Annotated in this window: 58 protein-coding genes, 1 pseudogene and 1 riboswitch (2 of these 60 running past the window's edge); of the genes and pseudogenes, 27 read left to right on the forward strand and 32 right to left on the reverse strand. The window is 67.3% G+C overall.

The window, feature by feature from the left end:
- The 3 genes from thiC to PPZ50_RS01955 form a co-directional block, all read right to left on the reverse strand.
- Window positions 1–276, reverse strand: partial view of a phosphomethylpyrimidine synthase ThiC gene (thiC, locus tag PPZ50_RS01945; protein WP_066692313.1) — the 5' portion only. It extends 1,611 nt beyond the left edge of the window; the window shows 276 of its 1,887 coding nt (coding positions 1–276); its start codon is at window positions 274–276; its stop codon lies off the left edge, out of view.
- Between the two features lie 27 nt (window positions 277–303).
- Window positions 304–413, reverse strand: a riboswitch (TPP riboswitch).
- Window positions 414–554: 141 nt separating this feature from the next.
- Window positions 555–1,625, reverse strand: coding sequence for a DNA polymerase IV (dinB, locus tag PPZ50_RS01950; protein WP_066692315.1), 1,071 nt, complete (start codon window positions 1,623–1,625; stop codon window positions 555–557).
- A 178-nt stretch (window positions 1,626–1,803) separates the two neighbouring features.
- Window positions 1,804–2,739: an ABC transporter ATP-binding protein gene (locus tag PPZ50_RS01955; RefSeq protein WP_066692317.1), complete on the reverse strand. Its 936-nt coding sequence runs from the start codon at window positions 2,737–2,739 to the stop codon at window positions 1,804–1,806.
- Between the two features lie 81 nt (window positions 2,740–2,820).
- Here PPZ50_RS01955 and PPZ50_RS01960 point away from each other — a divergent pair, with 81 nt between their 5' ends.
- Entirely contained in the window at window positions 2,821–3,048 is a 228-nt protein-coding gene (locus PPZ50_RS01960; protein WP_126012442.1) for a zinc-finger domain-containing protein, read from the forward strand.
- Window positions 3,049–3,264: 216 nt separating this feature from the next.
- Here PPZ50_RS01960 and PPZ50_RS01965 read toward each other — a convergent pair whose 3' ends face one another.
- Window positions 3,265–3,402, reverse strand: coding sequence for a hypothetical protein (locus PPZ50_RS01965; RefSeq protein ID WP_157092775.1), 138 nt, complete (start codon window positions 3,400–3,402; stop codon window positions 3,265–3,267).
- 316 nt (window positions 3,403–3,718) lie between these two features.
- Window positions 3,719–4,150: a hypothetical protein gene (locus PPZ50_RS01970; RefSeq protein WP_066692323.1), complete on the reverse strand. Its 432-nt coding sequence runs from the start codon at window positions 4,148–4,150 to the stop codon at window positions 3,719–3,721.
- A gap of 108 nt (window positions 4,151–4,258) precedes the next feature.
- Here PPZ50_RS01970 and tldD point away from each other — a divergent pair, with 108 nt between their 5' ends.
- From tldD to PPZ50_RS02025, 11 genes are all read left to right on the forward strand, one after another.
- Window positions 4,259–5,680 carry a metalloprotease TldD gene (gene tldD, locus PPZ50_RS01975; RefSeq protein ID WP_066692326.1) on the forward strand — a complete coding sequence of 474 codons (1,422 nt, stop codon included), beginning with the start codon at window positions 4,259–4,261 and terminating at the stop codon, window positions 5,678–5,680.
- A complete protein-coding gene (locus PPZ50_RS01980; RefSeq protein WP_066692328.1) occupies window positions 5,680–5,892 on the forward strand; it encodes a putative signal transducing protein in 213 nt (70 codons plus the stop codon). Before tldD ends, PPZ50_RS01980 begins: the two co-directional genes overlap by 1 nt.
- 146 nt (window positions 5,893–6,038) lie before the next feature.
- A complete protein-coding gene (locus tag PPZ50_RS01985; RefSeq protein ID WP_066692331.1) occupies window positions 6,039–6,377 on the forward strand; it encodes a P-II family nitrogen regulator in 339 nt (112 codons plus the stop codon).
- An 11-nt stretch (window positions 6,378–6,388) separates the two neighbouring features.
- Complete coding sequence (locus PPZ50_RS01990; RefSeq protein WP_066692804.1) at window positions 6,389–7,753, forward strand: ammonium transporter; 1,365 nt, start codon at window positions 6,389–6,391, stop codon at window positions 7,751–7,753.
- Window positions 7,754–8,089: 336 nt separating this feature from the next.
- On the forward strand, window positions 8,090–8,884 hold the full coding sequence (locus PPZ50_RS01995) for a thymidylate synthase (RefSeq protein WP_066692334.1): 795 nt from the start codon (window positions 8,090–8,092) through the stop codon (window positions 8,882–8,884).
- Window positions 8,881–9,360, forward strand: coding sequence for a dihydrofolate reductase (locus PPZ50_RS02000; RefSeq protein ID WP_272815696.1), 480 nt, complete (start codon window positions 8,881–8,883; stop codon window positions 9,358–9,360). Before PPZ50_RS01995 ends, PPZ50_RS02000 begins: the two co-directional genes overlap by 4 nt.
- A 43-nt stretch (window positions 9,361–9,403) precedes the next feature.
- Window positions 9,404–10,675 carry a dipeptidase gene (locus PPZ50_RS02005; protein ID WP_272815697.1) on the forward strand — a complete coding sequence of 424 codons (1,272 nt, stop codon included), beginning with the start codon at window positions 9,404–9,406 and terminating at the stop codon, window positions 10,673–10,675.
- 9 nt (window positions 10,676–10,684) lie between these two features.
- Window positions 10,685–11,611, forward strand: a complete 927-nt coding sequence (locus PPZ50_RS02010) for a bifunctional riboflavin kinase/FAD synthetase (RefSeq protein WP_126012451.1) — start codon at window positions 10,685–10,687, stop codon at window positions 11,609–11,611.
- A 436-nt stretch (window positions 11,612–12,047) separates the two neighbouring features.
- A complete protein-coding gene (gene ileS, locus PPZ50_RS02015; RefSeq protein ID WP_126012454.1) occupies window positions 12,048–15,002 on the forward strand; it encodes an isoleucine--tRNA ligase in 2,955 nt (984 codons plus the stop codon).
- Window positions 14,999–15,508: a signal peptidase II gene (gene lspA / locus PPZ50_RS02020; protein ID WP_066692346.1), complete on the forward strand. Its 510-nt coding sequence runs from the start codon at window positions 14,999–15,001 to the stop codon at window positions 15,506–15,508. The genes ileS and lspA overlap by 4 nt, the downstream gene beginning before the upstream one ends.
- Window positions 15,501–15,905 (forward strand): DUF3035 domain-containing protein, encoded by a 405-nt coding sequence (locus PPZ50_RS02025; RefSeq protein ID WP_066692349.1) that lies wholly within the window; start codon window positions 15,501–15,503, stop codon window positions 15,903–15,905. The genes lspA and PPZ50_RS02025 overlap by 8 nt, the downstream gene beginning before the upstream one ends.
- 367 nt (window positions 15,906–16,272) lie before the next feature.
- On the opposite strand, the gene PPZ50_RS02030 is transcribed toward PPZ50_RS02025, so the two are convergent.
- From PPZ50_RS02030 to PPZ50_RS02045, 4 genes are all read right to left on the reverse strand, one after another.
- Window positions 16,273–17,103: a TorF family putative porin gene (locus tag PPZ50_RS02030; protein ID WP_066692351.1), complete on the reverse strand. Its 831-nt coding sequence runs from the start codon at window positions 17,101–17,103 to the stop codon at window positions 16,273–16,275.
- Window positions 17,104–17,411: 308 nt separating this feature from the next.
- Window positions 17,412–17,876, reverse strand: coding sequence for a RidA family protein (locus PPZ50_RS02035; protein ID WP_055998998.1), 465 nt, complete (start codon window positions 17,874–17,876; stop codon window positions 17,412–17,414).
- Between the two features lie 31 nt (window positions 17,877–17,907).
- Window positions 17,908–18,531 (reverse strand): hypothetical protein, encoded by a 624-nt coding sequence (locus PPZ50_RS02040; RefSeq protein WP_066692354.1) that lies wholly within the window; start codon window positions 18,529–18,531, stop codon window positions 17,908–17,910.
- The gene (locus tag PPZ50_RS02045) at window positions 18,528–18,800 is read right to left on the reverse strand and encodes a DUF3572 domain-containing protein (RefSeq protein WP_066692357.1); all 273 of its coding nucleotides are present in this window, start codon (window positions 18,798–18,800) and stop codon (window positions 18,528–18,530) included. Before PPZ50_RS02045 ends, PPZ50_RS02040 begins: the two co-directional genes overlap by 4 nt.
- Before the next feature lie 42 nt (window positions 18,801–18,842).
- Between PPZ50_RS02045 and PPZ50_RS02050 the strand changes: the two are divergent.
- A pseudogene (locus PPZ50_RS02050) lies at window positions 18,843–19,202 on the forward strand (response regulator); the annotation flags it as partial.
- Window positions 19,203–19,372: 170 nt separating this feature from the next.
- Here PPZ50_RS02050 and PPZ50_RS02055 read toward each other — a convergent pair.
- Complete coding sequence (locus tag PPZ50_RS02055; RefSeq protein ID WP_066692360.1) at window positions 19,373–20,029, reverse strand: YoaK family protein; 657 nt, start codon at window positions 20,027–20,029, stop codon at window positions 19,373–19,375.
- Window positions 20,030–20,213: 184 nt separating this feature from the next.
- Between PPZ50_RS02055 and PPZ50_RS02060 the strand changes: the two genes are divergently transcribed.
- Complete coding sequence (locus PPZ50_RS02060; protein ID WP_066692362.1) at window positions 20,214–20,843, forward strand: trimeric intracellular cation channel family protein; 630 nt, start codon at window positions 20,214–20,216, stop codon at window positions 20,841–20,843.
- A 385-nt stretch (window positions 20,844–21,228) separates the two neighbouring features.
- Here the strand turns inward: PPZ50_RS02060 and PPZ50_RS02065 are convergent, their stop codons facing one another.
- From PPZ50_RS02065 to PPZ50_RS02080, 4 genes are all read right to left on the reverse strand, one after another.
- Window positions 21,229–21,792, reverse strand: a complete 564-nt coding sequence (locus tag PPZ50_RS02065) for a GNAT family N-acetyltransferase (RefSeq protein WP_066692364.1) — start codon at window positions 21,790–21,792, stop codon at window positions 21,229–21,231.
- Window positions 21,789–23,672 (reverse strand): signal peptide peptidase SppA, encoded by a 1,884-nt coding sequence (gene sppA / locus PPZ50_RS02070; protein WP_066692366.1) that lies wholly within the window; start codon window positions 23,670–23,672, stop codon window positions 21,789–21,791. The genes PPZ50_RS02065 and sppA overlap by 4 nt, the downstream gene beginning before the upstream one ends.
- 156 nt (window positions 23,673–23,828) lie before the next feature.
- The gene (dnaN, locus tag PPZ50_RS02075; protein ID WP_066692368.1) at window positions 23,829–24,941 is read right to left on the reverse strand and encodes a DNA polymerase III subunit beta; all 1,113 of its coding nucleotides are present in this window, start codon (window positions 24,939–24,941) and stop codon (window positions 23,829–23,831) included.
- 300 nt (window positions 24,942–25,241) lie between these two features.
- Complete coding sequence (locus tag PPZ50_RS02080; protein WP_066692371.1) at window positions 25,242–25,898, reverse strand: outer membrane protein; 657 nt, start codon at window positions 25,896–25,898, stop codon at window positions 25,242–25,244.
- 134 nt (window positions 25,899–26,032) lie between these two features.
- Here PPZ50_RS02080 and PPZ50_RS02085 point away from each other — a divergent pair, with 134 nt between their 5' ends.
- The 3 genes from PPZ50_RS02085 (at window position 26,033) to rlmN (ending at window position 28,512) form a co-directional block, all read left to right on the forward strand.
- Window positions 26,033–26,698 carry a histidine phosphatase family protein gene (locus PPZ50_RS02085; protein WP_066692376.1) on the forward strand — a complete coding sequence of 222 codons (666 nt, stop codon included), beginning with the start codon at window positions 26,033–26,035 and terminating at the stop codon, window positions 26,696–26,698.
- Window positions 26,695–27,138, forward strand: a complete 444-nt coding sequence (locus PPZ50_RS02090) for a hypothetical protein (RefSeq protein WP_066692378.1) — start codon at window positions 26,695–26,697, stop codon at window positions 27,136–27,138. The genes PPZ50_RS02085 and PPZ50_RS02090 overlap by 4 nt, the downstream gene beginning before the upstream one ends.
- A gap of 177 nt (window positions 27,139–27,315) precedes the next feature.
- Window positions 27,316–28,512, forward strand: a complete 1,197-nt coding sequence (rlmN, locus tag PPZ50_RS02095; protein ID WP_066692806.1) for a 23S rRNA (adenine(2503)-C(2))-methyltransferase RlmN — start codon at window positions 27,316–27,318, stop codon at window positions 28,510–28,512.
- Window positions 28,513–28,566: 54 nt separating this feature from the next.
- On the opposite strand, the gene PPZ50_RS02100 is transcribed toward rlmN, so the two are convergent.
- The gene (locus tag PPZ50_RS02100; protein WP_126012466.1) at window positions 28,567–29,130 is read right to left on the reverse strand and encodes a hypothetical protein; all 564 of its coding nucleotides are present in this window, start codon (window positions 29,128–29,130) and stop codon (window positions 28,567–28,569) included.
- A 137-nt stretch (window positions 29,131–29,267) separates the two neighbouring features.
- On the opposite strand from PPZ50_RS02100, the gene PPZ50_RS02105 reads away from it, so the two are divergent.
- Entirely contained in the window at window positions 29,268–30,026 is a 759-nt protein-coding gene (locus tag PPZ50_RS02105) for a TSUP family transporter (RefSeq protein ID WP_066692383.1), read from the forward strand.
- A 66-nt stretch (window positions 30,027–30,092) separates the two neighbouring features.
- On the opposite strand, the gene PPZ50_RS02110 is transcribed toward PPZ50_RS02105, so the two are convergent.
- Window positions 30,093–30,698 carry a flavin reductase family protein gene (locus tag PPZ50_RS02110; protein WP_066692386.1) on the reverse strand — a complete coding sequence of 202 codons (606 nt, stop codon included), beginning with the start codon at window positions 30,696–30,698 and terminating at the stop codon, window positions 30,093–30,095.
- 78 nt (window positions 30,699–30,776) lie between these two features.
- Here PPZ50_RS02110 and PPZ50_RS02115 point away from each other — a divergent pair, with 78 nt between their 5' ends.
- Window positions 30,777–31,469 carry a cytochrome b/b6 domain-containing protein gene (locus PPZ50_RS02115; RefSeq protein WP_066692389.1) on the forward strand — a complete coding sequence of 231 codons (693 nt, stop codon included), beginning with the start codon at window positions 30,777–30,779 and terminating at the stop codon, window positions 31,467–31,469.
- On the forward strand, window positions 31,466–32,218 hold the full coding sequence (locus tag PPZ50_RS02120; RefSeq protein WP_066692392.1) for a molybdopterin-dependent oxidoreductase: 753 nt from the start codon (window positions 31,466–31,468) through the stop codon (window positions 32,216–32,218). Before PPZ50_RS02115 ends, PPZ50_RS02120 begins: the two co-directional genes overlap by 4 nt.
- A gap of 391 nt (window positions 32,219–32,609) precedes the next feature.
- Here the strand turns inward: PPZ50_RS02120 and pnp are convergent, their stop codons facing one another.
- The 10 genes from pnp to rimP all read right to left on the reverse strand — a co-directional run bounded on the left by pnp (window position 32,610) and on the right by rimP (window position 43,850).
- Window positions 32,610–34,934: a polyribonucleotide nucleotidyltransferase gene (pnp, locus tag PPZ50_RS02125; RefSeq protein WP_126012472.1), complete on the reverse strand. Its 2,325-nt coding sequence runs from the start codon at window positions 34,932–34,934 to the stop codon at window positions 32,610–32,612.
- A 251-nt stretch (window positions 34,935–35,185) separates the two neighbouring features.
- Window positions 35,186–35,455 (reverse strand): 30S ribosomal protein S15, encoded by a 270-nt coding sequence (gene rpsO / locus PPZ50_RS02130; RefSeq protein ID WP_056455357.1) that lies wholly within the window; start codon window positions 35,453–35,455, stop codon window positions 35,186–35,188.
- A gap of 12 nt (window positions 35,456–35,467) precedes the next feature.
- The gene (gene truB, locus PPZ50_RS02135; protein WP_066692397.1) at window positions 35,468–36,475 is read right to left on the reverse strand and encodes a tRNA pseudouridine(55) synthase TruB; all 1,008 of its coding nucleotides are present in this window, start codon (window positions 36,473–36,475) and stop codon (window positions 35,468–35,470) included.
- Window positions 36,475–37,050 (reverse strand): thymidine kinase, encoded by a 576-nt coding sequence (locus PPZ50_RS02140; RefSeq protein ID WP_066692399.1) that lies wholly within the window; start codon window positions 37,048–37,050, stop codon window positions 36,475–36,477. Before PPZ50_RS02140 ends, truB begins: the two co-directional genes overlap by 1 nt.
- Complete coding sequence (rbfA, locus tag PPZ50_RS02145; protein ID WP_066692401.1) at window positions 37,051–37,458, reverse strand: 30S ribosome-binding factor RbfA; 408 nt, start codon at window positions 37,456–37,458, stop codon at window positions 37,051–37,053.
- A gap of 3 nt (window positions 37,459–37,461) precedes the next feature.
- Complete coding sequence (locus tag PPZ50_RS02150) at window positions 37,462–37,974, reverse strand: hypothetical protein (protein WP_126012478.1); 513 nt, start codon at window positions 37,972–37,974, stop codon at window positions 37,462–37,464.
- A gap of 89 nt (window positions 37,975–38,063) precedes the next feature.
- Window positions 38,064–40,925, reverse strand: coding sequence for a translation initiation factor IF-2 (gene infB / locus PPZ50_RS02155; protein WP_066692406.1), 2,862 nt, complete (start codon window positions 40,923–40,925; stop codon window positions 38,064–38,066).
- A gap of 4 nt (window positions 40,926–40,929) precedes the next feature.
- A complete protein-coding gene (locus tag PPZ50_RS02160; protein WP_066692408.1) occupies window positions 40,930–41,685 on the reverse strand; it encodes a DUF448 domain-containing protein in 756 nt (251 codons plus the stop codon).
- Window positions 41,666–43,288: a transcription termination factor NusA gene (nusA, locus tag PPZ50_RS02165; protein ID WP_066692412.1), complete on the reverse strand. Its 1,623-nt coding sequence runs from the start codon at window positions 43,286–43,288 to the stop codon at window positions 41,666–41,668. The genes PPZ50_RS02160 and nusA overlap by 20 nt, the downstream gene beginning before the upstream one ends.
- Before the next feature lies 1 nt (window position 43,289).
- Complete coding sequence (gene rimP, locus PPZ50_RS02170; protein ID WP_066692415.1) at window positions 43,290–43,850, reverse strand: ribosome maturation protein RimP; 561 nt, start codon at window positions 43,848–43,850, stop codon at window positions 43,290–43,292.
- A 187-nt stretch (window positions 43,851–44,037) separates the two neighbouring features.
- Between rimP and PPZ50_RS02175 the strand changes: the two genes are divergently transcribed.
- A complete protein-coding gene (locus PPZ50_RS02175) occupies window positions 44,038–45,204 on the forward strand; it encodes a PQQ-dependent sugar dehydrogenase (protein ID WP_198158590.1) in 1,167 nt (388 codons plus the stop codon).
- A 7-nt stretch (window positions 45,205–45,211) separates the two neighbouring features.
- Complete coding sequence (locus PPZ50_RS02180) at window positions 45,212–45,628, forward strand: DUF6508 domain-containing protein (protein WP_066692422.1); 417 nt, start codon at window positions 45,212–45,214, stop codon at window positions 45,626–45,628.
- Here PPZ50_RS02180 and PPZ50_RS02185 read toward each other — a convergent pair.
- Window positions 45,611–46,030, reverse strand: coding sequence for a DUF1810 domain-containing protein (locus PPZ50_RS02185; RefSeq protein WP_066692425.1), 420 nt, complete (start codon window positions 46,028–46,030; stop codon window positions 45,611–45,613). The two genes, PPZ50_RS02180 and PPZ50_RS02185, sit on opposite strands and share 18 nt — an antisense overlap.
- Window positions 46,031–46,144: 114 nt before the next feature.
- Between PPZ50_RS02185 and PPZ50_RS02190 the strand changes: the two genes are divergently transcribed.
- Window positions 46,145–46,687 (forward strand): hypothetical protein, encoded by a 543-nt coding sequence (locus PPZ50_RS02190; RefSeq protein ID WP_066692428.1) that lies wholly within the window; start codon window positions 46,145–46,147, stop codon window positions 46,685–46,687.
- A 132-nt stretch (window positions 46,688–46,819) separates the two neighbouring features.
- Here PPZ50_RS02190 and ubiG read toward each other — a convergent pair whose 3' ends face one another.
- Complete coding sequence (gene ubiG, locus PPZ50_RS02195; RefSeq protein ID WP_420794425.1) at window positions 46,820–47,494, reverse strand: bifunctional 2-polyprenyl-6-hydroxyphenol methylase/3-demethylubiquinol 3-O-methyltransferase UbiG; 675 nt, start codon at window positions 47,492–47,494, stop codon at window positions 46,820–46,822.
- A 146-nt stretch (window positions 47,495–47,640) separates the two neighbouring features.
- On the opposite strand from ubiG, the gene PPZ50_RS02200 reads away from it, so the two are divergent.
- Complete coding sequence (locus PPZ50_RS02200) at window positions 47,641–48,888, forward strand: aspartate kinase (protein WP_066692430.1); 1,248 nt, start codon at window positions 47,641–47,643, stop codon at window positions 48,886–48,888.
- A gap of 158 nt (window positions 48,889–49,046) precedes the next feature.
- Here the strand turns inward: PPZ50_RS02200 and PPZ50_RS02205 are convergent, their stop codons facing one another.
- Entirely contained in the window at window positions 49,047–49,463 is a 417-nt protein-coding gene (locus PPZ50_RS02205; RefSeq protein ID WP_126012554.1) for a secondary thiamine-phosphate synthase enzyme YjbQ, read from the reverse strand.
- A gap of 89 nt (window positions 49,464–49,552) precedes the next feature.
- Between PPZ50_RS02205 and PPZ50_RS02210 the strand changes: the two genes are divergently transcribed.
- Window positions 49,553–50,539 (forward strand): NAD(P)H-dependent flavin oxidoreductase, encoded by a 987-nt coding sequence (locus PPZ50_RS02210; protein ID WP_084401733.1) that lies wholly within the window; start codon window positions 49,553–49,555, stop codon window positions 50,537–50,539.
- 445 nt (window positions 50,540–50,984) lie between these two features.
- On the opposite strand, the gene PPZ50_RS02215 is transcribed toward PPZ50_RS02210, so the two are convergent.
- Window positions 50,985–51,377: a hypothetical protein gene (locus tag PPZ50_RS02215; RefSeq protein ID WP_066692436.1), complete on the reverse strand. Its 393-nt coding sequence runs from the start codon at window positions 51,375–51,377 to the stop codon at window positions 50,985–50,987.
- A gap of 95 nt (window positions 51,378–51,472) precedes the next feature.
- Complete coding sequence (locus tag PPZ50_RS02220) at window positions 51,473–52,486, reverse strand: polyprenyl synthetase family protein (RefSeq protein ID WP_066692439.1); 1,014 nt, start codon at window positions 52,484–52,486, stop codon at window positions 51,473–51,475.
- A 105-nt stretch (window positions 52,487–52,591) separates the two neighbouring features.
- Between PPZ50_RS02220 and PPZ50_RS02225 the strand changes: the two genes are divergently transcribed.
- Together PPZ50_RS02225 and PPZ50_RS02230 are read left to right on the forward strand one after the other, a co-directional pair.
- Window positions 52,592–52,882 (forward strand): chorismate mutase, encoded by a 291-nt coding sequence (locus tag PPZ50_RS02225; RefSeq protein ID WP_066692442.1) that lies wholly within the window; start codon window positions 52,592–52,594, stop codon window positions 52,880–52,882.
- Window positions 52,879–53,988: a glycosidase gene (locus tag PPZ50_RS02230; protein WP_066692444.1), complete on the forward strand. Its 1,110-nt coding sequence runs from the start codon at window positions 52,879–52,881 to the stop codon at window positions 53,986–53,988. The genes PPZ50_RS02225 and PPZ50_RS02230 overlap by 4 nt, the downstream gene beginning before the upstream one ends.
- A gap of 184 nt (window positions 53,989–54,172) precedes the next feature.
- Here PPZ50_RS02230 and PPZ50_RS02235 read toward each other — a convergent pair whose 3' ends face one another.
- A protein-coding gene (locus PPZ50_RS02235) for a TSUP family transporter (protein WP_066692445.1) crosses the window boundary here: on the reverse strand, window positions 54,173–54,592 show its 3' portion. The gene runs 354 nt beyond the window's last position; only the last 420 of its 774 coding nucleotides appear in the window; its start codon lies beyond the right edge, outside the window; it ends in the stop codon at window positions 54,173–54,175.

Here is a 54,592-nt window from a genome sequence, read left to right on the forward strand (position 1 = left end):
GGGGCGGATTTCGCGGGCGTCGTAAGATTCGACGTCGCCGCGCGCGAGAATCCAGTCGCGGCGGAGCTGCGGCAGGCCGGCCATGATGTCGATGCGCGCGTTCGGGTCGGTGTACGGCCCCGACGTGTCGTAGACGTTGAGCGGCGGTTCGCCTGAAGAGGGATCGAGGTCGATCGCGCGCATCGCGACGTTCAGGGGGCCGACGTGAATCTTGCGGCTGCCACGGATCGGGCCTGTCGTTACGCCGATTTCGGTCTTTGCGGGGATGTCTGCCATATTCCACTCCATGCGGAGGGGGCGGGACTCGTGATGCCGCTCCCTCCCTACGCCGGTGTCAGCCGGATCAGGTTCAGCGGGTCGAAGGCTGCGGCCTTCCTCTCAAGCGTGACGGAACGCTCCCCCGGGGACGCGGGTGTTGTAGGCGGGTTGGGCCGGTGCGTCAAAGTGTTGCGCGCCGTATCCCCGCGCAGGCGGGGATCCAGGGCCAAGCAAACTCCCGTAGGCGCCTGTGGCTCTGGGCCCCCGCCTGCGCGGGGGTACGGGCTGGGCGGTCACTACAACAGGTCCAGCTGGCCACTCGGGCCTTCGCCCGCGCCAAAGCCGGCCATCGTTACCCCGACCAGCCGCAATCCCATGCGTAAAGGGTAGAGCGTCGCGATCAGGCTGCGGGCCGTGGCGTGGAGTGTCGCGCGGTCGGCGACGGGGGCGGAGAGCGTGCGGCTGCGGGTGACGATGCGGAAATCGGCGTATTTCGCCTTCACGGTGACGGTGCGACCGTGCTGGCCGGTCTTTTCGACCCAGTCCCACACGTCGTCGGCCATCGCCAGCACCCGCTCCTCGATCGCTTCCGGGTCGGTCAGGTCGTGGTGGAAGGTGGTTTCGGAGCCGGACGACTTGCGCACGCGGTTGGGCCGGACCGGGCGGTGATCCTCGGCGCGGGCGATGCCGTGATACCAGCTGCCCGCCTTGCCGAAGGTGCGTTGCAGGTCGGGAAGGCTCCATGCCGCAAGGTCGGCGCCGGTGCGGATGCCGAGTGCCTCCATGCGCTCCACCGTCTTGGGGCCGATGCCGTGGAACTTGCCGACCGGGAGCGACGCGACGACGCGCGGGCCGGCCTTTACGGGGATCACGAACTGGCCGTTGGGCTTGTTCATGTCGGAGGCGAGCTTGGCGAGGAACTTGTTGTAGCTGATCCCCGCCGATGCGGTGAGGCCGGTGGTGTCGAGGATGCGGGCGCGAATTTCCTCGGCGGTCGCGGTGGCGCTGGGCAGGCCGAGCCGGTTGGCGGTGACGTCGAGATAGGCTTCGTCGAGCGACAGCGGCTCGACCAGATCGGTATAGTCGAGGAAGATCGCGCGGATCTGCTGGCTGACGGCCTTGTAGACCTCGAAGCGGGGGCGGACGAAGATCAGGTCGGGACAGCGGCGCAGCGCGGTGACCGAGGGCATGGCGGAGCGCACCCCGAACACGCGCGCTTCGTAGGAGGCGGCGGCGACCACCCCGCGCCCGCTCGACCCGCCGACCGCGACCGGCTTGCCCTTCAGCTCGGGGGCATCACGCTGCTCGACCGACGCGAAGAAGGCGTCCATGTCGACATGGATGATCTTGCGGGTGGGGTCCGACATTGCGCGGGTTTACAATGCGCTACGGTACGAGACAGCGCAAGAACAAAGAGGGAATGGATGCTGCACGCTTGCCGTACCCCCGCGCAGGCGGGGATCCAGAGCCAAGCAGGCGAGCGGTAGCGTCTGACGCCCTGGACCCCCGCCTGCGCGGGGGTACGGAGCGCGCGGTACGGGCCGCTCAGCTGTTCGTCAGGTTGAGGAACACGTCCTCGAGGTCCGCTTCGCGCGTTACGACGTCGACGATGCCGTAGCCCTGTGCGGTCACCGCCGCGAGAACCTCGCCGGCATTGGCGACGTCCTTGCGATAGGTGATCGCCAGCAGCCGGTCGCCCTTGCGCTCGACCTTTTCGAAGCAGCTGGCATCGGGCAGGTCGGCGACGTCGCGGTCGAGGGTCAGTTCGACCGCCTTTTCCTGTGCCATGCCGAGGAGTTCGCGAGTCGGCTGGTTGGCGACGACGCGGCCATGGTTGATGATGGCGATACGGTCGCAGAGCTGCTCGGCCTCTTCCAGATAGTGCGTCGTCAGCACCACCGTCACGCCCGCCGCATTGAGTTCGCGGACATAGTCCCACAGCTGGTTGCGCAGCTGGATATCGACGCCGGCAGTCGGTTCGTCGAGGACGAGGACCGGGGGCGAATGGACCATCGCCTTCGCCACCATCAGCCGCCGCTTCATGCCGCCCGAGAGCGTCCGGGCATAGGCGTTGGCCTTGTCCTCCAGATGCACCGCGCGCAGCAGGTCCATGGTGCGGCGCTGGCCCTTGGGCACGCCGTAGAGGCCGGCCTGGATCTCCAGCGTTTCGGCAGGGGTGAAGAACGGATCGAACAGGATTTCCTGGTTGACGATGCCGATCGACGCCTTCGCATTGCGCGGGTGCTGGTCGATGTCGAAGCCCCAGATCGACGCGCTGCCGCTGGTCTTGTTGACGAGGCCGGCCAGCGTGTTGATCAGCGTCGACTTGCCCGCGCCGTTGGGGCCGAGCAGCCCGAAGATCTGGCCGCGGGGCACGTCGAACGACACGCCGTCGAGTGCCACCTTGGGCGCAGCGCCGCCCTTCCCCGCTGCATAGGTCTTGCACAGGTCGCGGATCGAAATGGCGGCTTGGGTTTCCATGGGGGTTGCCGATACGCCCGTGGGGGCCCCAAGGGAAGCATCGACTTGTCGAGGCTTCGCACCGTTGCTATTCGCGCAGACATGCTGCCTCCGCCCGAACTCCTCCGCGTCACCACCCCCCGCGTCGCCTGCGACGGCGCCGGCGACATCGCCCCCGCGCTCGGCCACCCGCGCGTGTGGTTGCAGATCGACGAGACGGGCTATGTCGATTGCGGTTATTGCGACCGGCGCTTCGTGCTGGTCGGCGGGCCGGCGGATGGGGCGGATCACAGCCAGTTGAAGGATCATGGGGACGGCGCGGGCCGGTAAGGCCGAACGTAGTTCGGACGACCAGCAAGGCCCGCGCCCGGCCGGCGGCGGGCAAGCTCGCCGTTGCCCGCCGACCGACGACGCGGCTTTGCCGCGGCGGTGAGACTGTTTCCTTACCCCGCCCCAACGTCATCCGCGCGCAGGCCGGGTATTTCGGCGATCGCGCGGGACGAGCGCCGCGAGAGACCCCAGCCTTCGCTGGGGTGACGGTTTAGGTCAGAAGTGCCGTTGCACCGCCCATACCAGCTGCATCACGATGGAGATGGCAACCACCGCCATGCAGATGAGGAACACCCGGCGGCGCAGCGGGCTTGCCGGCAGCAGGCCAGTTGGTTCCTGCTCCTCGGCCTCCACCGCCTGGATCCGGTCGCGCCGTGCCGTCAGTGTGCGCCGACCCAGACGCCGACGGCATAGGCCGCGCCGCTGCCCCATTTGAGCGCCGTACAGATGCCGAACACGACCAGCGCTGTGTTAGCCGCCGTCTGAAATTTCTGCTTCATTCGTCGATGCTCCACCCTTCAAGTTCTTCAGCCTATGGCCGACCGCCCGTGGCTGCAAGCACTGGAACGCGACCCCGGCTACGTCGGCAGCTGACGGCGGCACGGGGCAGGAATGGCGACGACTTTGGCTTGGGGGGAGGCCCGATATCGCAAAAGCTGAAAAGACGCCGTCAGGCTTCGTTGTCAGGCATAGGGCGGACCATCACGCTGCCAAGAAACGCGAGCAGGAATGACGTCCCCAGAAGGGCGCAACCACCATAGACCATCCAATCGTTCCGGCTGTCGAGCATGGCGTTTGCGTCCGACGCCAGTAACGCCAGCGCGCCGCCGCCCAGCAGGCCGCACGACATCGCGGAGAGCCATAACCGGCCGACGCGCCGTTCCGCCGGGGCGATGCTGTGGGCCATGGCATGAAGGCCCGGCACCAGACGCCAGGCAAGCCAGAGCGCACTCGCCAGGCACAACAATGTCAGGACAAGGAACGGCAGGTTCGGCGGATCGCCGGCCGCTACCGCGCCGAGGACCGTCGACAGGCCGCTCAACCCCGCAAAGGCCAGAACGGCGAAAGCATAGATCGAGTAGCTGACGTCGCGCTCGTGCATGGGCGAACGCTATGTGCCGGCACGCCCAAAGGCAACGTGGTCGCTCGTCCCGCACACCGGGGACCGACACCCCATTCCCCCACGCCGCCGCCGCCCTATATTGGCCGCATGACCCCGACCGATCCCCGCTCGTACCTCTATTCCGGCGACCTCGACCCCGCCGCTGCGCTCCGCGCCACGCAGGCGACGCTGGCCAATGTCGAGGATGGCGAACTCTATCTCCAGTATCGCCGGTCCGAGGCGTTCGGCTTCGACGACGGGCGGCTGAAGACCGCGTCCTACGATACCCATGCCGGGTTCGGGCTGCGTGGCGTTTCGGGGGAGACGACCGCCTTTGCGCACGCCAACGAGCTGTCCGAGGCGGCGATCCGCCGGGCCGGCGAGACGATGGCGCTGATCGATCCGGCCAAGGGGGCGAAGGCACCGCCGCCGCGCGGCAACAATAGGCATCTCTATACCGCCGCCGATCCGCTCGACCTGATCCCCTTCGCCGACAAGGTCGCGCTGTGCCAGTCGATCGATGCCGCCGCTCGGGCGCGCGATCCGCGCGTGTGCCAAGTGTCGGCGAGCCTGATGGGGTCGTGGACGGTGGTCGAGATCGTGCGGCCCGATGGCTTCGTCGCCACCGATGTCCGGCCGCTGGTGCGGTTGAACGTGTCGATCGTGGTCGAGGCGAACGGGCGGCGCGAAACGGGCAGCTTCGGGATCGGCGGGCGCTATCTGTACGAATCCTTGTTCGCCGACGCGACGTGGAACCGGGCGATCGACGTGGCGCTGGGCCAAGCGCTGGTCAATCTGGAGGCGGTCGACGCGCCGGCGGGCGAGATGACGGTGCTGCTGGGTGCGGGCTGGCCGGGGATTTTGCTGCACGAGGCGATCGGGCACGGCTTGGAGGGCGATTTCAACCGCAAGGGCACCAGCGCCTTTTCGGGCCGCATCGGCGAGCGGGTGGCGGCACCGGGCGTGACCGTCATCGACGACGGATCGATCGCCGACCGGCGCGGGTCGCTGAGCATCGATGACGAGGGTACGCCGACGCAGGAGAATATCCTGATCGAGGACGGCATCCTGAAGGGCTATATCCACGACCGGCTGAACGCGCGGCTGATGGGCGTCGCGCCGACCGGCAACGGGCGGCGTCAGGACTTTTCCCATGCGCCGATGCCGCGGATGACCAACACCTTCATGACCGGGGGGAAGGATGACCCCGCCGAGCTGCTGTCGCGGGTGAAGAACGGCATCTTCGCCAAGTCGTTCGGCGGGGGCCAGGTCGACATCGTGTCGGGCAAGTTCGTGTTTTCCTGCACCGAGGCGTACCGGGTCGAGAATGGCCGGATCGGTGCGCCGATCAAGGGCGCGACGCTGATCGGCGACGGGCCGGAAGTGTTGAAGCAGGTGCGGGGCATCGGCAACGACTTTGCGCTGGACGAAGGGATCGGCATGTGCGGCAAGGCCGGGCAGTCGGTGCCGGCAGGGGTCGGGCAGCCGACGCTGCTGATCGACGGGCTGACCGTCGGCGGCACCGCCTGATGCCGCTGGCCGAACTGGGGCGGTTTCCGCGGGTCGAGGCGCAGATCATCGTCGGGCGGCTGGAAAGCGAGGGCGTGCCGGCGGTCGCCTTCGATGGCGAGGCGAGCATCGGCGATGGCAGCTGGCTGCTGATCCCCGTGCGGGTGATGGTCGATGACGACGATCTGGATGCGGCGCGCGCAATCCTCGACGCGGCCGACGGGCCTGCCTGAAAAACGGGCAGTCGTGACGCGCTGCACAAATTAACCGCTCGTTAATCCGGCAACCGCGCCGCCAACGCCTGAAAATTGGTGGTACGGCACTTTGGCATGGCCGTTGCAACGTTTCCCCCGAGCAATGATGCGACACGGGGGGCGACATGAAATTAGTCATCGCCATCATCAAGCCGTTCAAGCTGGATGAGGTACGCGAAGCACTGACCGAGATCGGCGTCGCCGGCATGACGGTGAGCGAGGTGAAGGGATTCGGGCGGCAGAAGGGCCAGACCGAAATCTATCGCGGGGCCGAATACAGCACCAACATGGTGCCCAAGATCAAGATCGAGGTCGTGTGCGACAGCGAGATCGCAGCGCGCGTCGTCGAGGCGGTGCAGTCCGCCGCGAACACCGGCGCGATCGGCGACGGCAAGATCTTCGTTCTCGACGTCGGACAGGCGGTGCGCATCCGCACCGGCGAAACCGACCTGACCGCGCTGTGATGGGGGGCATCATGCAACATCCGAAGAAACTGATCGCCGGCATGGGCCTCGGCCTGTTCGCGGCGCTGCCCGCCTGGGCACAGGACGCCGCGCTGCAGGCACCCGCCGCCGCCGCCGCGCCGGTCGCGACCGTGAACAAGGGCGACACCGCGTGGATGATGGTGTCGACGGTCCTCGTGCTGATGATGATCGTGCCGGGCCTCGCGCTATTCTATGGCGGCCTGACGCGGACCAAGAACATGCTGTCGGTGATGACGCAGATCGGCGCGGTCGCGGCGCTCGCGATGCTGATCTGGGTCATGTACGGCTACTCGCTGGCCTTTGGTCCCGACGTGTCGAGCGCCACGCTGGCGAACTTCATCGCCAGCCCGGGCAAGGCGTTCCTGGCGGGCGTCACCTCGGCGTCGCAGGCGGCGACCTTCACCGCCGGGGTCGAAATCCCCGAATATGTCTTCATCAGCTTCCAGATGACCTTCGCCGCGATCACCATCGCGCTGGTGCTGGGGTCGGTGGTCGAGCGGATCAAGTTCGCTGCGGTGATGGTCTTCGCCATCGTCTGGCTGACGATCACCTATTTCCCGATCGCGCACATGGTGTGGGCATCGAGCGGCTATTTCTTCAAGGCGGGTGCGCTCGACTTCGCCGGCGGCACGGTGGTGCACATCAATGCCGGCGTGTCGTCGCTGGTCCTCGCCATCCTGCTGGGCAAGCGGCTGGGCTTCCCGACCGAGCGCATGGCGCCGCACTCGCTGACGCTGACCATGGTCGGCACCGGGCTGCTGTGGGTGGGCTGGTTCGGGTTCAACGCCGGGTCGGCGCTGGAAGCCAATGGCACCGCCGGTCTGGCGATGATCAACACCTTCGTCGCCACCGCTTCGGCAGGGCTGTTCTGGATGCTGGCCGAGAAGTTCTCGGGGCATAAGGGTTCGGCGCTGGGCTTCTGCTCGGGCATCATCGCCGGCCTCGTCGCGGTGACGCCGGCGGCGGGCAATTCGGGTCCGTTCGGCGCGATCGTGCTGGGCGCCGTCGCCTCGGTCGTGTGCTTCTTCGCAGTGACCGTCGTGAAGCCCAAGCTCGGCTATGACGACTCGCTCGACGCGTTCGGCATCCATGGCGTCGGCGGCATCATCGGCGCGATCGGTACGGCGGTCGTCTATGCCCCGTCGCTGGGCGGTCCGGGTGCGGCCGACTACGACATGGGCGCCAAGCTCGGCGTGCAGATATTCGCGGTGCTGGTCACCATCGTGTGGGCATCGGTCGGCACGACGATCGCATGGTTCGTCGCCAAGGCGCTGACCGGTGGCCGGGTGTCGAAGGAAGTCGAGCTGGAAGGCCTCGACCTCGGCGAACATGGCGAGCGCGCCTACAATTACTGAGTTTCCCTACCGGGCGGCGGCCTAGTCCCCTGCCGCCCGGAACCACAGTTTCCTCCTGCGGAAAAACCCCTGGGCCGGTGCGGTGACGCATCGGCCCTTTTTTTGGTTTCCGGTGCCCGGGAAGAAGAAGGGAGGGGTTCACGCGGAGGCGCGGAGACGCGGAGACGCGGAGGGGTTTCGCACGCTGGCCCGTTACCCGCGCCAGCGGCCTTATCCCAGTTGACGGCGGAGGAACGGAAAGCGCTGACGCGCGACGGCACCCCCTCCGCGGCTCCGCGTCTCCGCGCGAACCTCTTCCTTCTTCCCAGCCCACAACCCGCAGCCTAAGACGCCCCCATGACCCCTTATCTCGATCTGATGCAGCGCGCCCTGAACGATGGCGTACCGACCGACGACCGCACCGGAGTCGGCACAAGGTCGGTGTTCGGGCACCAGATGCGCTTCGACCTGTCGGCCGGCTTTCCGGTGCTGACCACCAAGAAGCTGCATCTGCGCTCGATCATCATCGAGCTGTTGTGGTTCCTGCGCGGGGATACCAATGTGCGCTGGTTGCAGGAGCAGCGGGTCAGCATCTGGGACGAATGGGCCGATGCGAACGGCGACCTCGGCCCGGTGTACGGCAAGCAGTGGCGCGACTGGGTGGCGGCGGACGGGCGGCATATCGACCAGATCGCCGAGCTGATCCACACCATCCGCACCAACCCGGCCTCTAGGCGACAGATCGTGACCGCGTGGAATCCGGGCGAGCTGCACGCCATGGCGCTGTCGCCCTGCCATTGCCTGTTCCAGACATACGTCGCGAACGGGAAATTGTCGTTGCAGCTGTACCAGCGCAGCGCCGATATCTTTCTGGGCGTGCCGTTCAATATCGCGAGCTATGCGCTGCTGACGCATATGCTGGCGCAGCAATGCGATTTGGCGGTCGGCGAGTTCATCTGGACCGGCGGCGACTGCCATTTGTACGAGAATCACCTCGATCAGGCCCGCGAGCAGCTGTCGCGCACCCCCGGCCCCCTGCCCCGGCTGGAGATCGTGCGGAAGCCCGAGGCGATCGACGGCTATGCGCTCGAAGATTTCGTGCTGCATGACTATGTCGCCCAGCCGCATATCAAGGCGGCGGTGGCGATATGATCGACGCGATCCTCGCGCGGGCCGACAATGGCGTGATCGGGGTCGATGGGCAGCTGCCATGGCACCTGCCCGCCGACCTCAAGCGGTTCAGGGCGCTGACCATGGGCCGGGCGATGGTGATGGGGCGCAAGACGTTCGAGAGTTTTTGCTCCCCCCTGCCCGGCCGGCGCCATATCGTGCTGACCCGCGACCGCGACTGGCGGTCGGACGGGGCGGAGGTGGTGCATGATCCGGAGGCCGCGCTGGCGCTGGCCGGTGGGCAAGCCGCAGTCATCGGCGGGGCGGAAATTTTCGCCCTGCTCCTGTCGCGGATCGAGCGGGTCGAGCTGACCGAGGTCCATGCGACCCCGGCGGGCGATGCGTTCGTCCCGCCCTTTACCGGCTGGGTCGAGGCGTGGCGCGAGGACCACAGTGCCGAGGGAGAACGTCCGGGGTACAGCTTCGTCACATTGCTCCGTCAGCCCACGACCGCGTAAGGGGCGGCAGCGCCGGGCAACGGCGCGTGGGGGAACGGAGCGGATGCGCAGGGCGATCTGGTGGGGCGTGGCATTGCTGGCGATTCTGGCCGCCGGCTTCTTTGCGTTGGCGCCCGGCATCGTCGAGCGGTCGATGAACAAGGTCGAGCCGACGCCGGCGATCGAGCAGCGCATGGGCGCCGATATCGATCCGGACGCGCTCGCCCGGGAACTGGCCAAGCCGACCCCCGAACCGGTTTTCGCCGACCCGATCGTGGATTTGCATGCCGACACGCTGCTGTGGTCGCGCGACCTGTTGACGCTCGGCACGCGGGGTCAGGTCGACCTGCCACGGTTGCAGCGGGGCAATGTCGCGCTGCAGGTCTTTTCGTCGGTAACCAAGACGCCACGCGGGCAGAATTACGACTCGAACGGCGACGACAGCGACAATATCACCCCGCTGGTGATCGCACAGTTGCAGCCGGTCCGGACCTGGGGATCGCTGCTCAACCGGTCGCTGTGGCACGCGACGAAGCTGCGCCGCGCGGCGCGGGCATCGAACGGGGAATTGCGGCTCATCACCAGCCCGCGCGAGCTGGACGCATTGCTGGTCGCGCGGGCGAATACGCGGCCTTGCCCGCATCATGCTGCGCCCGATTTCCCCTGCGTCAAACCGACCGGTGCGCTGCTGTCGATCGAGGGGCTGAACGGGCTGGAGGGGAGCCTGGCCAATCTCGACCGGCTGTATCGCAGCGGGTTCCGCATGGCCGGCCTGACCCATTTCTTCGACAATGAGATTGCCGGGTCGATGCATGGCCGGGCCAAGGGCGGCCTGACCCCGTTCGGGCGACAGGTGGTCGCGCGGATGGAGGACAGGGGCATGATCGTCGATGTCGCGCATCTGAGCCATGCCGGCATCGCCGACGTACTGAAGGTCGCAAGGCGGCCGATTGTCTCCAGCCATGGCGGGGTGCAGGCGACGTGCCGAGTCAACCGCAACCTGACCGATGACGAGGTGCGCGGCATCGCCCGGACCGGCGGGGTGGTCGGCATCGGATATTGGGCGGGCGCGGTGTGTTCGACCGATCCCAAGGCGATCGCGAAGGCCATCGTCCATGTCCGCGACGTGGCCGGGATCGATCATGTGGCGCTCGGGTCCGACTTCGACGGCGCGGTGACGACCGCGTTCGATACCGCATGGGTCGCGCTGGTCGCCGAGGCGCTGCGCGATGCCGGGTTGCGGCAGGACGAACTGGACAAGGTGATGGGCGGCAACGCCATCCTCGTGCTGCGCGCCGGGATGCAGCCCCTTTCGCCGGCAGCGCCCGCCCGCTAAGGGGCGGCGATGCAGCGTCTGGACGGTGGCGCGGCGGTTCCCGCGTCGTTGCGCGGGGGCATCGTCGCGCTGGGCAATTTCGATGGATTCCATGCCGGGCACCAGGCGGTGGTCGGGCGCGCGGTCGAACGGGCGCGCGCCGAAGGCCGGCCGGCGATCGTCGCGACGTTCGACCCGCATCCGCGCCGCTATTTCCAGCCGGGGCTGCGGCCGCTCCGGCTCACCAGCCTCGACCAGCGCGAGCGGCTGTTCGCGCAGGCCGGGGCCGATGCGATGCTGGTGTTCACCTTCGACGCGGCGCTGGCCGGGCTGTCGGCGCAGGCGTTCGCGGCCGAGCGGCTGGTCGGGATGCTGGGCGTCGGCGGGGTGGTGACCGGCACCGACTTCACCTTCGGCAAGGCGCGCGGCGGCGATGTGACGACGCTGAGGGCGCTGGGCGAGGCGCATGGCTTTTCGGCCGAGACGGTCGCGCCGGTCGGCGACGGACAGGCGGTGGTGTCGTCGTCGCGCATTCGCGATGCGCTGCGCGAGGGGCGTCCGCGCGAGGCGACGGCGCTGATGACCCGCCCGTTCGCGGTCGAGGGCGTGGTGGAACATGGCGCGAAGCTCGGGCGGCAGCTGGGTTATCCGACTGCCAACTTGTCGATGGGCGGCTATCTGCGCCCCGCTTACGGCATCTATGCGGTGACCGGGCGGTTGGCGGACGGGCGGGTGCTCAATGGCGCGGCCAATCTGGGCATTCGTCCGACGATCGCGGGCGAACCGGTCGAGCTGCTGGAGCCGTATTTCTTTGATTTTGCAGGCGATCTGTACGGGCAGACCATCGAGGTCGCGCTGATCGACTATCTGCGCGGCGAGGAAAAGTTCGAGTCGCTCGATGCGCTCAAGGTGCAGATGGCGGCGGATTGTGACCGTGCTCGGACGGTGCTGGGGTAGCTTCGGAAGTTGGCGAAGGTTGCGGTACGTTCGTTTTTGGATGGGCGGCTGGTTCGTTTGTTTTCAATGGGTTGAAGGGTTGCGCAGGGCCGTTCCGGGCGCGGAAGTTGACGCTGGTGGCGTGAAGAAGAAATCGGTTCACGCGGAGGCGCGGAGGCGCGGAGGCGCGGAGGCGCGGAGGGGTTGCGGTCCGGGCGAGCGCATCCGCGCCAGCGGCCTTGTCCTGCGGTTGCAGCGGGGTTGGTGTCTCCCGATCGTGGGCGGGGGGCCGCAGGTGGGACATCCTCCGCGTCTTCGCGCCTTCGCGTGAACCATTCTGCCCTCGCGGAGCAGGGATATCGACGATGCAAAGAGCGCCGCGATCCTGACCTGATGCGCCCTTGTAGGAAAGCGGTTTGCGTGGGGCCGCGCATCGGCTAATCGCTGGCGCAATCCTATGACCGACACCAGCGAACCCACGCGCGACTGGCGCGACACCGTCTTCCTGCCGAAGACCGACTTCCCGATGAAGGCCGGCCTGGCCGCCAAGGAACCCGCGATCCTCGATCGCTGGGCCAGGATGGGGCTGTATGAGCGGCTGCGCGCCGAGCGGCAGGGCCGCGAGCGTTTCCTGCTGCACGACGGCCCGCCCTACGCCAATGGCGACATCCATATGGGCCATGCGATGAACAAGGTGCTGAAGGACATCGTCGTCCGCACCCAGTCGCTGATGGGCAAGGATGCGCCGTATATTCCGGGGTGGGACTGTCACGGCCTGCCGATCGAATGGAAGATCGAGGAGGCGTATCGCGCCAAGAAGCGCAACAAGGACGAGGTCCCCCCGGCCGAGTTCCGCGCCGAATGCCGCGCCTATGCCGCCAAATGGGTCGAGGTGCAGAAGGGCCAGTTCCAGCGGCTCGGCATCCTCGGCGACTGGGAAGACCCGTACCTCACCATGAAGTTCGACGCCGAGGCGACCATCGCCGAGGAGTTGCTGAAGTTCGCCATGTCCGGCCAGCTGTATCGCGGGGCCAAGCCGGTGATGTGGTCGCCGGTCGAAAAGACCGCACTGGCCGAGGCCGAGGTCGAATATGAGGATGTCGTGTCGACGCAGATCGACGTGGCGTTCGAGATTGTCGACGCGCCGAATGCGCCGGAACTGGTCGGTGCCCATGCGGTGATCTGGACGACGACTCCGTGGACGATCCCGGTCAATCAGGCTTTGGCTTATGGGCCGGAGATCGAGTACGGAATCGCTCGAGTAACGTTGCAGAACGGTGACGTTAAGCGTGTCCTCACGGCGACACAGCTCTGGCCGCAGTTTTACTCGCGCGCAAATGCTGGCCAGCAAGGCATGTTCGCAGGAGAGTATGTCGCCAAGGTAGAAGTTGAAGGAGTCATCAAGGGCTTCGACCTCGCCGGCGCTACCGCGCGCCACCCGATGCACGCACGCGGCGGATTCTTCGCCAAGCCGCGTCCGCTGCTGGCCGGCGACTTCGTGACGACCGATGCCGGTACGGGCCTCGTCCATATGGCCCCCGATCATGGCGAGGACGATTTCGAGCTGTGCAAGGCGAACGGCATCGAACCGGTGTTCGCGGTGCAGGGCGATGGCCGCTACCGCGACGACTGGGCGTGGCTGGGCGGCGAAGGCAGCGTCATCAACCCGAAATTCGTTGCCGCCGGGCGTGGCGGCAAGCTGGAGGAAGGGCCGATCTGTCGCGACCTGCGCGAAGCGGGCGCGCTGCTGGCGGCGTCGGACGACTTTGCGCACAGCTATCCGCATAGCTGGCGGTCGAAGGCGAAGGTGATTTTCCGGGCGACACCGCAGTGGTTCATTCCGATGGACCGTTCTTCTAAGCCCTCTCCCCTTCAGGGGAGAGGGTTGGGAGAGGGGGTGTCGGGTGATCCGTTGCTCTCGGTGACCCATCTCGACGGCAGTCCCCTCTCCCCGACCCTCTCCCCTGAAGGGGAGAGGGAGGGTAACGGCGCGACTCTGCGCGAAATCGCGCTCGATGCGATCGAACGCACGCGGTTCGTGCCGGAGAAGGGGCGCAACCGGATCGGGGCGATGGTGTCGGGGCGGCCCGACTGGGTCATCAGCCGCCAGCGCGCCTGGGGTGTGCCGATCGCGCTGTACGTCAACCGGGCGACCGGCGACTATCTGCGCGACCCCGCCGTCAACGAACGCATTCTGACCGCCTTCCGCGAGGGCGGGGCCGATGCGTGGTATGCGGCGGATCATCAGGCGCTGCTGGGGGCGGACTACGCCCTCGCCGATTATGAGGTCGTGACCGACATTCTCGACGTGTGGTTCGATTCGGGCTGCACCCATGTCTTCACCATCGAGAAGCGCTTCGGGGCAGGCACCCGCGCGAACCTGTATCTCGAAGGGTCGGACCAGCATCGCGGCTGGTTTCAGTCGTCGCTGCTCGAAAGCTGCGGGACGCGGGGGCAGGCACCCTATGATGCGGTGCTGACGCATGGCTTCGCGCTGGACGGCAACGGGCGCAAGATGTCGAAGTCGCTCGGCAATGTCGTCGATCCGTTGAAGGTGATCGGCGAATCCGGCGCGGACATCCTCCGCCTGTGGGTCGCGCAGACCGATTATTTCGAGGATGTGCGGATCGGCAAGGAAGTGCTGGCCGGCACGGGCGATACCTATCGCAAGCTGCGCAACACCTTCCGCTATCTGCTGGGCGCGCTGGACGGCTTCAGCGAGGACGAGCGGGTGCGGGTGGCCGAGATGCCGGGGCTGGAGCGCTATGTCCTGCACTTGCTGGGCGAGCTGGATACCGAGCTGCGCGCGGCAGCGGAAGCGTTTGAGTTCAACCGCTATGCCCGCGCGCTGACCGATTTCGCCAACGAGGACCTGTCGGCGTTCTTCTTCGATATCCGCAAGGATTCGCTGTACTGCGACGCGAGCGAAGATGTGCGGCGGCGGGCATATCGCACCGTGCTGGACGTGCTGTTCCACGCGCTGGTCCGCTATGCCGCGCCGATCCTGGCGTTCACGGCGGAAGAGGTGTGGCAGGCGCGTTTTGCCAGCGAGGACGGGTCGGTCCATCTGCTCGAATGGCCCGAACTGCCGCAGCTGCCCGCCGACCAGCCGCTGGGCACGGCATGGGCCGAGGTGCGCGTGCTGCGCCAGCAGGTAACCGAGGCGATCGAGCCGCTGCGCCGCGCGAAGACGGTGCGGTCGAGTCTGGAGGCCGAAGTGACGGTGCCGTCGCTGCCGCTGCCGGCGGACGAGCTGGCCGAGCTGTTCATCGTCGCGAAGGTGCGCCAAGCCGATGGGCCGATCACGGTAGCGCGGACGGAGGAGGCCAAGTGCGGGCGCTGCTGGCGGCACCTGCCCGATGTGGCAGTCGATGGCGACCTGTGCGGTCGCTGTGCGGAGGTGGTGGCATGAGCCTGCGCAAGATGTCGGTGGGGATCGCGCTGCTGGTGCTGATCGTCGACCAGTTCGTCAAATACTGGGTCACTGGTCCGATGGGGATCGATTATCCGGGAGCGGAACTGAACCTGTTGCCCTTCTTCACGCTGCGCTTCGTCCAGAATTTCGGCGTGTCGCTGGGGTTATTGCAGGCCGGCAGCGAATTCGCGCGCTGGGCACTGGTCGCGATGACCGCGATCATCGCCACCGGCGTGGCGGTATGGATCCGGCGCGAGACGCAGAAGCCCGAGCTGATCGGCCTGGGGCTGGTGCTGGGCGGGGCGCTGGGCAACATCATCGACCGGGTCCGTTTCGGCTATGTCGTCGACTATGCCGACTTCCATGTTTTCGGCTACAGCCCGTTTCTGGTATTCAACATCGCCGATGCGGCGATTTCGATCGGTGTCGTGATCCTGCTCGTCCGCGCGCTGTTCACGCCGAAGCCGAAGCACGATGTTCCTGTGGAGAAGGCCAATGCGTAAGTTTGTCGTCATCAGCAGCCTCGGCCTGATCCTTGCCGGGTGTCAGGGCAATGCCCTGAACCGCCAGCGCCCCGACGAATTCGCCGTCGCGCGCCAGGCGCCGCTGGTGATCCCGCCCGATTATGCGCTGGTGCCGCCGCAGCCGGGCGCACCGCGTCCGCAGGACACCGCCGCCTCGACCCAGGCGATGCAGGCGCTGTTCGGCGGCCCGGCGCAGCGTAGCGCGACCGAGCGGCTGACGCTGGAACAGGCCGGCGGTGCCGGTGCGGCCGATGCGGGGATCCGCTCGGGCGTGGCCGATCCGGGGACGAACGTCGTCGACAAGGGTTCGACGACCCGCGACATCATCGCGGCGCCGGCGGGTGACGGGCAGACGGCGCGGACGACCACGCCGTAAGGGGTTTGGTTTCGGGTTTGGGAAAGGCCGGTTGCCCCACGGGGTGACCGGCCTTTCTTTTGCCCTACCTGCTCCCCGCCCCCCTTCGTTTGCTTCGAGCGCAGGTTCGAGCCTGTCGAGAACCATAGTCGAGAAGGCGGTGTCCCCAAACGGGGTGTTCTCGACCGACGCTTCTCGACAAGCTCGAAGCTGCTCGAACCGAATGGGATTTGGTTTGGTTAAAGCTCTTTGCGTTTGCCCTGAGTAGCCATTGAGCGAAGTCGAAATGGCGTATCGAAGGATTGCCTGAGGCGGGTGCTTCGATACGGGTCTTCGACTGCGCTCAGCCCCTACTCAGCACGAACGGGGTTTACGTTTCTTCGTCCCTTCAGAACGCCGCGGTCAGCGACACCACCACCGTGCTGGCGCCGATCGGGCTGCCGTTGGTGGTCTTGCTGAAGTTCGGCTGGAGATAGGCGACTTCGCTGTTCGACAGGTCGGTGTCGACATAGGCGACGCCCAGCGTCAGGTTCTTGTAGGCGAAGTCGGCACCGAGCAGCCAGTCCCAGTATTTGCCGGTCGGCGCCATGCTGGTGCCGTTGGGGCCGAGGCCGGGATTGCCGTCCGAATAGCCGATATGCGCCTTGAGTGTGACGGGCGTGTTCGGCACGCCGGCGGCGGCGTCGCCCGACAGGTAGATATTGTCTTCCTTGCGCCCGTCGCCCGGGATCAGCGGGGTGGCCGAGGCGGTGACGTAGCTGAGCGAGGTCTGCTTGGGCGCATAGAACACGCCGGCGGTCAGCGTGGCCGGGCCGGCGGTGCCCGAGACCTTGCCATAGAATTCGACGACGTCGGTTTCGTCGAAGCCGCCCGGATAGGTGTACCAGGTGACGCCGGCATCGACGGTCGCGTCGCCGAAGCTGTGCTTGTAGCCGGCGATCAGGTCGAGTTCGAGATTGGCGCCGCCGAACGTGCCCCAGCCGGCGAGGTTCGAACCCCAGGTACCGATATAGACGCCGCTTTCATGGGCGACGGTGATGCCGCCCTGGACCGCGACATTCTTGTCGGTCTGCGACACGCCGCGGAAGCGATAGTCGGACGCGACGGTCGCGCTGCCGCTGATGGTGATCGGTTCGGGCGGGGCGGTGTCCTGCGCAAAGGCGGGCATGGCGGTGGTGGCGGCGAGGATCGCGGCCAGGAGGAAGGTCGAGAATCGCATCGTAAACCCTTTCTAGGTTCCGTGGTGATTCTCCTGCGTTCGAAGGTCGCCGCGATTCGGTGGACCTGCTGGCCCGGGCGGTCTGACCCTCTGCGACCGAATATGTCGAAGCGTGCCGCGCCGCACAATGGAAATTGCGTAGGGTACGGATACGACACACCCGCTGTTGCAGGGGCGCAACAACGGGTGTGCTTGGCTGGACCTCCTGGACGACGTCACCCCAGCGGACGCTGGGGTCTCCTGCGGCTAGGCGCGGGCTTCATTACCGGGAGATCCCAGCCTTGGCTGGGATGACGTATCCGGCAGGATCAGGCGCGGATGGCGAGGATCGCGTCGATCTCCACGACGGCGCCGAGCGGCAGGACCGGCACGCCGACCGCGCTGCGGGCGTGGCGGCCGGCATCGCCGAACAGCTCGACCATCAGTTCCGATGCGCCATTGGCGACCTTGGGCTGGTCGGTGAAACTGCCGGCCGAGTTGACGAACACGCCGAGCTTCACGACGCGCTCGATCCGGTCGAGGCTGCCCAGTGCCTTTTCGGCCTGGGCGAGGATCATCAGCGCGCATTTCTGCGCGGCGCTGGTGGCATAGGCGAGGTCGCGGTCCTCGCCGGCGCGGCCGGTCATCAGGTTGCCGTCCTCGAAGGGCAGCTGGCCCGACAGGTGGAGCAGGCCGCCGGCCTCTACCGCGGGGACATAGGCCGCGACGGGGGCGGCGGCGGCGGGGAGCGACAGGCCGCGTTCGGCCAGCTTTGCGGGGATATCATAAGCCATGGAGCGTTCCTTTCGTGGATAGCGGATGGGGTCAAGCCTGCGCGGGCCGTCCCGTGGCGAAGCGGGCCTCGATCCATGCCTGCGCCTCGACCCAGTCGTCGATGCGGGCATGGGCGGCGGGGGCGGGGGGCACATGGATGGCGAGGTCGGGTTCGGACACCATGTGCAGCCGGTACACCTGCGGCGCGGTGTCGGCTACCGACTGATGATGCACCGCCAGGTCGTCGACGAACACCGCGACGCTGGGGTCGTATTCGGCCAGCAGCCGGGCGACCGGCGGCCCCTTGCCCCCCTGGTTGCATTCGACGCGGTGGACGATGCCGTGCTCGGCCAGCTGGTCGATACGGTGGGTGCGGCAATGGTCCTGCAGGTTGGTCAGGACCACGATATCGGCCTGGGTCGCCAGCGCCGCCAGTGCCTCGCGGGCATGGGGGACGAGGGTCTGGCGCGCCATCTGGCCGGGAAAGAAGCCGTCGAGATAGCTCCACATCTCCGCGCGGTCGAGCACGGTGCCGTCGGCGCGGGTCATCGACGTCGCGAAATCGCCCCCGGCCATGTCGAACGCGATCGCATGTTCCTCGCCCAGCCAGGTCCCGAAATGGCGGACCATGTGCAGCAGGACTTCGTCGCAATCGGTGATGAGCAGGGGTTTCATGCGGTCTCCAGTTCGGCGCGCGCCCGGACCAGGGCGGTCGGGGGCACGGCCAGCGCCTCGGCACAGGCGATGAGGTCGGGTTCGTAACTTTCGAGATGGCTGAGCAGTTGCGCGAGGAAGCCGGGGTCGCCCGCCCGCGCGCGCAGCTCGGCAGGGTCGATGCCGGTCAGCGCGAGGAACCGGTCGCGCCGGCTATCGTCGCCGATCACCCACACCAGCGCGTTGAGGCCCAGGGTCGCCGCGTCTTCATTTGTTTCCGGCCTGCGCATCGCCTAGACAGCCTTTCGAACTTCCAACGGGATGTGATGCGCGTGGCAAAAAGGGTACTCGTTGTCGAGGACAACGAACTGAACCTGAAGCTGTTCTGCGACCTGTTGCGCGCGCATGGCTTCGAAACCGAACCGGTCCGCGACGGGCGCGAGGCGGTGGCGAAGGCACGGGCGTTCCTGCCGGACCTGATCATCACCGACATCCAGTTGCCGCACATGACGGGGCTGGAGCTGATCCAGATGCTGAAGGCCGATGCGCGCTTACGCACCGTGCCGATCATGGCGGTCACCGCCTATTCGGGGCGCGACGACGAGGACCGGGTGCGGACCGCGGGCGCGAACGCCTATGTGACCAAGCCGATTTCGGTGGTGCGCTTCGTGGGCGAAGTGCGGGCGTTGCTGCCGGTGGAGGAGGTTCGGCGGGTGGAGGGCGAGTCGGACAACGACACCCCGCCCTTACCGTCACCCCGGACTTGATCCGGGGTCCCGCTTGTTAGCCGACCGTCGTAGAAGAAGAAGCGGGACCCCGGGTCAAGCCCGGGGTGACGGTGGGGTTAGGCCGGTGGCCGACCTCACTCCCAATCGACCCGCGCGACCAGCATGGTGAGGGCGGCGGCCAGTGCCGCGACGACCCAGAGCGCCGCCAGGCCCAGCCAGTTCCAGCCAACCCCGCCGATCGCCACCCCGGCAACGAAGCCGAGCCACAGCAGCAGGTCGCGGCGCGGGCCCGGTGCGGTACGGTCACCCATCAGGCGGCGGGCGAGGCGCTGGCCGATGCGGACCAGCGTGCCGGTCATGTAGGTCAGCCCGACGCGGACCTCGCCATCGGGCGCGACGACGCCATTCTGCGCGCCCATCGCGGCGGCGAGCAGCAGCATGGCGAGGGTCAGCGGCGCAAAGGTTGCGAGGGCCGCGCCCAGCGCCAGCAGGATGGTGACGAGCCCCATCACCGCCTCCGCCCGACGCGCAGGCCCCAGCCGCTCGCTCGCCGCCGCGCCGGCGATGGTGCCGAACATCGCGCCGGCGACGAACGACAGCACCAGCGCGGCAGCGGTCGCGGCGGCGCCGTTCCAGCCATGGGCGAGGCCGACGCCGAAGCGGGTCGAGTTGCCCGACATGAACGAGGCGAAGAAGCCGCCGAGGCCGCTGAAAGCCAGCGCATCGACAATGCCGGCCAGCGCGGCGAGCAGCATGGTGACGAGGGTGGCGGCGGGGGTCAGACGACGCATGATGCTCCTATTGCCCGATCGGCGGGGGGCGGGGCAATGCCCCCGTCGCCCGATCCGCCGGCGTGGACGCGGCGCCGGCCGCTCCGACACCCGCACCCGATCCTTTCCGGGTGGGAATGGGGGCGGCCACCGCCTCGACCCGGCATCACTGGATCAGACCCTGCAGGTACGATAGCGAGGCGGGATGGTTCCCTCTCCGCAGGCGCTGGGGCAGATGCTCGGCGCGCTCGACATGATCGGCATCGCGGTGTTCGCCGCGTCGGGCGCGCTGGCGGCGACGCGCGCGGCGCAGACCTTCGTCACCGCCGCCTTCTTTGCGCTCATCACCGGGGTCGGCGGGGGGACGGTGCGCGACCTGCTGATCGGCGCGCCGGTATTCTGGGTGCACGGGTCGCCGGTCGCGGCGATCTGTGTCGGGATGGCGCTGCTGGTGTGGTTCACCCCCGAACATTGGTGGCACGACAAGGCGCTCGACTGGCTCGATGCCGCGGGCCTCGCGGCCTATGGTGTGTTCGGCGCGGCCAAGGCGCTGAGCTATGGCGTGCCGCCCCTGCAGGCGGGGATGATGGGCGTGCTGACCGCGTGCGTCGGCGGCATATTGCGCGACGTTCTGGCGGGCGTGCCGTCGATCCTGATGCGGCCGGAGCTGTATGTGACGGCGGCGGCGCTGGCGGCGGGGCTGCATGTCGTGCTGGTGGGCTGCGGGCTGCCGCCGTTCGTCGCGGCGCTGCCGGCGGCGGCGGCGGGGTTCGCGTTGCGCGGGGCGGCGATCCGGTTCCGGATCGCGCTGCCGGCGTATCGGGGGAAACGGTAGGGTTGCCCGGCCCATCCTGCCCCCGCCGTTCGTCCTGAGTAGCCGCTGAGCTTGTCGAAGCGGCGTATCGAAGGACTGGCCCCAAGTGCTTCGATACGGGCCTTCGACAAGCTCAGTCCCTACTCAGCACGAACGGTTGGGGTGTGAAGCCATGCCGATAGGATACTCTCCGGCCCTGACCTCTTACCCGTTTGCTTCGAGCGTAGGTTCGAGCCTGTCGAGAACCGTAGTCGAGAAGGGGGTTGCCCCAAGAGAGGCGTTCTCGACGAGGGTTGGGTCGGATTGTCCCCCGGACAATCCTGAACCATGCGGGGCATGGTTCACCCAACCCTCTTCTCGACAAGCTCGAAGCTGCTCGAACCGAACGGGGAGGTAGGAGGCGGGGTCAGCCCCGCACCACCCCCGTCTCACTGAACGGCTTGGGCTCCCTTGGCGGCACCGCGCTGTCGTTCAGCTGGCATTGCCAGAAGCCGACATCGATCCAGCGCCCCTGCTTGAAGCCGATCTCGCGATACACCCCGGCGCGGCGGAAGCCGACCGCTTCGTGCAGCGTGATCGAGGCGTCGTTGGGCAGCGACAGCACGCCGATCGCCTGGGTAAAGCCCTGCGCCCTGAGCGTGTCGACCAGCGCTTCGTAGAGCAGCCGCCCTGTCCCCTTCTGTTGCGCGCCGCCGGCCATGTAGATCGAGGTTTCGACGACATAGCGGTACGCCGGGCGGTCGCGGAAGCGGGTGGCATAGGCATAGCCGAGCACCGCGTCGCCATCCGCCTCCCCCGTCGTCGCGACCATCCAGGGGTAGAAGCCATCGCTGGCCGCCATCCGGTGGCGGATCGCGCGGGCGTCGGGGGCCTCGGTCTCGAACGAGACGGTGCCGCCCAGCACATAGGGGGCATAGATCGCGGCGATGGCGGCGGCGTCCTCGCTGCGGGCGGGGCGGATCGCGATCATGCGAACCACCGCGCGACGATCAGGTCGAACAGCGAGGCATCCTCCGCCGATGCCCGGACCGGCCCCAGCCCGCCGCATTCGAGGCAGCGCGCCTGCACCCCCGCCGGCGCGGTCAGCATCCGCCGCGCGTCGCCCAGCGCCTGCGCCAGGACGCTGCGCTGTTCGATCGCGACGCGGCCGAGCAGGTCGGTCGCCGCCTGGTCCGGCGCGTCGCCGCGCTGACGGTCGGCAAAGCCCTTCAGCGCCTTTTCCAGCGGCGAGGGTTCCTTTTCGAGATAGACGGTCTGCACCTTGGCCGGATCGAGCCCGGCGCGGCGGGCGGCTTCGCCGACGGCATCGGTCAGGTTGCCGAACCGGTCGACCAGCTTCAGCTGACGCGCGGTGCCACCGTCCCACACCCGGCCCTGCCCGATCTGATCGACGCGTGCCTGGGGCAGCCCGCGCGACTGGGCGACCATCCCGGTGAAGCGGGCATAGATATGCTCGACCCCGCTCTGCATGATCGTGTCGAACGCCGGATTGGTGCCGCGCAGCACGTCGGGCTGGCCGCTCAAGGGCGTAGTGCCGACGCCGTCGGCGGTGACGCCGATCTTGGACAGCGTGTTCTCGAAGGTGGGGATGACGCCGAACACGCCGATCGACCCGGTGATGGTGTTGGGTTCGGCGAAGATCACGTCGCCCGGGGTCGACACCCAATAGCCGCCCGACGCGGCGAGGCCACCCATCGACACCACGACCGGCAACTTCGCCGCCTTGGCCTGCAGGATCGCCTGGCGGATGCGTTCGGAGGCCAGCACCGAGCCGCCCGGCGAATCGACGCGGACGACCAGCGCCTTGAGGTTCTTGGTAGCGAGGCCGTCGAGCAGCAGCTTGGCGATGGTGTCGCCGCCCGCCGTGCCGGGCTTCGCCTCGCCATCGACGATCGTGCCGGCGACGGTGATGACGCCGATCGCATCGCCCGAGGTCGGCGCGGGGTTCGCCGCCAGCCAGCTGGCATATTTGATCGTGCGGAAGCTGCCCGCCGCCTTGCCCTTGTCCTCGCCCGCCAGTTCGGCGACGCGCTTGCCGAAGGCGAGACGGTCGCCCAGCTTGTCGACGATGCCGCCGCGCAGATTGGCCTGGGCGATGTCGCCGCCCGCCGCCTGGATCACCGCATCGGGGCGGGTGAGGAAGGCGTCGAGCTGCGCCTTGGGCCGGGCCTTCTGCACCGCCGCGCGCCACTGGTCGAAGATCGCGCCGTACAGCGCCTGGTTGGCGGCGCGGGCCGGTTCGGACTGGTCGGCGCGGGTGAAGGGTTCGACCGCCGACTTGAACTGGCCGACGCGATATACATGGGCGTTGACGCCCAGCTTGTCGATCAGCCCCTTGTAATAGAGCTGCGCCCCGCCGGGACCGCGAAACATCGTGCCGCCGAACGGATTTTCCCACACTTCGCTGGCGTTCGACGCGATGCGATAGGCACCGTCGGTGTAGAGCGTGGCATAGGCCAGCACCGGCTTGTTGCTCGCGCGGACGCGGGCAACGGCATCGCCGACCTCGGCCAGTGCCGCCGGATAGCCGCCGGTGAACCTGTCCATGTCGAGCACGACCGCCTTGACCCGCGAATCGGTGCGCGCGGCGTCGAGCGCGCGGACCACGTCGCGCAGGCGCAGCTCCTGCGCTGCCGGCTGGCCGCTCAGCAGCGCGACCGGATCGGCCTCCGCCGGCTGCTCGACGATCGACCCGGCGAGGTCGAGGACCAGCGCGCCGTCGGTGATGCGGGTATTGGGCTTGGCCGACAGGGCCGCGAACAGGGCGCCGAAGAACAACAGCATCAGGATCAGCACGAGGCCGTCCTTGATCCCGACCAGCAGCTTCCACGCACCCCGGACCAGTTTCACGGCAATTCCTTCTTTATCGTCTAGCGATAAATAGCGGACGGATACGGGGAGTAAAGCGGAGTCCGCATCATCGGGCCGACTGCGCTATGAACGCTCTCCAACAAGCGTCATCCCGGCGCAGGCCGGGATGACGTATTTGTCCGTAGCCCCGCTGCGTCAGACGCGCATCGGCATCAGCACATAGAGCGCGGGCGAGGCGTCGCTTTCGCGGATCAGCGTCGGCGCGGCGGCGTCCGACAGGTGCACCTCGCACAGGTCGCTGTCGATCTGCCCCAGAATGTCGAGCAGATAGCGGCTGTTGAAGCCGATTTCGAAGGGCAGCGCGGTATATTCGCCGGGCACTTCCTCCGCCGCCGCGCCGTTTTCGGGGCTGGTGACCGACAGGGTGATCTTGTCGCGGTCGAGCGCCATCTTGACCGCGCGGGTCTTTTCGGTGGCGATGGTCGACACGCGATCGACACCTGCCATGAAGCTCTTCGGGTCGAGCTTCAGCAGCTTGTCATTGGCGGTCGGGATGACGCGCGAATAATCCGGGAAGGTGCCGTCGATCAGCTTGCTGGTCAGGATCGCCTGTCCCAGGTCGAAGCGGATCTTGCTGCCCGACAGCGACACGCCGACCGAGCCATCGACTTCGTCCAGCAGCTTGCGCAGTTCGGCGACGCATTTGCGCGGCACGATGACGTCGGGCATCTTGTCGGCGCCCTCGGGCCGTTCGACGGTCATGCGCGCGAGGCGGTGGCCGTCGGTCGCGGCGGCCTTCAGCACCGGCTTTCCGTTGTCGTCGGCGACGTGCAGGAAGATGCCGTTGAGATAATAGCGCGTCTCCTCGGTCGAGATCGCGAAGCGGGTCTTGTCGATGATCGCCTTCAGCGTGGTCGCGGGCAGTTCGAATTGGGTCGGCAGTTCGCCCTCGGCAATGACCGGGAAATCGTCGCGCGGCAGCGTCGACAGGTTGAAGCGCGCGCGCCCGGCGACGATGGTCAGCCGCCCTTCGGCGGCGGTCAGCTGGACCTGCGCGCCGTCGGGCAGCTTGCGCGCGATGTCGAACAGGGTGTGGGCCGACACGGTGATCGCGCCGGGCTGGTCGATCGCCGCGGCGATGGTTTCGTCGATCTGCAGGTCGAGGTCGGTCGCCATCAGGCGGATGCTCGATTCGCCCGCCTCGATCAGGACGTTCGACAGGATCGGGATGGTATTGCGCCGCTCGACCACCGACTGGACGTGGCTGAGGCCCTTCAACAGGGTCGCGCGTTCGATCGTCGCCTTCATGATGTTCCCCCGCGCGGATGCGCTCGCACTTGGGCCGGCGGATTCGGTGCCGACCCCATAGAAAACCGAGCAGTGTGTCTAGCGCAAAGAAGGGCCGGAGCAAACTGCTCCGACCCTCCTCGCGCAACTTGGTTACTGAGAAGTAAACAGGTGCGTTTGATCGCTCTCTCGCGCGACTTGCGGTGCCGGCCCGCTCCCCCACCCGGCCACCCATTCAGGATGCTGTCGTGGGTGGCCGGGTGGGGGAGCGGGCCGGCACCGCCTGCGGGAACGCGCCCTTAGGCGCGTTCCCGCCAAGCATCAGAACCGGATGCCGACGCCGGCGACGACCTGGTGGCGGTCGGTGTCGATGTCGAACTGCGACGTCACGCTGCCGTTGCGGGCCTGGAAGTCGGCATTGTTGTAGTTCGAATAGCGATATTCGAGCTTGGCATAGGCACGGTTGCCCAGCGACTGTTCCACGCCGGCGCCCAGGCGATAGCCGTTCAGTTCGAAATTCTCGCGCGTGTCGACGCTGCCGTCGCTGGCGACGACGTTCAGCCGGGCGTTGGTGTAGCCGCCCTTGGCATAGACCAGGGTCTGCGGACCCGCCATCAGGCCGGCGCGGGCGCCGACATAGAGGTCGCGGCCGGTCTTCACGCTGCCGAAGCCGAAGAAGTTCGGGTCGGTGCGCGCGGTTTCGACCTTTCCGGTCGACCCGGTATATTCGCCCTCGACACCAATCAGGAAGTTGCTGAGCGCGAAGTCGTAGCCGGCGTCCACGCCGTACACCATGCCGTTCACGGTCTGGTTATCGCCGTCGAGATCGCTATCCTCGGTGCTGCCCGGGCGGATACCGTCATAACCGGCCAGCGCCCCGACGCGGAAACCGGTGAAGGCGGGGTTCACGTCCTGCGCGAAGGCAGGGGTCGCCAGCATCGTGCCGGCAGCGGCAAGACCAAGAATGAGGGTACGCATCGTCTAAACTCCATTATCACCGCCCATGGTCAGGGCGCGGGGGTTCAATGGACGTTTTGGCCGGGCGTTGCATGAACCTCACCTAAACAGCAAAATCCGTTGCAATTGCGCAACACCGGCTTGAAAGCAGGACCATGGCAACCCAATCCCCGCCCGCTCGAAAAGGTCGCGACTTCATCGCCCGGCATGGCGAGACCGTCTATAACATCGCGCAGCGGATGCAGGGCGATCACCCCCACACCCCGTTGACCCGCGCCGGTTTCGCGCAGGCCGATGCGATGGGCGCCGCGCTGCGCGAGATGCTGGGGGTCAGGCCCGCGATCACCTTATGGGCGTCGAGCGCGGGACGGGCGCTCCAGACGCTGGCGATCATCGCCGAACATCTGGAACTCGACTGGCACGCGGCGCGGCGCGACGACCGGCTGGTCGAGATCGGCATGGGCGAATGGTCGGGCCGCTATTATCGCGAGCTGACCGGGGCGGATGCCGATTTCCTCGATGTCGAGGCGCGGCTGTACCGCCGCCCCGCCCCCGGCGGCGAATGGTATGACGCAATCGCCGCGCGGGTGGCGAGCTGGGCGGCGGATACGGCGGAGGATCCCGGCGACCGGCTGGTCATCATGCACGGCATGTCCAGCCGGGTGCTGCGCGGGGTGCTGACCGGCGCGCCGATCGACCCGCGCTTCGCCGCACCGGTCGCCGACGACCTGTCGCAAGGGTCGATCGCGCTGATCGAGGGCGGGCGCGAGAGCGTGCCGCATATCGGCCGGGGGCGGGCCTCGCTCGCCGCGCCTGCTTGATCGCGCTGCTGCTGGCGGTCGCGGCACCGCAGGCGATCGGCATTCACCAGCGCTGGGGGGCGTTTCGCGATGAGGGGCCGACGCGCTGCTATGCGATCAGCCGCCCGGTGCAGGGGAAGGTCGGCGCGCCGTTCGCCAGCGTCGCGACGTGGCCGGGCGCGAGGGTGCGCGGGCAGCTGCACGTGCGGCTCAGCCGGCCCAAGGCGGCACGGGCGGGCGTCGTGCTGGCGATCGGTGAGCGGCGATTCGACCTGACCGCCGGACGGATCGATGCGTGGAGCCCCGATGTCGCCACCGACCGCGCGATCGTCGCAGCAATGCGCGGCGGGCGTTCGATGAGCATCGAGAGCGTGGCCGCGAATGGGGCGGCATTCGTCGATGTCTATGCGCTGTCGGGCGCGGCAACCGCGATCGATGCGGCGGCGCTGGCGTGTTTGTAGGCTGACTGCCGCCCCGGTTCGTCATTCCCGCGAAGGCGGGAATCCATTGCCGCCGACGTTCGCGCTAAAGCCGCTACCGCTGCGTATATGGATCCCCGCCTGCGCGGGGATGACGGGTGGCGGAGCGGGTCTTACCCACCAGTGGAAATCCCACCCCAAATCGGCTATATCGCGTGCATGCTGACAGTCTCGACGCCGCCCATGCCGATTCCCGGCCATGTCGATCCCGTGCCCGTGCCGCGCGGCCTTGCGCCGCGTCCCGATGGCCGCACCGACCTGGTCGGGCTGTCCAAGGCAGAGATTCGCGCCGCGCTGGAGGCGGCCGGCTTCGATGCGCGTCAGGCGAAGCTGCGCGCCAAGCAGCTGTGGCACTGGATCTACAATCGCGGCGCGACCGAATTCGCGGCGATGACCGACATCGCCAAGGCGCAGCATCCGGTGCTGGACAAGCATTTCGTCATCGGCCGGCCGGACGTGAAGGAAGCGCATGTGTCGACCGACGGCACGCGCAAATGGCTGCTGACCTCGCCCGACGGGCAGGATTACGAGATGGTGTTCATCCCCGATGCCGATCGCGGGACGTTGTGCGTGTCCAGCCAGGTCGGCTGCACGCTCAACTGCACCTTCTGCCACACCGGCACGATGCGCCTCGTCCGCAACCTGACCGCGGGCGAAATTGTCGGACAGGTGATGCTCGCGCGCGATTCGCTGGGCGAATGGCCGAGCCAGCCCGAGGGGCGGATGCTGACCAACATCGTGATGATGGGCATGGGCGAGCCGCTGTATAACTTCGATTCGGTGCGCGACGCGCTGGGCGTCGTGATGGACGGCGACGGGCTTGCCCTGTCGAAGCGGCGGATCACGCTCAGCACGTCGGGCGTGGTGCCGATGATGGCGCGCGCGGGCGAGGAGATCGGCGTGAACCTTGCCGTCTCGCTGCACGCGGTGACCAAGGAAGTCCGCGACGAGATCGTCCCGCTTAACCGCAAATACGGCATCGACGAGCTGTTGCAGGCGTGCGCCGACTATCCCGGCGCCAACAATGCCCGGCGCATCACCTTCGAATATGTGATGCTGAAGGACAAGAACGACAGCGACGACGATGCGCGCGAACTGGTGCGGCTGCTGCGCAAATACCAGCTGCCGGCCAAGGTCAATCTGATCCCGTTCAACCCGTGGCCGGGCGCGCCCTATGAATGCTCGACGCCCGACCGCATCCGCGCGTTCAGCGACATCGTGTTCGAAGGCGGCATCTCCGCCCCCGTCCGCCGCACGCGCGGGCAGGATATCGGCGCGGCCTGCGGCCAGTTGAAGACGGCGGCGGAAAAGAAGAGCCGGGCGGAGCGCGACCGTGAGGCGGCGGAAGCGGCGTGAAAGCCGGGTTGTCGGTGACCGCCCGTCGCGGCGCGGGTCACCGGCATCCTCCCCTCAGCCGCACGCTGCTCCATCGCGCAAGCGGACGTACACGATGAACCTGCTATCCGACGCGTAAAGGCTGAACCGGCCACCATAGTCGGCCGGAGTATGCAGGCGTCGGGGATCATCGGAATCACCCGTCAGCAACGGCCAGAAATAGCCACCGCCCCGCTGTTGTGCGAAGACATAGGTGCCGGCCGGGGAAGGTTGCGGTAGAAGGGCTGGGCGCACGGTCAGTCGATAGCCTTGCTTTGCCGGTTCCGCGACGTATCGCAGGCTACGCCCGGTGCCATCCAGGATACGGATACGATCCCGATCGACCATGAGCGGAGGGGCGCCGTTGGCGACATAGCATCCCCAAACCTGCCTTTGATCGATCGGGTCCGGCCGTAGAAAGATCATTCCGATCAGGAACAGGACGAACAGCGGGCCGATCATGATCCCAAGCCCGATGATGCGGGCTTTGAGAGGCACCTGATGAAACGGCCACCGGCGCTGCATCAAGCGACCTCGCTCGGCGATGATATCCGTCGAACCATCAGCGGACGGACAAACGGCCTTGCTTGGTGACGACATGCGCCGCCTGTCCTGCGGGTGGTGACGCCGTTCTCCGGCAAATACGGCAAGGCATCCACCAAATCGCTCTACTGCATCGGTCCGGCCACGGCCACCGCCCCCTCGACAGCGCCGCGGCGATAGTATCTAGCGCGACCATGCTCGATGCGACTTCCCTTGCCCTTGCCGCTGGCGCCGGCGTGCTCGGCGGTGCGATGAACGCGCTGGCCGGGGGCGGGACGTTCGCGACGATGCCCGCGCTGATCGCGTTGGGGTTGCCCGGATCGGTCGCCAACGCGACCTCCAACGTCGCGTTGCAGCCGGGTGCGATCGCCAGCGCCTGGGCCTATCGCCGGGGGCTGGGGCCGCTGGGCGGGATACCGATCCGGGTGTTGGCGACCATCACCTTCGTCTCCGGCCTGCTCGGCAGCCTGTTGCTGGTGTGGACGCCCAGCACGTTGTTCGACGTGATCGTGCCGTGGCTGCTCCTCCTCGCCTTCCTCGCCATCGCGTTCGGGCGGCGGGCGGCGGACTGGTTGCACGACCGCGTCGCGATCGGGCCGACGACGCTGGTCGTGGCGCAGGTGTTGCTCGGGATTTACGGCGGCTATTTCGGCGGTGGCGTCGGCATGATGGTCAGCGCGACCTATGGCCTGCTCGCCGGGCAGAGCGTGAAGTCGATGGCCGCGCCGCGCACGCTGATGCTCGCCACCGCCAACAGCGCGGCGGCGATCGTGTTCGTCGCGACCGGCATGGTGGTGTGGGCGGCGTGCGTGCCGATGATCCTCGGCGGCATCCTCGGCGGGTGGCTGGGCGCGAAGGTCGGCGCGCGGCTGACGCCCGGCCAGATTCGCGCGTGGACCTTGCTGGTGACGTTCAGCGTGACGGTCGTGTTCTTCGTGCGCGCGTACGGATAGCAGCCGGCCTGCGTACCGCCCCTCCACCATGCTGCGCGCGATCCCTCTGCCCGTGCCCGGGAGGATTCAGCCCGGCCGCCGCATGTCGAAGCGGTCGCCAAGCTCGAAATAGTCCCCCGCCCCGCCGCCGCGCAGGATCGGGCGCGCACGTTCGGTGCGATAGATGCCGTCCTCCAGCAGCGCCGGGTCGATATGGACCTGCACCACCTCGCCCAGCACCAGCCAGGTATCGATGTCGCCGCCATGGCTGTTGGTCAGGCGGACGATCTGCGTCGTGCGGCATTCGAACTGGACCGGCGATCCCGCGACGCGTGGTGGCGCGACGACGATCGAGGGCAGCGTGTCGAGGCCGGCGAGCGCGAACTCGTCCGCTTCGGTCATCGCCGAGGTGGCGTTCATCGCCTCTGCTTGGTGCCGGGTCGCGAGGTTCCACACGAACTCTTGCATATCGCGGGCATTGGCCAGCGTGTCCTTGGCCCCGGTCGAGGCGAAGCCGATGATCGGCGGGCGATAGTTGAATGCGTTGAAGAAACTGTAGGGGGCGAGATTGCGTTTCCCTTGCCTCGAACACGTCGCGATCCAGCCGATCGGCCGCGGGGCGACGATCGCGTTGAACGGATCATGCGGCAGGCGATGGCCCTCCGCCGGGGCATAGGAGTGAAAGTCGGTCATGGCGGTTCCCAACGCACGATCCGGACGCAGGGTGCAACGCCCTTTCGCCGTGCCCCGCTCGCGGCATAGGATGCCGGCATGACGACGCGAACGATCCACCGCCATGCGCTCGCCACCCGGTTGTGGCACTGGGTCAATGCGGTCGCGGTGATCATCCTGATCGGCAGCGGGCTGATGATCCTGAACGCGCATCCCCGGCTCTATTGGGGGCGCTATGGCGCGAATTTCGACCGGGCATGGCTGACGTTCGACCGGTTTCCGGGGTGGGTGACGATCCCGCAGACCTACAACCTCGCGCTCGCCCGCAACTGGCACCTGACCTTTGCGCTGGTGCTCGGCTTCGGGCTGCTGGCCTATATGATCGCCAGCCTGAGCAACCGCCATTTCCAGCGCGATCTGGCGCTCAGGCGGGGTGAATTGTCGCGGCGGCACCTGCTGGCCGATATCCGCGCGCATCTCGCCTTCCGCTTCCACGATCCGGAGGCGCCGGGCGATTACAATGTGTTGCAGAAGCTGAGCTATGTGCTGGTGATCTTCGGCCTGCTGCCGCTGGTGATCCTGACCGGCATCGCCATGTCGCCGGGGCTGAACGCGGCATTTCCGTGGGTGCTGGAGCTGCTGGGCGGGCGGCAGTCGTCACGGTCGATCCATTTCCTCGCGGCCAGCGGCATCACGCTGTTCGTCATCGTCCATCTGGTGCTGGTGATCCTTGCCGGCGCGTTCAACGAGGTGCGATCGATGATCACCGGGCGCTGGCGGATGCCCGAATGAGCCGGCTGATCTCCCGCCGTTCGGCGCTGGTGGTCGGGGCCGGCGGACTGGTCGCGGCGTGCGACCGGGTGGCACAGCTGCCGACGGCGCAAAGCGTGCTGGGCGGAGCGGAGGATGTCCATCGCGGCCTGCAGCGCGCGATCACCGCGCGCGACGCGCTGGCGGTCGAATATCGGCCCGATCAACGCTCGCCGATCTTTCGCGCCAACGGCACCAACAACCCCAATACGCCCGACTATAACGCGCACGCCGCGAACCGCTTCGCCGACTGGCGCGTGACGATCGACGGGCTGGTCGCCCGGCCGCTGTCGTTGCGACTCGACCAGATCCGGTCGATGCCGTCGCGGCAACAAATTACCCGACACGATTGCGTCGAAGGCTGGAGCGCCATCGGCAAATGGACCGGCCCAAGGCTGTCGCGGCTGCTCGATCTGGCGGGGTTGCGGCCCGATGCTCGCTATCTGGTGTTCCACTGCGCCGATGCGATCGGCGGGCGACCCTATTACGAATCGATCGATCTGGTCGATGCCTTCCACCCGCAGACGATCCTGGCGTGGGCGTTGAACGACCGGCTGCTGGGGGTGCCGAACGGCGCGCCGCTGAGGCTCAGGGTTGAACGACAGCTGGGGTATAAGCACGCAAAGTATGTGCAGCGGATCGAGGCGGTCGCGTCGCTGGGTGGGATCGCCGGGGGCAAAGGCGGCTTCTGGGAGGATGTCGCGGGTTATGATTGGTATGCGGGGATTTAGGTAGAAGAAGGCTGGTTCACGCGAAGGCGCGGAGACGCGGAGGGGTCGCACTCGGGGTGACGGCATACCGCGCCAGCCGCCTTATTGCATGTTAAAGCGAGCGAGCCGGTCTCCTGATCCCGCCGGCGTTTCCCGGTGCGGGCCCCCTCTGCGCCTCCGCGTCTCTGCGCGAAATACTTCCTTCTTCTCCGCGTCTTCGCGCCTTCGCGTGAAACCGATCTTCTTCTCCATTCGAGAGAGACCCCAGCCTGCGCTGAGGTGACGTTTGGGCTGGGGGGCGGTGTGTCGCTCTGGACCCCCGCCTGCGCGGGGATACGCCTACGGAGCGCGTACGAAAAAGGGGCCCGCGTCGCCGCGAGCCCCCTTCCCTGTACGCCGAAGCGTAGGCCGATCAGTTGTCGGTGATGAACGACGGCAGGCCGGCGTTGCCGCCGTCTTCCTTCGATTCCTCACGACGCGGACGGTCGCCACGGTCGCGGCGCGGGCCTCGGTCGCCGCCGTCACGACGGGGGCCACGATCGCCACGGTCGCCGCCGTCCCGCGGACCACGGTCGCCACGCGGGCCACGGTCCGAACGCTCACGCGGTTCGCGCGCCGGGCGGGTGTCTTCCAGCTCGGCACCGGTTTCCTGATCGACGACGCGCATCGACAGGCGCACCTTGCCGCGCGGATCGACTTCGAGGACCTTGACCTTCACTTCCTGCCCTTCGGACAGGACGTCGGCGACCTTCTCGACCCGCTCGTTGCGGATTTCGGAGACGTGGACGAGGCCGTCCTTGCCGCCCATGAAGTTCACGAAGGCGCCGAAATCGACAAGGTTGACGACCTTGCCGTTGTAGATCTTGCCGACCTCGGCCTCTTCGACCAGGCCCTTGATCCAGTTGACGGCGGCTTCGATCTGCGCCGGATCGGACGACGACACCTTGATGACGCCCTCGTCGTCGATGTCGACCTTGGCACCCGTGGTGGCGACGATCTCGCGGATCACCTTGCCGCCGGTGCCGATGACTTCGCGAATTTTCGACTTGTCGATGGTGAAGGTTTCGATGCGCGGCGCGTGCGCCGACAGCTCGGTGCGGGTCTCGCCCAGCGCCTTGGCCATTTCGCCGAGGATGTGGGCGCGGCCTTCATTGGCCTGGGCCAGCGCGACCTTCATGATCTCTTCGGTGATGCCGGCGATCTTGATGTCCATCTGCAGCGAGGTGATCCCCTCGCTGGTGCCCGCCACCTTGAAATCCATGTCGCCGAGGTGATCCTCGTCGCCCAGGATGTCGCTGATGACCGCGTAATCCTTGCCTTCGAGGATCAGGCCCATGGCGATGCCCGACACCGGACGCTTCAGCGGCACGCCCGCGTCCATCATCGACAGCGAACCGCCGCACACCGTTGCCATCGACGACGAGCCGTTCGACTCGGTGATGTCCGACAGGACGCGGATGGTGTAGGGGAACTCGTCCTTCGACGGCAGGACCGGGTTCAGCGCGCGCCACGCCAGCTTGCCATGGCCGACTTCGCGGCGGCCCGGCGCACCGAAACGACCGACTTCACCGACCGAATAAGGCGGGAAGTTGTAGTGCAGCATGAAGCGTTCGTAGTGCAGGCCGTTCAGCCCGTCGATCATCTGCTCGGCGTCCTTGGTGCCCAAGGTCGTGGTGCAGATCGCCTGCGTCTCGCCACGGGTGAACAGCGCCGAGCCGTGCGCACGCGGCAGGAAGTGGACCATCGCCTCGATCGGGCGGACCGTCTTCGTATCGCGACCGTCGATGCGGCGGCCGTCCTTTAGGATGGCGGTGCGGACGATCTCGGCTTCCAGCTTCTTCACGAGCTTCAAGGTGCCGAGATACTGGGCCGGATCGCTTTCCTTGAGGTCGGCGAAGGCGTCGCGCGCCTTGGTCCGCGCCTCGTTGATCGCGTTCTGGCGGGCCTGCTTGTCGGTCAGCTTGTAGGCGGCAGTCAGGTCCTTGCCGATCAGCGACTTCAGCTTCTTCTTGGCGGCCGACTGGTCGGCGACCGGCGCCAGTTCCCACGGGTCCTTGGCGGCCTGTTCGGCGAGGTCGATGATGCAGTCGACGATCTTCTTCGACGCTTCGTGCGCGAACACGACGGCGCCCAGCATGACCTCTTCCGACAGCTCCTTGGCTTCGGATTCGACCATCATCACCGCGTCGCCGGTGGCGGCGACGACCAGGTCGAGATCGCCTTCCTTCACCTGATCCAGCGTCGGGTTCAGGATATATTCGCCATTCTGATAGCCGACGCGCGCCGCGCCGATCGGGCCCATGAACGGCACGCCCGAAATGGTCAGCGCGGCGGACGCGGCGATCATCGCGACGATGTCCGGCTCGTTCTCGCCGTCATAGCTCAGCACCTGGGCGATGACGTTGATTTCGTTGTAGAAGCCTTCGGGGAACAGCGGGCGGATCGGACGGTCGATCAGGCGGCTGACCAGCGTTTCCTTTTCGGTGGCACCGCGTTCGCGCTTGAAGAAGCCGCCGGGGATGCGGCCCGCAGCCGAATACTTCTCCTGATAGTGGACGGTCAGCGGGAAGAAGTCTTGGCCTTCCTTGACCGAGCGTGCGGCGGTAACCGCGCACAGCACCACGGTTTCGCCGAGCGTCGCGATGACCGCGCCGTCGGCCTGGCGGGCGACACGGCCCGTTTCGAGGGTCAGCGTCTTGCCGCCCAGGTCCATGGTGCTTTTCTTGATATCGAACATTGCGTTTCCTTCGCGTCCGGCGGCCCTATGCACGCCGGGGCAGCTTGCAGATCAATGCCTGCGGAGTGAGCCGGTTCGGCTCGGACGGCGCTACCGAATTGTAGCGCGGTCTTATCGGTTTTCGTACCCCGGCGAAGGCCGGGGTCCAGTTGGTGTGGTTAGCGTGGAATGCGCTGCCGCGCATCGGTTTTCCTGGATCCCGGCCTCCGCCGGGATGACAAAAAGGGCGGCCTTTTGGGCCGCCCTTCCCGTCACTTCCGAAGGCCGAGCTTCGCGATCAGCGCGCTGTAGCGCTCCGCGTCCTTCTTCTTCAGATAGTCGAGCAGCGAACGCCGCTTGTTGACCAGCATCAGCAGACCGCGACGCGAATGATTGTCCTTCGCATGGGTCTTGAAGTGTTCGGTCAGGTTCTGGATGCGGGTGGTCAGGATCGCAACCTGCACTTCGGGGCTGCCGGTGTCGCCTTCGGCGCGGGCATGTTCCTTGATGAGGGCCTGACGGTTTTCAGCAGTGATCGACATCGAACGTCCTTTCTATTCGAGGTTGAAGCCGCGGACGACACGGGTTTCCCCGCCTTCGGTCTCGACCAGCGCCACCGGCACATCGTCCAGTGTCGCGAAGCCCAGACCGTCGTCCGCTGCAAACCCGATCAGTCGAAGCCCCTTGCGGAGCCGCCCTGCCTGATCGGGGTCGAGGGACAGAGCCGGGATGTCGTCCAGCCCCGCCCCCAGTGGCAGGAGCGTTTCTTCAAGCGCGTGGCCCTTACCCAATTCCGCCAGTTTGTCCAGCGAAATGGCCGATTGGAGGGTAAACGGCCCGGCCTTGGTCCGGCGGAGCATGGTGACATGGCCGACCGTGCCGAGTGCGAGGGCGATGTCGCGGGCGAGGGAGCGGATGTACGTGCCCTTGGAAACGAAGGCCGAGAGGGTGATTTCCTCCAGCTCCTTCCCGCTCACGGGGAGGGGGACCGCCGGCGCAGTCGGGGGTGGAAGGGGGCTGGCGACATCCACAGCGGTTGCGTTGCGAGGCGATCCCCCTTCACCAGCTTCGCTGGTCCCCCTCCCCGTGCCGGGGAGGATTTGCAGTGAGAACACCGTCACCTTGCGAGTCGCAAGGACCACCTCCTCACCCTTGCGCGCGAGGTCATAGGCACGCTCGCCATCGATCTTCAGCGCCGAATAGGCCGGTGGCACCTGCTCAATCGGTCCGGTGAAGCGCGCCAGCACCGCCTCGACCGCCGCGAGCGTCGGCCGCACCGCCGATTCGGCGATCACCTTCCCCTCCAGGTCCAGCGTATCGGTCTGCGTGCCGAAGCGGATGGTGAAATCGTACCGCTTCGACGCATCGAGCATCCGCCCGGCAAGCTTCGTCGCCTCGCCGATCGCGACCGGCAGCACGCCGCTTGCCAGCGGGTCGAGCGTACCGCCATGGCCGACCTTGTGCTTGCCATAGCCGCCCTCGCGCAGCGCCCGCTTGACCGCCGAAACGACCTGCGTTGATCCCGGCCCCAGCGGTTTGTCGATGATGATCCAGCCGTGCATCAGCGCATCGCGTCGCAGAAATGGCGGCGGCACAGCGCGACATAGCGGTCGTTGCCGCCGATCTCGGTCTGCTGCCCGTCGCGGACGGCGTGGCCCTGTGCATCGACGCGCAGGTTCATCGTCGCCTTGCGTCCGCAGGTGCAGACCGATTTCAGCTCGATCAGCGCGTCCGCAATCGCCAGCAGCCGTGCCGAGCCGGCGAACAGCTCGCCGCGGAAATCGGTGCGCAGGCCGTAGGCGAGGACCGGCACGCCGAGATCGTCGGCGACCTGCGCCAGCTGGTCGACCTGAATGGCAGAGAGAAACTGCGCCTCGTCGACCAGGACGCAGCCGACCGCATGCTGGCGGTGCTGGGCGGCCACGCTTTCGAGCAGGTCGGTGTCGGCATCGAACGGGGTCGCGGGGGCGGACAGGCCGATGCGCGAGCCGATCGTTCCCGCGCCCTCGCGCGTGTCGATCGCGGCGGTGAACAGCAGAGTGGTCAGCCCGCGCTCGCGATAGTTGAAATCGGCCTGCAGCAACGTCGTCGATTTGCCGGCGTTCATCGACGCATAATAGAAATAGAGCTTGGCCACTCAGCCCTCGGCCTCACCCTCGCCCGGCTCCAGATCGCGGGCGACCTTGGGATCGCGCAGCAGCTGGTCGATACGGGTGCCTTCGTCGAAGCTCTCGTCGATCAGGAATTTCAGCTTGGCGGCATATTTCAGGTTCACCCGCCGTGCGACCTCCGACTGGAGATAGGCGGTGTTGGTCCTGAGCGCCTTGAGCACGACCTGCTCGTCCTTGCCGAGGAACGGCTTCACGAAGACGGTCGCGTGGCGCAGGTCGGGCGACATGCGGACTTCGGTGACCGAGACGAGATGCTTTTCCAGCACCTCGTCATGCACGTCGCCGCGCGCGAGAATGTCCGACAGGATGTGGCGGACCTGTTCGCCGACGCGCAGCAGGCGGACGGAGCGGGTTTCGGGCGTGGTGTCTGACATGATCTAACCGAATTGACAGTGGAACCAGTGGCTGTCGAGTCGCTGGCACCAGATGGTGTTGTTGCCGAAGATGTTTCGAATGTCGGCGGCGACCGGTCCGCCGTTCCAGCCGCGTGCAGCTGCAATGCGGTCGGTGGGGTCGTGAACGATGCCGGCCCATTCGCCATTGACGCCGATGATGGTGCGGAAGGCGGTGCGCGGCGGAGCACGGAAGATGCCGGTAATGCCAGTCGGTATCGGACCACCGGCCAACGCCCCGTCAAAGGCGGCACGGTCGGACCGGAGCATCATCCACGACGGTGCGACATGCGACCAGTAGAGGACATGATTGGCTGCGAACGCCGCGAACATCAGGGAAAGGACGGGAACGAACACCAGCAACAATGCCGGGATGCCCGCCGATCGCCAGCGCCATGCCTGAACGGCACCTTCCAGCATGAGCGCCGGCCACGACGTGGCCAACACCGGCACGACAACCAACATTGCAGTGCCCGACAGGGCATTGGCGACGAACAATGCCGCCGCCCCGCCGATCACCCATGCAACCGCGAAACGGAGCCGAGGGCGAAGCGTGGCGGCAAGGGTTGCCCCCTGCCGCCCGTTACTCACAGCGTGCGATCGCGCAGTTCGACTTCGTAGGTTTCAAGGAAGTCGCCCGCCTTGATGTCGGTGAAGTTCTGCGTGAACGTGACACCGCATTCGAGGCCTGCGCGCACTTCGGGGACATCGTCCTTGAAGCGACGCAGCGACGCGATCTCACCCTGATAGATGATGACGTCGTTGCGCGTGATGCGCGCCTTGAGCGCCTTGCGGATGATGCCTTCGACCACCAGGAGCCCTGCGGCCTTGCCATGCTTGCCCGCCGAGAAGACCTCGCGGATTTCGGCGCGGCCGACGACCGTTTCGAACGCTTCCGGACCCAGGGTACCGGCCATGCCCGCACGGATATCGTCGGTCAGCGTGTAGATGACGTCGTAGTACTTCAACGCCACCTTGTTCCGCTCGGCAATCTCGCGTGCCTTCGCATTGGGACGCACGTTGAAGCCGATGATCGGCGCGCCGCTAGCCGCTGCCAGCGTCACGTCGCTCTCGGTGATGCCGCCCACGCCCGAATGCAGGATGCGCACCCGGATATCGTCGGTCGAGATCTTGTTGAGCGAGCCGACAATGGCTTCGACCGACCCCTGGGTATCGGCCTTGACCACCAGCGGATATTCGATCGCCTGCTTCGACTTGAGCGCGGAGAACATGCTCTCGAGGCTGGCCGGCGCCTGGGTGGTGCGCTTCTGGAGCAGCACGCCCTGACGATATTCGGCGACCTCACGGGCGCGTGCTTCGCTCTCGACGACCTGCAGCGGATCGCCCGCCATCGGCACGCCCGACAGGCCCAGCACCTCGACCGGAGTCGACGGGCCGGCTTCCTTCACCTGACGACCCTTGTCGTCGATCAGCGCGCGGACCTTGCCGCTTTCCGCGCCGACGACGAACACGTCGCCGACCTTCAGCGTACCGCGACGGACCAGCACGGTCGCGACCGGACCACGGCCCTTGTCGAGCTTCGCCTCGATCACGCTGCCTTCGGCGGCGCGGTCGGGGTTGGCCTGCAGTTCGAGCAGTTCGGCCTGAAGCTGGATCTTGTCGATCAGCTCCTGCAGACCGGTCTTCTTGAGCGCCGACACTTCGACGTCCTGGGTCTCACCACCCATTTCCTCGACCTGCACGTCATGTTCGAGCAGGCGTTCGCGGATGCGCTGCGGGTTCGCCTCGTGCTTGTCGACCTTGTTGATCGCCACGATCATCGGCTTGCCGGCGGCGCGGGTGTGATGGATCGCCTCGATCGTCTGCGGCATCAGCCCGTCATCGGCGGCGACCGCGAGGATCACGATGTCGGTCACGTCGGCACCGCGCGCGCGCATTTCGCTGAACGCTTCGTGGCCGGGCGTGTCGAGGAAGGTGATCTTCGACTTGTCCTTCATCGTCACCTGATAGGCGCCGATATGCTGGGTGATGCCACCGGCTTCGCCGCGCACGACATCGGTGCCGCGCAGCGCGTCGAGCAGCGACGTCTTGCCGTGGTCGACGTGACCCATGATCGTGACGACCGGCGGACGCGGACGCAGCGCTTCGGCCGAATCCTCGGTCGTGTCGAGCGCGAGGTCGATGTCCGAATCGCTGACGCGGACGATGTTGTGGCCGAATTCGGTCACCAGCAGTTCGGCGGTGTCCTGATCGATCGTCTGCGTCATCGTGACGGGCATGCCCATCTTGAACAGCGTCTTGACGAGGTCGGCACCCTTTTCCGCCATGCGGTTGGCGAGTTCCTGCACCGTGATCGCCTCGGGCACCTGCACGTCGCGGACCTGCTTGACCTGCGGCTCGCGCGGGCCGCCAAAGCCACGCTTTTCCTTTTCCCGCGCACGCTTCAGCGCGGCGAGGCTGCGCGAACGCGCCCCGTCGTCGCCCAGCGCACGGGTGACGGTCAGCTTGCCCGACTGGCGGCGATCGTCGCCCTTGCGGTCACGCGACGGTGCGGCACCCCGCGCCGGTTCGTTGCGACGCGGAGTCGCCTGACCGGTGCCCGACGGAGTCGGACGTGCCGTCTGACCACCGGCGGCCGGACGTGCCGTAGCGGCGGCCGGAGTCGGCGCAGGCGCCGGTTCGGGCTTGGGCTGCGGCTTGGGGATCTCCGGACGCTGCACCGGGGTGAAGCGACGCGGCGCCGGCCGGTTGGGGTCGGCGGTCAGGATGATCGGCTGCGGCGCGGGAGCCGGAGCCGGTGCGGGACGTGGCGCGGGCTTCGCCTGCACCGGTGCCGGGGCGGGCTTCGCCTCGACCGGAGCGGGCGCAGGTGCGGGCGTCGGCGCAGGAGCCGGCGTGTCCGCAACCGGTGCCGGAGCCGGCGTCGCCTCTACCGGAGCAGGCGCAGGGGTCGGTTCGGGCGCAGGCGTCGGCGCGGCCTCGACAGGCTTCGTCGCGGGCGCTTCGGCGGCCGGGGTCGGTTCGGGTGCTGGAGCCGGCTTCGGCTCGGACGCGGCACGGGCCTTTTCCTCGGCGCGCGCACGTTCGGCCTCGGCGGTTTCCCGCGCGATCCGTTCGTCGCGACGACGATTTTCCTCGGCCGCGTTCATGCGGGCCTCTTCGGCCTCGCGCAGCAGCTTGGCCTGCAGCTCGTGGCGCGAGAGGCCGGCATTGCTGCTGGCCGCCGGGCGCGGTGCGGGGGCCGCCGGAGCGGGAGCCGGCGCGCGCTGCGGGGCGGGTGCCGCCGCTTCGGGGGCGGCCTGCTGTTCGGTGCCCTGCTGTTCCTCGCCGGGACGGCCGAGCACGCGGCGGCGCTTCACCTCCACGACCACCGTATTGGAGCGGCCATGGCTGAAGCTCTGCTTCACCTTGCCGGTCTCCACGGTGCGCTTGAGGCCGAGCGGCGCGCGGGTGCCCAGCTTCGGCTTGTCGTTGTCGATGTCGCTCATCCGGTTACTCAGAGTCCTGCTTCAATTGGTCGACGCCCATGTGTCCGGCATCGTCCATGCCGGAAAATTGCGCCGTCGATGCGCCCTGCGAAGGTGTTTCGCAAGCCGCAGGGATAGGTTCGGGTCCGATAAAGTGCAGCCAGCGGGACAGCGCGTCATTGGCTCGCTGTGCCGCCCGTGCGTCGGTCAGGCCGACATGTACCACATTTTCGCGCCCAAGCGCCAATGACAATATGGTGCGTGGGACCGGCAATGCCAATCCCTTGCGCCCGGAACCTTCGTCATCGGTTCCGACACGCCATGCCTGTGCCAGTTTCCCGGCGCCGTCGGGGGCGGCGTCGGACGCATGGTACAGCGCGTACAGCCTGCCGCTACGCGCCGCCTTATCGATCGCGGTGCCGCCGATGACGACGAAGCCGGACTTCGCCTCCAGCCCCAGCCGGTCGAGCGCATGCCGCCGAAGCGCATCCTCGACCAGTTGCGGCAGGTCGGCCGGAATCGTCAGCGCCGCGCCCTTGAACGCCCGCGCCAACGCGCCCTTCAGCTTCCCCTTGGCCATCGCCGTTTCCAGCTCGGCCCGGCTCACGCCGATCCACGCGCCACGGCCGGGGGCCTTGGCACGCACATCGGGCAGCACGTCGCCATCGGGCGACAGGGCGAGCCGCACAAGCCCGTCGCGCGAGCCATGCTCACGCGACAGGATGCAGCTGCGCTCGGGGCTGTCGGTTAGCCGCGCGGTGTCATTGGTCGGATTCCGCAACTGCGTCCTCCGATTCTTCGGTCGCCGCGTCTTCATCGGCGAACCAATGGGCGCGGGCGGCCATGATGATCTCGTTACCCTGCTCGTCGCTCAGGCCATATTCGGCGAGGATGCCGCCCTTGGGCGCTTCGCGCTTCGGGGCATCGTCGCCGCGACGGCGCGGTTCGGCCTTCTTCTTTTCGACCAGTTCGTCGGTCGCGAGGTCGGCGAGATCGTCGAGCGTCTTGATGCCGGCCTTGCCGAGCGTGACCAGCATCGCTTCGGTCAGGTACGGCAGTTCGGCCAGTGCATCCTCGACGCCCAAAGCGGTCCGCTCTTCGCGAGCGGCCTGTTCGCGGCGTTCGATCGCTTCCTGCGCACGGCTCTGCAGCTCCTGCGCAAGGTCTTCGTCGAAGCCTTCGATGCTCGCCAGTTCCTCGATCTCGACATAGGCAACTTCTTCGAGTTCGCCGAAGCCTTCGGCGACCAGCAGCTGCGCCAGCGTCTCGTCGACGTCGAGCTCCTTCTCGAACATGCCCGAGCGTTCGATGAATTCCTTCTGCCGCTTTTCCGACGCATCGGCTTCGGTCAGGATGTCGATCGCCTTGCCGGTCAGCTGGCTGGCGAGGCGGACATTCTGGCCGCGACGACCGATGGCGAGCGACAACTGATCATCGGGAACGACGACTTCGATGCGGTCCTCTTCCTCGTCCAGCACCACGCGCGCGACGTTCGCCGGCTGCAGCGCGTTGACGACGAAGGTCGCGGTGTCGGGCGACCACGGGATGATGTCGATCTTTTCGCCCTGCATTTCCTGCACGACCGCCTGCACGCGGCTGCCCTTCATGCCGACGCAGGCGCCGACCGGATCGATCGAGCCGTCATGCGAAATGACGCCGATCTTGGCACGCGACCCCGGATCGCGGGCGGCGGCCTTGATCTCGATGATGCCGTCGTAGATTTCGGGCACTTCCTGCGCGAACAGCTTCTTCATGAAGTCGGGATGCGCGCGGCTGAGGAAGATCTGCGGACCGCGGTTTTCGCGGCGGACGTTCAGGATCAGCGAACGGACGCGGTCGCCGACGCGGACGGCTTCGCGCGGGATCTGCTGGTCGCGGCGGATGACGCCTTCGGCGCGGCCGAGATCGACGACGACGTGACCGAATTCGACCCGCTTGACGACGCCGGTGATGATCTCACCCTGACGGTCCTTGAATTCTTCGAACTGGCGCTCGCGCTCGGCGTCGCGGACCTTCTGCAGGATGACCTGCTTCGATGCCTGCGCCTGGATGCGACCGAATTCGATCGGGGGCAGCGGATCGACGATATAGTCGCCGACGGTCGCGCCCTTCTGAAGCCGCTGCGCGTCCTTCTCGCCGATCTGCTTGAAGTGATCGTCGACCAGTTCGACGACTTCGAGCACGCGCCACAGGCGAAGGTCGCCGGTCTGCGGATCGAGCTTCGCACGGATGTCGTTTTCCGACCCGTAGCGCGTCTTGGCGGCGCGCTGGATCGCGTCCTCCATCGCCTCGATCACGATGGCCTTGTCGATCATCTTTTCCGATGCGACCGAATTCGCGATCGCGATCAGTTCCGCCCGGTTGGCGGTGACGGCGGTGGCCATGTCAGTTCAGTCCTTCTGCGTCAGCCGGTTCGTCGTCGGCAGGTTCGTCTTCGAATTCGTCGGCACCCTCGGCAGAGAGCGGCGCGGTCGCCTTGAGCAAGGCGTCGGTAATCAGCAGCTTGGCATCGATGATCGCGGCGAAGGGGACGGTCATCGCCTTGTGCTTGCGCACGTCGATGCTGACCTGATCGCCGTCGGTGCCGAGCAGGATGCCGGTCAGCTGCTTGCGATTGTCGATCGGGGCGTCGAGCGTCACGCGCGCCTCGAACCCCTTCCAGTCGTCATAATCGGCAAGGCGCGTCAGCGGCCGGTCGATGCCGGGCGACGATACCTCCAGCCGATACGCCTCCTCGATCGGGTCGTTCTCGTCGAGTAGGTCGGAGATGCGGCGCGACAGTTCGGCGCAGTCGTCGATGGTCAGCTGGCGCGTGTCGGGGCGTTCGGCCATGATCTGCAGCGTCGGGTCCGACTTGCCGCCCATCATCTTCACGCGCACGAGCGCAAAGCCCAGCGCCTTGGCCTCCGGTTCGATCAGTCGCGTCAGTTCGGCGATATCCGCCATGCCGTCTCCATCAGATGCACCGCTTCGTTGCCGGTCCCTGTCGGGGCCGGCCTCGGCACGTTGGCGATGTCGAGGAAGCACGGTCCATATATGTAAAAAACCATGTCCGGGCAAGGGGCGCCGGATCGACCCCGCCCTGCGGCGCGTTGCCGCAGGCAAGAACGATGCTCTCGAGAGGATTCCCGTGATGTTGCCATTCCATGCGCTGATCCCCGCCGCGATGTTGCTGGTCGCGTGCAACGGCGGCGGGGCCGATGCGCCGGGCACGGTGTCGCCCGCGCCGACCGCCACTCCGACGCCCACGCCCTCCCCGACCGCCACCACCCCGACCGGCGGGGTGCCGTTCGCGACTCGCGAGGTCGCGACGTTCAACGCACCTTGGGCGATGACCTTCCTGCCCGACGGACGGATGCTGGTGACCGAAAAGGGGGGCACGCTGGTGCTGGTCAGTGCCGATGGCAGCCAGAAGACGACCGCCGCGACGATCCCGGTCGATTCGGCGGGGCAAGGCGGGCTGATGGACGTGGTCCTCGCCCCCGACTTCGCCAGCAGCCGGCGGGTGTATCTGAGCTATTCGGTGGCGGGTGACGGCGGCAAGGGCGTGGTGCTGGCGCGCGGGGTGCTCGACGGCAATCGGGTGACCGGAATCAGCGAACTGTTCCGCGCGACGCCGTTCGTCAGCGGCGACGGCCATTATTCGGGCCGCATCGCCTTTGCCCCCGATGGCCAGCACCTGTTCTTCACCAATGGCGAACGGCAGAAATTCGATCCGGCACAGGACCCCAAGGCGACCCTGGGCAAGGTGCTGCGCCTGACGCTCGACGGAAAGCCCGCGGGCGATCCGGGACTGACAGCCAAGGGCTTCCATCCCGCCGTCTGGTCGTACGGCCACCGCAACCTGCTGGGCATCGCGTTCGACGCGCAGGGCAATTTGTGGGAGCAGGAAATGGGGCCGAAGGGCGGCGACGAGGTCAATCTGATCCTGCCCGGCCGCAATTATGGCTATCCTTTGGTGTCGGAGGGGGACCATTATGACGGCCGGCCGATCCCGCGCCATTCGACCCGCCCCGATCTGGAGGCGCCCAAGGTCGCGTGGAACCCGGTGATCTCGCCGGGCGGGCTGATCGTCTATTCGGGCAAGCTGTTCCCGCAATATGCCGGCGACCTGTTCATCGGCGGCCTGTCGAGCGAGGCGCTGGTCCGGGTCGATGTCAACGGCACCAATGCCGCCAAGGGCGACCAGTGGCCGATGAACGCCCGCATCCGCGAGGTGGAGGAAGGGCCGGATGGCGCGATCTGGGTGTTGCAGGACGGGAGCAATGCCAAGCTGCTGAAGCTGACTCCGCGCAGCTGACGCCGCCATGGTCGATCGCCTGCCGCCGCCCGACCCCGTGCCGCTCGCGCCGTTCGCAGCGGTGTTCGCCGATCCGGGGTTCGCCTTCGGATCGTGGGGCGGCGGCGGATCGACCGATGGGGTGGTGGAGATGCCCTATTTCCAGCTGTCGGCAGAGGCCGGGGCCTTCGTCCAGGCGGCCTATGCCGCGCATTGGGTACGACCGGATATCGATTGGTCGACCTTTGCGGGCAGCGAAGCCTATCGGTCGCTGCGAGACGATCCGGCACGGGTCGCCATGGCCGATACCGACCTGCTGGCAAGGATGCTGACGATGCTCATCCGGGGCGATCGGTTCAGCGAGGGGTTGCTCGCTGCCGCCTTTGCGGACGGAACCCTGCCCGCCATCGCCCGGCGTATGGCGGTGTTAGCCGAGCAGGCGTAGCGTCACCGGGTCGCGCGCGCCTGCGTAAAAAGCGTCGAGGACTGCGGCGAAGCGCGGTTCGGTATTCGCCGTCGCACGCTCGAACAGGGTCATCGACGAGCGCAGCTTCATCGCGTCGATGCTGCCGAGGATGGCGACGATATCCTTGCCGCGATGTGCCAGCAGCGCCTCGGCCGATTCGACCAGCCGCGCGCCGAGCACCGGATGGGCCAGATACGCCCGCGCCTCGGCGAGATCGGCGATGCCATAGGTCTCAGCCATCGCGCTCTGCCCCAGCCCGCGCAGCTGCGGAAAGATGTACCACATCCAGTGGCTGCGCTTGGCCCCGGCGCGCAGTTCGGCGAGCGCGGTGGCATGGTCGCGCTGTTGCGCGATGACGAAGCGGTCGAGCGATCCGGTCATCGGTTCCAGATGGGCACGCGCCGTACCAAGATCAAATTTCTGACAACGCTGACGGTTGATCGGAAGATGTGGATACGATTACGATGGCCGCCTATAATTTCCTTGGGAGGGGATATGCACAAGAGCTGGATGGCGGCCGCGCTGGTTGCCATGGTCGCCGCGCCGGTCGTCGCGCAGAGCGCCGAGGACATGGCCGCCAAGGTCATCAATGCACCGATGCCGGCGAGCCTGAACGTCTATGGCCTGCCCAAGCCGCCGCTGACCCGCGTCAAGGAAGTCGATGGCGGCAAGGTCATCCGCCTCGCCATTCCCGGCGCCGACAAGGATGCATGGAAGATCCAGCTCCAGTCGCCGACCACCGAACCGGTGAAGCAGGGCGACCGCCTCGTCCTCGCCTTCCACGCGCGCGCACACGGCATGGCGCCGGGCACCAAGGCGCGGATCGCGGTGGCCGGTATCCAGCTGAACAAGGAACCGTACAGCCAGGTCATCGGCGGCCCGATCGAGGTCGGCGAGGCGTTCGAGTTCCATCAGGTGACGGGCAAGGCGGATCGCGACTATGCGGCGGGCGAGCTGATGGCGTCGTTACAGCTGGCGACGGGCAAGCAGGTGTTCGAGTTCGGGCCGATGTTCGTCATCAACCTCGACAAGAAGTGACTGCCGGGGGCCGATCCGCCTGACCCGCAAACGTCATTCCAGCGCAGGCTGGAATCTCCCGGTGGCAGCACGCAGCAAGAGCCGCGGGAGACCCCAGCCTTCGCTGGGGTGACGTACGGTTCGGGTCGGAGATCAGCCCCGCGTCGCGGTCAGGAAATAGTCGAGCGCGATATCGTCGGACAGGGTGAAGCCGCGCGCGGCGGAGAAGGACAGGCCGGCGGGCGGCGACACCGTCATCCCCGCCGCCTGCAGATGCGCGGTCAGTTCCGGCGGGGTGAGGAACCGGTCCCAGTCGTGCGTGCCGCGCGGGATCATGCCCGTCCCCTCGGCGACTGTAATCATGGCGAGGCGCGACAGCGCGGTGCGGTTGGGCGTCGACACGACCAGCAGCCCGCCCGGTGCGACCGCATCGGCCAGCCCGCGCACGAAGGCGGCGGGGTCGGCGACATGCTCGATCACCTCCAGCGAGGTGACGAGGTCGAACTGCCGCCCGGCGATCGCTTCCACGCCACCCGCCAGATACTCGATCGACAGGCCGGTGAGCGCCGCATGGGCGGCGGCGGCCCCGATATTTTCGGGCGCGGCGTCGACGCCGGTCACCTGCCCGCCCAACCGGGCGAGCGGTTCGGCGAGGAGCCCGGCGCCGCAGCCGACATCGAGCACCGTCTTGCCGGCCAGCGGCGTGAAGCCGGCCGCATCGCCGTCCCAATGCGAATCGATCGCCGCGCGGAGGTACGCCAGCCGCACCGGGTTCAGCCGGTGGAGCATCGCCGAGCTGCCCTTCGGGTTCCACCAGTCGGCCGCCATCTCGCCGAAATGGGCGGCTTCGCGCGCGACGACGCTTGATTGCGTGGGCGCGGCTTTTTCGGACATAAAGATTGCGTTGCTTGCGTTCGTCATGGCGCTCTCCTATCAGCCGCCGCCATTCCCCCCAAGGATGAATGGCAAAACGCATGGCGCGGATCGTGATGAAGTTCGGTGGCACCTCGATGGCGGGGATCGAACGTATTCGCAACGTCGCCCAGCGCGTGAAGCGCGAGGTGGAGGCCGGCAACCAGGTCGCAGTGGTCGTGTCGGCAATGGCGGGCGACACCGACCGGCTGGTCGGCTTCTGCCGCGAGGCATCGGCGCTGTACGACCCGCGCGAATATGACGCGGTGGTGTCGTCGGGCGAGCAGGTGACCAGCGGGCTGCTGGCGATCGCACTCCAGGCGATCGGCGTGCCGGCGCGCTCGTGGCTCGGCTGGCAATTGCCGATCCGCACCAGCGACGCCCATGCGACCGCGCGGATCGAATCGATCGACACGGCCGCGCTCGACGAGTCGCTCGCCAAGGGCGAAGTGGCGGTGATCCCTGGATTCCAGGGCGTGACCGACGCCAACCGCATCACCACGCTGGGGCGCGGCGGGTCGGACACGTCGGCGGTGGCGATGGCGGCGGCGATGCAGGCCGATCGCTGCGACATCTACACCGATGTCGACGGCGTCTATACTACCGACCCGCGGATCGTGCCGCGTGCGCGCAAGCTGGCGCGGGTGACGTACGAGGAAATGCTCGAACTCGCCTCGGTCGGGGCGAAGGTGCTGCAGACCCGCTCGGTCGGGCTGGCAATGAAGGAAAAGGTCCGCGTGCGCGTGCTGTCGTCGTTCGACGATACCCGCGACGAGGACGGTTATCGTGGAACGCTGATCGTCGGCGAAGAGGAAGTGACGGACATGGAACGGCAGCTCATCACCGGTATCGCCCACGACAAGAACGAGGCGAAGATCACGCTGGTCGCGGTGCCCGACCGCCCCGGCGCGGTGGCATCGATCTTCGCGCCGCTGGCCGGCACCGGCATCAACGTCGACATGATCGTGCAGAACATCGCCCATTCGACCGGGTCGACCGACGTGACCTTCACCGTGCCGTCGGCCGAACTGGCCCGCGCGCTCGACACGCTGGAAAAGGCGAAGGACGATATCGGCTTCCAGAAGGTGCTTCACGACACCCGCGTCGCCAAGGTGTCGGTGGTCGGCGTGGGCATGCGCAGCCATGCCGGCGTCGCCTCGACGATGTTCACCGCGCTGGCCGACCGCGGCATCAATATCCAGGCGATCACCACGTCGGAGATCAAGGTCAGCGTGCTGATCGAAGAGGATTATACCGAGCTCGCGGTGCGCGTGCTGCATACCGCCTACGGGCTGGACGCGGAGGGGTAAGCTCCGAGCGGGACGTTGCAAACCCGGTCCGTTCGTCCTGAGTAGCCATTGAGCGCAGTCGAAAGGGCGTATCGAAGGACATGTGCTTCGATACGGGTCTTCGACAAGCTCAGTCCCTACTCAGCACGAACGGTTTGGTCCCAAACACCAGAACGTCATTATTCTCCGATCAGGTGGACAGCGATCCTTCGCCGGTGCGCCGCGCGGCGGTGTTCGAACAGGTAGATGCCCTGCCACGTGCCGAGCACCGGGCGGTGGCCGATCACCGGAATCGACAGCGATACGTCGGTCAGCGCGGTGCGCAGATGGGCGGGCATGTCGTCCGGCCCCTCCTCGTCATGGGCGTAGCGGTCGCTTTCGGGCGCGATGTGGCGGAAATAGCGTTCGAGGTCGTCGCGCGCCGCCTCGCTGGCGTTTTCCTGTACCAGCAGCGAGGCGGAGGTGTGGCGGCAGAACAGGGTCAGCAGCCCGCTGGCGATGCCGGTCGAATCGACCCAGTGCCGCACCTGTCCCGTGATCAGCACCAGCCCCTGTCCGTTGGTGGTGACCACCAGCTCGCCATGTTCCTGTCGCATCATCGTCCCTGCTTGCCCGAAGCGGTCGCCCCGCGCTAGGCGGAGGGATGACCAACGCATCGATCGGCGCCGAGCGCCTGGAGCGCCGCATGGCGCGCGGCTGTGACTTCCTGGGCTCCGAAACCGCGATCCTGTGCGGCGCGATGTCGTGGGTGAGCGAGCGCAACCTCGTCGCCGCGATTTCCAATGCCGGCGGGTTCGGCGTCATCGCGTGCGGGGCGATGACCCCCGAGCTGCTCGATGCCGAGATCGCGGGGACCAAGGCGCTGACGAGCAAGCCGTTCGGCGTGAACCTGATCACCATGCACCCGGCGCTGTTCGACCTGATCGAGGTGTGCGCGCGCCACCGCGTCACCCATGTCGTGCTGGCCGGCGGGCTGCCGCCCAAGGGGTCGCTGGAGGCGATCAAGGCGACCGGTGCCAAGGTCATCGCCTTTGCGCCTGCCCTTGCGCTGGCCAAGAAGCTGATCCGGTCGGGCGCCGACGCGCTGGTGATCGAGGGGATGGAGGCCGGCGGGCATATCGGCCCGGTTTCCACCAGCGTGCTGGCGCAGGAAATGCTGCCCGAGGTCGCGGACCAGGTGCCGGTGTTCGTCGCCGGCGGGATCGGCCGGGGCGAGGCGATCGCCGGTTATCTCGACATGGGCGCGGCGGGGGTGCAGCTCGGCACGCGCTTCGTCTGCGCGACCGAATCGATCGCGCACCCGGCGTTCAAGAAGGCGTTTTTGCGGGCGTCGGCGCGTGATGCGGTCGCCAGTGTCCAGATCGACCCGCGCCTGCCGGTGATTCCGGTGCGTGCGCTGAAGAATGCCGGGGGCGAGCTGTTCACCGCCAAGCAGCGCGAAGTGGCGCAGATGCTGGACGAAGGCGGCGTGGCGATGGCCGAGGCGCAGTTGCAGATCGAACATTATTGGGCGGGCGCGCTGCGCCGGGCGGTGATCGACGGCGATGTCGAACATGGCAGCCTGATGGCCGGGCAGTCGGTCGGCATGGTGACGAAGGAGGAACCGGCGGCCGAGATCATCGCGACGCTGATGGCCGAGGCGGCGCAGGCGCTGGAGAAGCGGGCGGCCTGAGGGTCAAAGTTCACTAAGTTCACACTAGCCACGGTTTTGCGCGTGGCGTTTGCGGGTGCCGCGACGGGCGGGCTCAGCCCAAAGTTCACCAAGTTCACACTCGCGGCGAGTTTGCGCGCGCCGTGGCGTTTGCCGTGGTGGCGGGCGGGTGGCGGTCACGATGGGAAAGAGCGTGACGGCAGCGTGGCAGGGTGTGGGCGTGTAGGAAAGCCGGCATTGGCGTGACGTCGATCTCGTGCGGCGTCTGCTGCGTGCTGTTACCGGGAGACCCCAGCCTGCGCTGGGATGACGTTCGTGGTGGGCGGATTTTCGTCGCCCCCCGCCCCTTCACCCCGGATTTCTACTGCCGCCGTAGAAGAAGCGGGACCCCGGGTCAGGCCCGGGGTGACGGGTGGGGCTGGCTATTGTGCCAGTCGACCGGCGCGGCGTTGGGGTGACGCGCGCTTCAAGCCGGCCCATCCTCGCGCAACCAGGCCAGCGCCGCTTCGCGCGAATCGAACATCCGCAGGTGCGGCAGCGCACGTTTCGCCTGCATCGACAGCAGCGCGCTGCTGCGGACCAGCGCGATCTTGCGCGAGGTGGTGCGCGACCGGTCGGCGATCTCGCCCAGCGCGGCGAGGACTTGGGGCGACTGGACGGCGAAGCCGGTAATGTCGAACAGCGCGACCTGCTCGCCCGGACGGACGCCCAGCGCCGGCAGGCGCGTCACCGCATCGCGGATCCCTGCGCCGAAGCGCTGGACGGTGTCGAGGTCCCAATGGCCGAACAGCGCGAAGTCGAGCATCCACGGCGCGGAGGTGATGGCTCCGCGAAAGGCGGGATCGTCGGCGATACGCATGGGAGTCCTGTGCATGGCGGCGCCCGTCGTGTGGCACGGGCCGCAATGTCACAGCATATTGTTTATAAAGCGTTTCTTAAAGAATCGTATCCGTTTCAGTAGGCCCGGCGGATGGCGAATTCGACCGCTTCGATCATCGCATCCTTCGCCGGACCATTGGGAAAGCGGCCGATGGCGTCGATCGCCCGCTGCCCATAATGCCGCGCCCGCGCGAGGGTGTCGTCGACCGCGCGGGTCGAACGGATCAGGGTGATGGCATGCGCCAGATCGGCGTCAGACGCCCGCTTGCCCGACACCGCGTCGCGCCAGAAGGCACGCGATTCCTCGTCGCCGCGGGCATAGGCGAGGATGACGGGCAGCGTCATCTTGCCTTCGCGGAAATCGTCACCGGCGTCCTTGCCCATGGTGTCGGCGTCGGAGACGTAATCGATCGCATCGTCGACCAGCTGGAACGCGATGCCAAGGTTGCGGCCATAGGCGTCCAAGGCGGCCTCGTCGGCGTCGGAGCGGTCGGCGACGATCGCGGCGATGCGGCAGGCGGCGGCGAACAGCGCCGCGGTCTTGGCCCCGATGATGTCGAGATAGCGATCCTCGGGCGTGTCGATGCGGCGGATGGCGGTCAACTGGTTGACCTCCCCTTCCGCGATCACGGCGGAGGCGCCCGACAGGACGCGCAGCGCCTTCAGGCTTTCCGCCTCGACCATCAGTTCGAAGCTCTTGGAAAACAGGAAGTCGCCGACCAGCACGCTGGCGGGATTGCCCCAGATGATGTTGGCGGTGCGCTTGCCCCGGCGCAGGTCGGACCCGTCGACCACATCATCGTGCAGCAGCGTCGCGGTATGGATGAATTCGACCGCCGCCGAGAGCAGGTGGTGGCGCGTGCCACCATAGCCAATCAGCTTGGCACAGGCGAGCGTCAGCATCGGCCGCATCCGCTTGCCCCCGCCGGCGATCAGGTGACCGGCCAGTTCGGGGATCAGCGGGATTTTCGACTGCATGCGATCAAGGATCACCGCGTTGACGCGGTTCATGTCGTCGGCGACCAACGCCATCAGCGGATCGAGGGAGGGGTCGGTCCGCTTGTCGAGGCGGTGCAGGGTAGCCGTCATGTCCCAGCGATGTGGCGGTTCACGCTCTCGAACGCAAGGGAAAGGCGGGGTTGCGCCGCCCGTCCCGTCGCGCGAAAGGGGCGGCACGAACCGGAAGAGGACGCCATGGCCGACGCGACGCTGCAACGATTCCGCCAGAGCATCGACAATATCGATGCCGCGCTGGTGTTCCTGCTGGCCGAACGGTTCAAGGTGACGCAGGCGGTCGGCGAGTACAAGGCCGAGAACGGCCTGCCCCCGGCCGATCCCGGGCGCGAGGAAGCGCAGATCGCACGGTTGCGGTCGCTGGCGCGCGATGCCGATCTCGACCCCGAATTTTCCGAGAAATTCCTGCGCTTCATCATCGACGAGGTGATTCGGCATCACCGATCGCTGCAGGACGGGGACGCGGCGTGAGCGACGACCGGATCGTTTTTGCGCCGGACGATGTCGATCTCACCCGTTCGCCGCTGCGGCGCGACCTGTCCGAGCCGACCTATGTGCTGGGTGCGTTCAACCCGGCGCTGACGCGGTTGCCCAGCGGCAATCTGCTGCTGCTGGTGCGGGTGGCGGAGGCGTTGCGCGAACCGGTGCGCCATGGCTGCGTGCGATCGATCCGCTGGACGGGCGGGCGCTATGTGCTCGACGCGTTTCCGGCCGATGCGGCGGATGTCAGCGATCCGCGGTTCTTTTCCTTGAAGGGCGGGGCCTATCCGTTCCTCGGGCTCACCTCGCTGTCATGGCTGTTGCCGGTCGAGCTGTCGGCGGACGGGCAGCGGGTGGTGGCGGTCCATTACGACCGCGCGGTCGAGCCGTCGGCGGACTATGCCCAGTACGGCGTCGAGGACCCGCGCATCGTGGCGATCGACGGCACGTACTGGATGACGGTGTGCGGCGTGTCGGGCGGGCGGCTGTGTACGGTGATGTACCGGTCGGACGACGGCTTTGCCTGGCGGTCGCAGGGGATCGTGCTCGACCATGGCAACAAGGACATGGTGCCGTTCGAGGGGCGGGTCGGCGACCGGTTCGTGTCGCTCACCCGGCCGCTGTCGGATGCGTGGTTCGTCGCAGCGCCCGATGGCGCGGAAGGGAGCGGACCGAGCATCAACCTCGCGACCTCCCCCGACATGCTGCACTGGCGGCCTTTGGCGGAACCGGCTTTGCGGCCGTTGAAGGGCGCGGCGGCGTATAAGCTGGGCGGCGGGACCCCGCCGGTGCGGACGAAGCGCGGGTGGATGATGCTGTATCACGGCGTCGAGAAACAGGGCGCGGTCGGGGTGTATCGGACGTACCGGGCGTTGATCGATGCCGAGGCTCGCGAGGTGCGGGAGCGGGACGAGACGCGGCCGGTGCTGGAGGCGGCGTCCGCGTTGATCGCGCCGATCGCGCATCAGGCGTATCTGCCGCAGCCGGTGGTGTTCACGACGGGAATCGTGGCGGATGGCGAGGACTGGATCGTGGCGTCGGGCGAGGCGGATCTGGCGTGTCGGTTGACGCGGGTGGCTGGCGCGCGGTTGGACTGAGCGCCCTGCCCCTGCCCCTTCCCCGTTATCCCCACCCCGTTTGCTTCGAGCGCAGGTTCGAGCCTGTCGAGAACCGAAGTCGAGAAGGGGCTGCCCCAAACGAGCAAGTTCTCGACGGACGCTTCTCGACAAGCTCGAAGCTGCTCGAACCGAACGGGGTGGGATGAAGGGGTGGTGTGTGAGGTCAGATCCCCAACCACACCCGCAGCGGATTGGCCGGGTCGGCCACCAGCTTCACCGTCAGCGCCAGCGACACCACCACCAGCAGCGGGCGGATCGCCCTGCCCCCGAACCGGATCGCCAGCGCCGCGCCGAGTTGTCCGCCGGCCACGCTCGCCACCGCCATCGACAGCCCCAGTACCCACCACACATGGCCGCCCGCGACCAGTACGATGACGCCGGCGAGATTGCTGGCGAGGTTCAGCAGCTTGGTATGCCCGACCGCCCGCGTCGCGCCCATGCCGGCGGCAGTGACGAGCAGCAGGGTGAAGAAGGAGCCGGTGCCGGGACCGAAGAACCCGTCATAGGTGCCGATCGCCGCCACCGCGAGCAGCAGCCCGGCGGGCGCGAGGCGGGTGTGGGTGTCGACGTCCGACAGGCGCGG

Origin of the sequence: Sphingomonas hankookensis (assembly GCF_028551275.1) — a bacterium.
GTDB lineage: Bacteria > Pseudomonadota > Alphaproteobacteria > Sphingomonadales > Sphingomonadaceae > Sphingomonas > Sphingomonas hankookensis_A.

Coding starts and splice junctions, on each gene's coding strand:
- PPZ50_RS01995 (WP_066692334.1), top strand. CDS start 8,090: ATGACCCCTTATCTCGATCTGATGCAGCGCGCCCTGAACGATGGCGTA.
- PPZ50_RS02190 (WP_066692428.1), top strand. CDS start 46,145: ATGCACAAGAGCTGGATGGCGGCCGCGCTGGTTGCCATGGTCGCCGCG.
- PPZ50_RS02210 (WP_084401733.1), top strand. CDS start 49,553: ATGGCGCGCGGCTGTGACTTCCTGGGCTCCGAAACCGCGATCCTGTGC.
- PPZ50_RS02065 (WP_066692364.1), bottom strand. CDS start 21,792: ATGATCGCGATCCGCCCCGCCCGCAGCGAGGACGCCGCCGCCATCGCC.
- PPZ50_RS02175 (WP_198158590.1), top strand. CDS start 44,038: ATGTTGCCATTCCATGCGCTGATCCCCGCCGCGATGTTGCTGGTCGCG.
- PPZ50_RS01980 (WP_066692328.1), top strand. CDS start 5,680: ATGCCGCTGGCCGAACTGGGGCGGTTTCCGCGGGTCGAGGCGCAGATC.
- rbfA (WP_066692401.1), bottom strand. CDS start 37,458: ATGTCAGACACCACGCCCGAAACCCGCTCCGTCCGCCTGCTGCGCGTC.
- PPZ50_RS02000 (WP_272815696.1), top strand. CDS start 8,881: ATGATCGACGCGATCCTCGCGCGGGCCGACAATGGCGTGATCGGGGTC.
- ileS (WP_126012454.1), top strand. CDS start 12,048: ATGACCGACACCAGCGAACCCACGCGCGACTGGCGCGACACCGTCTTC.
- PPZ50_RS02205 (WP_126012554.1), bottom strand. CDS start 49,463: ATGCGACAGGAACATGGCGAGCTGGTGGTCACCACCAACGGACAGGGG.
- PPZ50_RS01985 (WP_066692331.1), top strand. CDS start 6,039: ATGAAATTAGTCATCGCCATCATCAAGCCGTTCAAGCTGGATGAGGTA.
- PPZ50_RS02080 (WP_066692371.1), bottom strand. CDS start 25,898: ATGCGTACCCTCATTCTTGGTCTTGCCGCTGCCGGCACGATGCTGGCG.
- PPZ50_RS02010 (WP_126012451.1), top strand. CDS start 10,685: ATGCAGCGTCTGGACGGTGGCGCGGCGGTTCCCGCGTCGTTGCGCGGG.
- PPZ50_RS02025 (WP_066692349.1), top strand. CDS start 15,501: ATGCGTAAGTTTGTCGTCATCAGCAGCCTCGGCCTGATCCTTGCCGGG.
- rimP (WP_066692415.1), bottom strand. CDS start 43,850: ATGGCGGATATCGCCGAACTGACGCGACTGATCGAACCGGAGGCCAAG.
- PPZ50_RS02040 (WP_066692354.1), bottom strand. CDS start 18,531: ATGAAACCCCTGCTCATCACCGATTGCGACGAAGTCCTGCTGCACATG.
- PPZ50_RS01960 (WP_126012442.1), top strand. CDS start 2,821: ATGCTGCCTCCGCCCGAACTCCTCCGCGTCACCACCCCCCGCGTCGCC.
- PPZ50_RS02055 (WP_066692360.1), bottom strand. CDS start 20,029: ATGCGTCGTCTGACCCCCGCCGCCACCCTCGTCACCATGCTGCTCGCC.
- ubiG (WP_420794425.1), bottom strand. CDS start 47,494: ATGGCGGCCGACTGGTGGAACCCGAAGGGCAGCTCGGCGATGCTCCAC.
- PPZ50_RS02225 (WP_066692442.1), top strand. CDS start 52,592: ATGGCCGACGCGACGCTGCAACGATTCCGCCAGAGCATCGACAATATC.
- PPZ50_RS01990 (WP_066692804.1), top strand. CDS start 6,389: ATGCAACATCCGAAGAAACTGATCGCCGGCATGGGCCTCGGCCTGTTC.
- lspA (WP_066692346.1), top strand. CDS start 14,999: ATGAGCCTGCGCAAGATGTCGGTGGGGATCGCGCTGCTGGTGCTGATC.
- PPZ50_RS02105 (WP_066692383.1), top strand. CDS start 29,268: ATGCTCGATGCGACTTCCCTTGCCCTTGCCGCTGGCGCCGGCGTGCTC.
- PPZ50_RS01955 (WP_066692317.1), bottom strand. CDS start 2,739: ATGGAAACCCAAGCCGCCATTTCGATCCGCGACCTGTGCAAGACCTAT.
- PPZ50_RS02120 (WP_066692392.1), top strand. CDS start 31,466: ATGAGCCGGCTGATCTCCCGCCGTTCGGCGCTGGTGGTCGGGGCCGGC.
- PPZ50_RS02215 (WP_066692436.1), bottom strand. CDS start 51,377: ATGCGTATCGCCGACGATCCCGCCTTTCGCGGAGCCATCACCTCCGCG.
- PPZ50_RS01970 (WP_066692323.1), bottom strand. CDS start 4,150: ATGCACGAGCGCGACGTCAGCTACTCGATCTATGCTTTCGCCGTTCTG.
- rlmN (WP_066692806.1), top strand. CDS start 27,316: ATGCTGACAGTCTCGACGCCGCCCATGCCGATTCCCGGCCATGTCGAT.
- PPZ50_RS02115 (WP_066692389.1), top strand. CDS start 30,777: ATGACGACGCGAACGATCCACCGCCATGCGCTCGCCACCCGGTTGTGG.
- PPZ50_RS02085 (WP_066692376.1), top strand. CDS start 26,033: ATGGCAACCCAATCCCCGCCCGCTCGAAAAGGTCGCGACTTCATCGCC.
- infB (WP_066692406.1), bottom strand. CDS start 40,925: ATGAGCGACATCGACAACGACAAGCCGAAGCTGGGCACCCGCGCGCCG.
- rpsO (WP_056455357.1), bottom strand. CDS start 35,455: ATGTCGATCACTGCTGAAAACCGTCAGGCCCTCATCAAGGAACATGCC.
- PPZ50_RS02035 (WP_055998998.1), bottom strand. CDS start 17,876: ATGGCTTATGATATCCCCGCAAAGCTGGCCGAACGCGGCCTGTCGCTC.
- PPZ50_RS02100 (WP_126012466.1), bottom strand. CDS start 29,130: ATGTCGTCACCAAGCAAGGCCGTTTGTCCGTCCGCTGATGGTTCGACG.
- PPZ50_RS02185 (WP_066692425.1), bottom strand. CDS start 46,030: ATGACCGGATCGCTCGACCGCTTCGTCATCGCGCAACAGCGCGACCAT.
- dnaN (WP_066692368.1), bottom strand. CDS start 24,941: ATGAAGGCGACGATCGAACGCGCGACCCTGTTGAAGGGCCTCAGCCAC.
- PPZ50_RS02110 (WP_066692386.1), bottom strand. CDS start 30,698: ATGACCGACTTTCACTCCTATGCCCCGGCGGAGGGCCATCGCCTGCCG.
- PPZ50_RS02220 (WP_066692439.1), bottom strand. CDS start 52,486: ATGACGGCTACCCTGCACCGCCTCGACAAGCGGACCGACCCCTCCCTC.
- dinB (WP_066692315.1), bottom strand. CDS start 1,625: ATGTCGGACCCCACCCGCAAGATCATCCATGTCGACATGGACGCCTTC.
- PPZ50_RS02045 (WP_066692357.1), bottom strand. CDS start 18,800: ATGCGCAGGCCGGAAACAAATGAAGACGCGGCGACCCTGGGCCTCAAC.
- truB (WP_066692397.1), bottom strand. CDS start 36,475: ATGCACGGCTGGATCATCATCGACAAACCGCTGGGGCCGGGATCAACG.
- nusA (WP_066692412.1), bottom strand. CDS start 43,288: ATGGCCACCGCCGTCACCGCCAACCGGGCGGAACTGATCGCGATCGCG.
- PPZ50_RS02180 (WP_066692422.1), top strand. CDS start 45,212: ATGGTCGATCGCCTGCCGCCGCCCGACCCCGTGCCGCTCGCGCCGTTC.
- PPZ50_RS02005 (WP_272815697.1), top strand. CDS start 9,404: ATGCGCAGGGCGATCTGGTGGGGCGTGGCATTGCTGGCGATTCTGGCC.
- PPZ50_RS02200 (WP_066692430.1), top strand. CDS start 47,641: ATGGCGCGGATCGTGATGAAGTTCGGTGGCACCTCGATGGCGGGGATC.
- tldD (WP_066692326.1), top strand. CDS start 4,259: ATGACCCCGACCGATCCCCGCTCGTACCTCTATTCCGGCGACCTCGAC.
- PPZ50_RS02060 (WP_066692362.1), top strand. CDS start 20,214: ATGGTTCCCTCTCCGCAGGCGCTGGGGCAGATGCTCGGCGCGCTCGAC.
- pnp (WP_126012472.1), bottom strand. CDS start 34,934: ATGTTCGATATCAAGAAAAGCACCATGGACCTGGGCGGCAAGACGCTG.
- PPZ50_RS02030 (WP_066692351.1), bottom strand. CDS start 17,103: ATGCGATTCTCGACCTTCCTCCTGGCCGCGATCCTCGCCGCCACCACC.